Source organism: Mediterranea sp. An20 (assembly GCF_002160055.1).
Lineage (GTDB): Bacteria > Bacteroidota > Bacteroidia > Bacteroidales > Bacteroidaceae > Bacteroides > Bacteroides avicola.
Genome location: NZ_NFJV01000001.1, coordinates 173,014 through 230,684, shown reverse-complemented (window position 1 = coordinate 230,684; position 57,671 = coordinate 173,014). Strand labels below are relative to the sequence as shown.

45 protein-coding genes and 1 tRNA gene (2 of these 46 only partly in view) are annotated in these 57,671 nt (G+C 54.0%); 19 read left to right on the top strand and 27 right to left on the bottom strand.

Annotated elements, in window-relative coordinates:
• Window positions 1-1,071, top strand: partial view of a YfhO family protein gene (locus tag B5F34_RS00960; RefSeq protein ID WP_087334097.1) — the end only. The gene continues 1,446 nt to the left of window position 1, outside the view; only the last 1,071 of its 2,517 coding nucleotides appear in the window; its start codon lies beyond the left edge, outside the window; its stop codon occupies window positions 1,069-1,071.
• Here B5F34_RS00960 and B5F34_RS00955 read toward each other — a convergent pair.
• Window positions 1,068-1,730 (bottom strand): DUF2490 domain-containing protein, encoded by a 663-nt coding sequence (locus B5F34_RS00955; protein WP_087334095.1) that lies wholly within the window; start codon window positions 1,728-1,730, stop codon window positions 1,068-1,070. The two genes, B5F34_RS00960 and B5F34_RS00955, sit on opposite strands and share 4 nt — an antisense overlap.
• A 110-nt stretch (window positions 1,731-1,840) precedes the next feature.
• On the bottom strand, window positions 1,841-2,572 hold the full coding sequence (locus B5F34_RS00950) for a helix-turn-helix domain-containing protein (protein ID WP_087334093.1): 732 nt from the start codon (window positions 2,570-2,572) through the stop codon (window positions 1,841-1,843).
• Window positions 2,573-3,578: 1,006 nt separating this feature from the next.
• On the opposite strand from B5F34_RS00950, the gene B5F34_RS00940 reads away from it, so the two are divergent.
• Window positions 3,579-4,214, top strand: coding sequence for a DUF2490 domain-containing protein (locus B5F34_RS00940; protein WP_239448722.1), 636 nt, complete (start codon window positions 3,579-3,581; stop codon window positions 4,212-4,214).
• Here B5F34_RS00940 and B5F34_RS00935 read toward each other — a convergent pair whose 3' ends face one another.
• The 6 genes from B5F34_RS00935 to B5F34_RS18035 all read right to left on the bottom strand — a co-directional run bounded on the left by B5F34_RS00935 (window position 4,215) and on the right by B5F34_RS18035 (window position 10,941).
• On the bottom strand, window positions 4,215-6,575 hold the full coding sequence (locus B5F34_RS00935; RefSeq protein ID WP_087334086.1) for a TonB dependent receptor: 2,361 nt from the start codon (window positions 6,573-6,575) through the stop codon (window positions 4,215-4,217).
• Between the two features lie 323 nt (window positions 6,576-6,898).
• The gene (locus B5F34_RS00930) at window positions 6,899-7,747 is read right to left on the bottom strand and encodes a helix-turn-helix domain-containing protein (protein ID WP_087334084.1); all 849 of its coding nucleotides are present in this window, start codon (window positions 7,745-7,747) and stop codon (window positions 6,899-6,901) included.
• 84 nt (window positions 7,748-7,831) lie between these two features.
• A complete protein-coding gene (locus B5F34_RS00925) occupies window positions 7,832-8,548 on the bottom strand; it encodes a hypothetical protein (RefSeq protein WP_140392925.1) in 717 nt (238 codons plus the stop codon).
• A 44-nt stretch (window positions 8,549-8,592) separates the two neighbouring features.
• On the bottom strand, window positions 8,593-9,003 hold the full coding sequence (locus tag B5F34_RS00920; protein ID WP_087334281.1) for a hypothetical protein: 411 nt from the start codon (window positions 9,001-9,003) through the stop codon (window positions 8,593-8,595).
• Window positions 9,004-9,188: 185 nt separating this feature from the next.
• Window positions 9,189-10,784, bottom strand: a complete 1,596-nt coding sequence (locus B5F34_RS00915; RefSeq protein WP_087334080.1) for a tetratricopeptide repeat protein — start codon at window positions 10,782-10,784, stop codon at window positions 9,189-9,191.
• A gap of 22 nt (window positions 10,785-10,806) precedes the next feature.
• Window positions 10,807-10,941, bottom strand: a complete 135-nt coding sequence (locus tag B5F34_RS18035) for a hypothetical protein (protein ID WP_255376939.1) — start codon at window positions 10,939-10,941, stop codon at window positions 10,807-10,809.
• A gap of 43 nt (window positions 10,942-10,984) precedes the next feature.
• On the opposite strand from B5F34_RS18035, the gene rbfA reads away from it, so the two are divergent.
• Both rbfA and B5F34_RS00905 read left to right on the top strand, forming a co-directional pair.
• Entirely contained in the window at window positions 10,985-11,332 is a 348-nt protein-coding gene (gene rbfA / locus B5F34_RS00910) for a 30S ribosome-binding factor RbfA (protein WP_087334078.1), read from the top strand.
• Window positions 11,333-11,356: 24 nt separating this feature from the next.
• A complete protein-coding gene (locus tag B5F34_RS00905; protein ID WP_087334076.1) occupies window positions 11,357-12,580 on the top strand; it encodes an FtsX-like permease family protein in 1,224 nt (407 codons plus the stop codon).
• 91 nt (window positions 12,581-12,671) lie between these two features.
• Here B5F34_RS00905 and B5F34_RS00900 read toward each other — a convergent pair whose 3' ends face one another.
• From B5F34_RS00900 to aroQ, 4 genes are all read right to left on the bottom strand, one after another.
• Window positions 12,672-13,304 carry a class I SAM-dependent methyltransferase gene (locus B5F34_RS00900; RefSeq protein ID WP_087334074.1) on the bottom strand — a complete coding sequence of 211 codons (633 nt, stop codon included), beginning with the start codon at window positions 13,302-13,304 and terminating at the stop codon, window positions 12,672-12,674.
• Between the two features lie 143 nt (window positions 13,305-13,447).
• Window positions 13,448-14,905: a pyruvate kinase gene (gene pyk, locus B5F34_RS00895; RefSeq protein WP_087334072.1), complete on the bottom strand. Its 1,458-nt coding sequence runs from the start codon at window positions 14,903-14,905 to the stop codon at window positions 13,448-13,450.
• A gap of 36 nt (window positions 14,906-14,941) precedes the next feature.
• The gene (locus tag B5F34_RS00890; protein ID WP_140392924.1) at window positions 14,942-15,718 is read right to left on the bottom strand and encodes a porin family protein; all 777 of its coding nucleotides are present in this window, start codon (window positions 15,716-15,718) and stop codon (window positions 14,942-14,944) included.
• Window positions 15,719-15,779: 61 nt separating this feature from the next.
• Window positions 15,780-16,199, bottom strand: coding sequence for a type II 3-dehydroquinate dehydratase (aroQ, locus tag B5F34_RS00885; RefSeq protein WP_087334068.1), 420 nt, complete (start codon window positions 16,197-16,199; stop codon window positions 15,780-15,782).
• Window positions 16,200-16,324: 125 nt separating this feature from the next.
• Between aroQ and xerD the strand changes: the two genes are divergently transcribed.
• The 7 genes from xerD (at window position 16,325) to B5F34_RS00850 (ending at window position 31,817) form a co-directional block, all read left to right on the top strand.
• The gene (gene xerD, locus B5F34_RS00880) at window positions 16,325-17,260 is read left to right on the top strand and encodes a site-specific tyrosine recombinase XerD (protein ID WP_087334066.1); all 936 of its coding nucleotides are present in this window, start codon (window positions 16,325-16,327) and stop codon (window positions 17,258-17,260) included.
• Window positions 17,261-17,857: 597 nt separating this feature from the next.
• A complete protein-coding gene (locus tag B5F34_RS00875; RefSeq protein ID WP_087334064.1) occupies window positions 17,858-19,552 on the top strand; it encodes a tetratricopeptide repeat protein in 1,695 nt (564 codons plus the stop codon).
• 285 nt (window positions 19,553-19,837) lie between these two features.
• Window positions 19,838-22,039, top strand: coding sequence for a sodium-translocating pyrophosphatase (locus tag B5F34_RS00870; protein WP_087334061.1), 2,202 nt, complete (start codon window positions 19,838-19,840; stop codon window positions 22,037-22,039).
• A 663-nt stretch (window positions 22,040-22,702) separates the two neighbouring features.
• A complete protein-coding gene (locus B5F34_RS00865; protein WP_239448738.1) occupies window positions 22,703-25,822 on the top strand; it encodes a TonB-dependent receptor in 3,120 nt (1,039 codons plus the stop codon).
• A gap of 14 nt (window positions 25,823-25,836) precedes the next feature.
• Complete coding sequence (locus tag B5F34_RS00860; protein WP_087334057.1) at window positions 25,837-27,852, top strand: RagB/SusD family nutrient uptake outer membrane protein; 2,016 nt, start codon at window positions 25,837-25,839, stop codon at window positions 27,850-27,852.
• Between the two features lie 251 nt (window positions 27,853-28,103).
• Window positions 28,104-29,657: an arylsulfatase gene (locus B5F34_RS00855; protein WP_204245560.1), complete on the top strand. Its 1,554-nt coding sequence runs from the start codon at window positions 28,104-28,106 to the stop codon at window positions 29,655-29,657.
• A gap of 75 nt (window positions 29,658-29,732) precedes the next feature.
• The gene (locus B5F34_RS00850; RefSeq protein ID WP_087334279.1) at window positions 29,733-31,817 is read left to right on the top strand and encodes an acetate--CoA ligase family protein; all 2,085 of its coding nucleotides are present in this window, start codon (window positions 29,733-29,735) and stop codon (window positions 31,815-31,817) included.
• Between the two features lie 112 nt (window positions 31,818-31,929).
• Here the strand turns inward: B5F34_RS00850 and B5F34_RS00845 are convergent, their stop codons facing one another.
• The 3 genes from B5F34_RS00845 to B5F34_RS00830 all read right to left on the bottom strand — a co-directional run bounded on the left by B5F34_RS00845 (window position 31,930) and on the right by B5F34_RS00830 (window position 36,620).
• Complete coding sequence (locus B5F34_RS00845; RefSeq protein WP_087334054.1) at window positions 31,930-33,477, bottom strand: YifB family Mg chelatase-like AAA ATPase; 1,548 nt, start codon at window positions 33,475-33,477, stop codon at window positions 31,930-31,932.
• Between the two features lie 131 nt (window positions 33,478-33,608).
• On the bottom strand, window positions 33,609-34,682 hold the full coding sequence (locus tag B5F34_RS00840) for a TlpA disulfide reductase family protein (RefSeq protein ID WP_087334052.1): 1,074 nt from the start codon (window positions 34,680-34,682) through the stop codon (window positions 33,609-33,611).
• Window positions 34,683-35,036: 354 nt separating this feature from the next.
• Window positions 35,037-36,620, bottom strand: a complete 1,584-nt coding sequence (locus B5F34_RS00830; RefSeq protein ID WP_087334048.1) for a glycoside hydrolase 43 family protein — start codon at window positions 36,618-36,620, stop codon at window positions 35,037-35,039.
• Between the two features lie 307 nt (window positions 36,621-36,927).
• Here B5F34_RS00830 and B5F34_RS00825 point away from each other — a divergent pair.
• Window positions 36,928-37,001: transfer RNA gene (locus B5F34_RS00825), tRNA-Ile, on the top strand.
• Window positions 37,002-37,341: 340 nt separating this feature from the next.
• Window positions 37,342-38,043, top strand: a complete 702-nt coding sequence (locus tag B5F34_RS00815) for an NAD-dependent deacylase (RefSeq protein ID WP_087334043.1) — start codon at window positions 37,342-37,344, stop codon at window positions 38,041-38,043.
• A gap of 22 nt (window positions 38,044-38,065) precedes the next feature.
• On the opposite strand, the gene B5F34_RS00810 is transcribed toward B5F34_RS00815, so the two are convergent.
• From B5F34_RS00810 to B5F34_RS00780, 7 genes are all read right to left on the bottom strand, one after another.
• On the bottom strand, window positions 38,066-40,627 hold the full coding sequence (locus tag B5F34_RS00810) for a carboxypeptidase regulatory-like domain-containing protein (RefSeq protein ID WP_087334041.1): 2,562 nt from the start codon (window positions 40,625-40,627) through the stop codon (window positions 38,066-38,068).
• The gene (locus B5F34_RS00805; RefSeq protein WP_087334039.1) at window positions 40,620-41,381 is read right to left on the bottom strand and encodes a GLPGLI family protein; all 762 of its coding nucleotides are present in this window, start codon (window positions 41,379-41,381) and stop codon (window positions 40,620-40,622) included. Before B5F34_RS00805 ends, B5F34_RS00810 begins: the two co-directional genes overlap by 8 nt.
• Before the next feature lie 211 nt (window positions 41,382-41,592).
• Window positions 41,593-42,345 carry a glycosyltransferase family 2 protein gene (locus tag B5F34_RS00800; protein WP_087334037.1) on the bottom strand — a complete coding sequence of 251 codons (753 nt, stop codon included), beginning with the start codon at window positions 42,343-42,345 and terminating at the stop codon, window positions 41,593-41,595.
• Window positions 42,346-42,359: 14 nt separating this feature from the next.
• On the bottom strand, window positions 42,360-43,610 hold the full coding sequence (locus B5F34_RS00795; RefSeq protein WP_087334035.1) for a glycosyltransferase family 4 protein: 1,251 nt from the start codon (window positions 43,608-43,610) through the stop codon (window positions 42,360-42,362).
• A 141-nt stretch (window positions 43,611-43,751) separates the two neighbouring features.
• Window positions 43,752-44,069, bottom strand: a complete 318-nt coding sequence (locus B5F34_RS00790; RefSeq protein ID WP_087334034.1) for a YbjQ family protein — start codon at window positions 44,067-44,069, stop codon at window positions 43,752-43,754.
• Window positions 44,070-44,344: 275 nt separating this feature from the next.
• Window positions 44,345-44,713, bottom strand: a complete 369-nt coding sequence (locus tag B5F34_RS00785; RefSeq protein WP_087334032.1) for a DMT family protein — start codon at window positions 44,711-44,713, stop codon at window positions 44,345-44,347.
• A gap of 55 nt (window positions 44,714-44,768) precedes the next feature.
• Window positions 44,769-45,983, bottom strand: a complete 1,215-nt coding sequence (locus B5F34_RS00780; RefSeq protein WP_087334030.1) for a cysteine desulfurase — start codon at window positions 45,981-45,983, stop codon at window positions 44,769-44,771.
• A gap of 226 nt (window positions 45,984-46,209) precedes the next feature.
• Here B5F34_RS00780 and B5F34_RS00775 point away from each other — a divergent pair, with 226 nt between their 5' ends.
• The 6 genes from B5F34_RS00775 (at window position 46,210) to sufD (ending at window position 51,537) form a co-directional block, all read left to right on the top strand.
• Window positions 46,210-46,737, top strand: coding sequence for a CvpA family protein (locus B5F34_RS00775; protein ID WP_087334026.1), 528 nt, complete (start codon window positions 46,210-46,212; stop codon window positions 46,735-46,737).
• On the top strand, window positions 46,718-48,205 hold the full coding sequence (gene sufB, locus B5F34_RS00770) for a Fe-S cluster assembly protein SufB (protein WP_087334023.1): 1,488 nt from the start codon (window positions 46,718-46,720) through the stop codon (window positions 48,203-48,205). Before B5F34_RS00775 ends, sufB begins: the two co-directional genes overlap by 20 nt.
• Window positions 48,206-48,269: 64 nt before the next feature.
• Entirely contained in the window at window positions 48,270-48,458 is a 189-nt protein-coding gene (locus tag B5F34_RS00765) for a DUF6722 family protein (protein ID WP_087334021.1), read from the top strand.
• A gap of 85 nt (window positions 48,459-48,543) precedes the next feature.
• Window positions 48,544-48,708 (top strand): hypothetical protein, encoded by a 165-nt coding sequence (locus B5F34_RS17490; RefSeq protein ID WP_162609263.1) that lies wholly within the window; start codon window positions 48,544-48,546, stop codon window positions 48,706-48,708.
• Between the two features lie 529 nt (window positions 48,709-49,237).
• The gene (gene sufC, locus B5F34_RS00760; protein ID WP_087334018.1) at window positions 49,238-49,993 is read left to right on the top strand and encodes a Fe-S cluster assembly ATPase SufC; all 756 of its coding nucleotides are present in this window, start codon (window positions 49,238-49,240) and stop codon (window positions 49,991-49,993) included.
• A 155-nt stretch (window positions 49,994-50,148) separates the two neighbouring features.
• Complete coding sequence (sufD, locus tag B5F34_RS00755) at window positions 50,149-51,537, top strand: Fe-S cluster assembly protein SufD (protein ID WP_087334016.1); 1,389 nt, start codon at window positions 50,149-50,151, stop codon at window positions 51,535-51,537.
• Window positions 51,538-51,653: 116 nt separating this feature from the next.
• On the opposite strand, the gene B5F34_RS00750 is transcribed toward sufD, so the two are convergent.
• The 5 genes from B5F34_RS00750 to rimP form a co-directional block, all read right to left on the bottom strand.
• On the bottom strand, window positions 51,654-52,235 hold the full coding sequence (locus B5F34_RS00750) for a hypothetical protein (protein ID WP_140392923.1): 582 nt from the start codon (window positions 52,233-52,235) through the stop codon (window positions 51,654-51,656).
• 15 nt (window positions 52,236-52,250) lie between these two features.
• On the bottom strand, window positions 52,251-52,733 hold the full coding sequence (locus tag B5F34_RS00745) for a sigma-70 family RNA polymerase sigma factor (RefSeq protein ID WP_087334012.1): 483 nt from the start codon (window positions 52,731-52,733) through the stop codon (window positions 52,251-52,253).
• A gap of 427 nt (window positions 52,734-53,160) precedes the next feature.
• Window positions 53,161-56,148: a translation initiation factor IF-2 gene (infB, locus tag B5F34_RS00740; protein WP_087334010.1), complete on the bottom strand. Its 2,988-nt coding sequence runs from the start codon at window positions 56,146-56,148 to the stop codon at window positions 53,161-53,163.
• Window positions 56,149-56,198: 50 nt separating this feature from the next.
• Window positions 56,199-57,464: a transcription termination factor NusA gene (gene nusA / locus B5F34_RS00735; RefSeq protein ID WP_087334008.1), complete on the bottom strand. Its 1,266-nt coding sequence runs from the start codon at window positions 57,462-57,464 to the stop codon at window positions 56,199-56,201.
• Between the two features lie 5 nt (window positions 57,465-57,469).
• Window positions 57,470-57,671: the end of a ribosome assembly cofactor RimP gene (rimP, locus tag B5F34_RS00730; protein WP_087334006.1), read on the bottom strand. The gene runs 266 nt beyond the window's last position; 202 of the gene's 468 nt are visible here — the last part of the coding sequence; the start codon falls outside the window, past its right edge — the gene reads right to left on this strand; its stop codon occupies window positions 57,470-57,472.

Below are 57,671 nucleotides of genomic sequence, written 5' to 3'. Positions count from 1 at the left end.
CCCGGTATCCTGGCCAATCTGTCTGAGATGCGCGCTGCACTGGTGCAGTCCGATGCTTTGCGCAGCTTTGTTATTGTGATGGTGGGCGTGTTGTTGCTGTGGCTCTATGCGGCCGGCAAGCTGCGCAGGGCGTTCGCCGTGGGTGGCATCGCACTGCTGTGTTTGGTTGATATGTGGAGCGTCAATAAGCGCTACCTCAACGACGAACAGTTCGTGTCTGCCTCTACGCAACAGACCACCTTCGCACAAACGGCTGCCGACAAATTCATCCTGCAAGACAAGGACCCGGATTACCGCGTGCTGAACCTGGCATCGAACACTTTCAATGAAAACAATACGTCTTATTGGCACAAGAGCATCGGCGGTTATCATGCTGCCAAGCTGCGCCGCTACCAGGAACTGATTGACCATCACATTGCACCCGAGATGCAGGCTCTTTACAGCGAAATCGTCAACAAGAACGGACAGATGGACAGTGTGGATGCTGCCAAATATCCTGTACTGAACATGCTGAACATGCGCTATGTCATCCTGCCGGGTGCCGAGCAGGGACAGACCATACCGTTGCGCAATCCGTATGCGCTGGGCAACGGCTGGTTTGTGGACCGTGTGCAATACGTAACCAATGCCAACGAAGAGATAAATGCCCTGCAAGGTATGGACCCCGCCACTACAGCCGCCGTAGACCAACGTTTCCGCGATGCTCTGCAAGGCTTGGAACAGCCGCATAAGGACAGCCTGAGCGTTGTGCGTCTGACGGCTTATGAACCTAACCGTGTGGTGTACGAAACAGAGAACACGGGCGACGGTGTGGCTGTATTCTCCGAAATCTATTATCCGGACGGCTGGCAAGTGACCGTCGATGGTGAACCTGCGCCGCTTGCCCGCGCCAACTACGTGCTTCGTGCCCTCTATCTCCCTGCCGGGAAGCATACGGTGGAAATGCACTTCGACCCGCAGAGTCTGCATGTCACCGAAGGCATTGCCTACGCAGGATTGTCATTGCTGGCTGTCGGAGCATTGGTCGCTGTGGGATTGGGATGGCGGCGCAGTCGGCGGAAAGAGATTTAAAAATGATATGTTCCCGCCAAGCCCAGCACGTGTGTCCCCTTGGCGGGACTATCCTGAAAGAGATAGAACACGTCGCCGGTCCATCCCTGGCTTAGCGGAAAAGACGAACCGCCGCGGTAGCGCACACGGGTCAGCGAGAACCCTCTGCCTGCAGCCAGGTCATTGAATGTTTCTACCGAGACATAAGGCGATATCCCATTGCGCGGCAAGGTACATGCCAGCCTGAGCCGTTGGCGCAACAGCATCTCCCGGAAACCGTTCTTGCCAAAGGTATGTTCGTATTTTTCACGTAGCGAGAGCTCCAGTCCCCGGCACAGCCGAGTGGAGAATGTGGCGCGCAGGCGGTAGCAATGATACACCATCCACCCTTGTGCGTCCAAGTTGTTAACAGATAACTCGTAGTTAACGCCCAGCGACAGCCGGGGCAGCACATTCCGTGCCACGGCAAGGTAGACCACGGCACAATCCGTCCGGCGCACGCGGTCTTTCGTGCGCCATTCCAATATGCCGTCCAGTTCCAGGCCGGTCCGTTTCCAGTCATAAACCATTTCCACGCTGGTCCACGTGGCAAAATCTTGAGTCTGAGCCACGACCATCTCCGGCCGCGACAACAGTAAGAGGGCAGCGGCTGCCACCCCTCGTAACAGCTTTCTGTTCATGATATTAAATTTGTTTGTGGCAGACAAGCGGGCTAAAGAAGCTTGTCTTGGGTATTGAGAGTTGAAGTTGCAAATACCTGCCGGACTTCGGCCGGCAGGTGTTTGCCTTATTAGCGCATCATGTTTTTCCTGATTGAGAATTTCACAATTGCCATGGCATTAACCTGCTCCAGCGGCAAGTCCATCGGTTCGTGGTGTGGGTCGTAGCTTACCAGCCTGATGTGTCCCGGTTGCTCCGAGCGGTTGACGTACTTCACGGTCAGATACTCATCGCCTCCACGTTGGAATGATACGAGGTATGTCTCACCGTAGATGACATCGTTGAAGTCTTGAATGAAGCGGAATCCCACGATGTCGCCCGATTTCAGCAGAGGATACATGCTGTCGCCACTTACATACATCGCGCCGTCGCAAATAGGAATATTCGGGATGATAATCTTGCCTGTCGCATACTGGCTGCGGTTTTCGAGCAATGACTTCAGGTCGGTAGTTGAGGAGATGTCATAGAGCGTCACACTGCGGTTGTCCAGCGGTTCGGACAACTTGGCGCGGCTCTGGTGTCCCGCCTCGCCGCTGGACGGTCCGAGGTCTATTAAGCTCCGCTGACGGGTAGGTATCCCTTTGCCTGTCAGCAGCCAGTTGTAATCTACTTCACTGTATCGGCTCAACAGCAAGGGGAAATCGATGCTGTTACGTGCCAGCCAGTTACTCAGTGTCGAACGTGATATTCCCAGGTAAGAGGCCAATTGACTGTCTTTCTTAAATCCTTGCACCAGTTTGGCGCGCTTTACGATGTCTTCCACGCAGAACATCTGCATGCTTTCTTTCTTTTCGTTTGCCATATTGTTCAAACAATAGTCTTCTGAAAAAATGTTTCCTTTCACAAAAATACCGTTGCTGTCTGCAACGGGAGGACAAGTCGGAAGAAACAGCTTCTCTATCGGTAAGGAATCGGCTTCTCCAGACCCTGTTCAATGAATTAAAATGGAAGTGGTTCTGTATTTTCCTATGGGTGAGCTGCTTCCCATCGCAAAAAGTTTAGTTCGCTTCATCCATTTCTCTTTATTCTACAAATGTAGGGATAAAGTTTCATACGCACAATATCCTTGTCGAAAAACATATAAAATTGTTTCCGGAGATGCGGCGGAGAGGGGTTGCCGTGGAAGCATTCCGGTGGATAAACGGGGGAACAGGGGCTTTGCCTGGAGGTAGCCGTGCGGGGTGTTGGCAGACGCTGAACGCCACATAGGGGCAATCATGAAAAAAAACCGTTCCTACCCTCACGGGCAAGAACGGGTCACAAGTCAATAATACATGAAAAAACGCTATTTAGAGAGAGTTCTTTGTTGGATTTAAAATCCACGCCAAAGGTAAAGCTTAATCTTGATATACGCAAGTAAGTATAGACAATTTGGCATTTTTTATCGACGTTTTTGCATTATAGTCTATGAAAATTGCTGTTTGGTGCAAAATAGAGCCTCATTCTTTCCCCTTTCCGATGACGTTGTGTCCGACAGATAAGCGGCCTGGTTTCAAGCGCTTGGAAGCAGCCTGCAGGGCGCTTGGAAGCAGACTGCCAAGCGATAAGAGGCAAATTGCTGCTTATCAGGAAGATACGAGGCGATTACAGACCCATTTGCCTTTTCACGCTCACCGTTCCGGCATTCATCGGCCGGGTGGGAATATCGGCGTGGCAACACACTGTGGAGGAAGCCCAGCCTGGGACGATGGGAACGGATAAGCTTGTTATGCCGTCTTTATTCCCGATTTCTTACAGAATCGTGTCGTAGCTTTGTCCTGAACAGAAAAAGGAACAGCAGTATGCGAAAGCGGTTTAACATTCATTGTATGGCAGCGGTCCTGGCGATACTGGCAGGCACGTTGGCGGCACGGGCGCAGCGGCCCGATTTTACCTCATGGCTCAATCTGGGCGCGGAATACGAACTGAAGCGTTCGGGTTTCACTCTGGAAAGCGGGATGGAGTGGCGCACGGAAGACCATTTCCGGCAAACCGACCGTGTGGGGGTTAGCGTGGACGGTGCCTACGAGGTGTGCCCCTGGTTAGAGGTGGGCACGGGCTACGAACTGCATGTACGCAACCTCGACGGAGACGACTGGGGGGTGCGTCACCGCTATCGCTTGCAGGCCACATTCTCTGTCCGCGTGGCCCGGAGGTGGAAACTATCGCTGCGTGAGCGTTTCCAACATACGCTCGATGCCCGCGACGACGATGAACTGCGCCTGCGTTCGCGCCTTAAACTTGCCTATGACATCCCCCACAGCGGTATAGAACCTTATGCATCGGTGGAGATGTACAACGGTCTGGCACGCGGCGAACACTTCCGCCAGACGCGCATGCGCTATCGCGGCGGGGCCGAATTTCCCATTGTCGGCCGCTGGGAAGGCGAATTGTTTTACCTCTATCAGGACGAGCGGGGTAAGAGGAAGCATGTGCTGGGTGTGGGCTGTGTGTATAAGTTCTGACTATAGTCTTTGCAAGTCTTCCTCGGCCGCATGCTTTCCCTGGTATGCCTTGCCCGCAAGGCGGAAACGGTAGCTTACCGTCAGCAGGAAGCAGCGGGAGTCGGGGCGCAATACCTTGCTGTATGTCAGGCGCGAGCCAAACAGTTGTATGTTCATCCGGCGGGAATTCCACAGGTCGCTGCCCTGCAGCGCGACCGACAGCCGTCCGTCTAACCACGAGCGGCGTACCGACACGTCCATGCCCCACATCCGGTCGTTGCGCGCTGTGCCCTGGTCGCCTCGGCTTTGAATATCGGCATCCAGTGAGACCATCCAGCCGTGGGGAAGCACCCAGTTGTTGCGCCACACGGCATAGACAGAAGCGTGGTTCATCCGTCGTGTCTCTCCTCCGTTCTGTATGGTGAGAAATGGTTGTGTGAAGAAAGCTCCTATCGTAGGTTCCCAGCATCCTGTCTTAGGGGAGAAGAACAGGGAAGCGCTGAGTTGTTCTATGCGCGGGTAATTGGCTGAGGAAAACAGCACCACCTCCGGGTCATCGGAATAGTCGCGCGACTGGAAACTGATGGCATTCGTCCGTCGCTGGTAGCTTATGCTGCCCTGTATCCATTTCCATAGCAGCATCAGTTGGAGGTCGTGCCTTGTTTCGGGTTGCAGCAAGGGGTTACCACCTTCGTAGACATAGCGGTTGTTGTAGTTCACAGAGGTGCGCAGGTTGGAGAAACTGGGTCGCCGTGTTTTGGCGGTGTAACTCAGGCTGGCCTGTGCCGTGCCCATGGGGAAGTCTACGGAGAGCGTGGGTAGCCAGTCGTTGTAGGTCCGGCTCTGTTCGGGTATGAACACTTCCTGTTCGTAGTAGCGCGACCGGGCATGTTCATAGCGCAGTCCGGCGGTAACATTTATTTTTCCCAAGCTGAGAGCATATTGGGCAAAGGCGGCGGCTTTTTGCTCGTCAATGCGGCTGTCGGTAGAAGGAAGCAGATCCTGCAAGTTGATAAAGCGGTCGCGGCGACGGATGAAGTTGTATTCGCTACCGGCTTTCAGGGTACCTGTTCCCAGCGGATGGCTCAGGATGAGCTTGATGGCATACAACCGGTTGCGCGAGCGGTTGTAGCTGTTGATGTCACGCTCCGTGTCGTTGTCTGATGTTTCGTGAGCCTGCTGGTTGTCGTGCTTGCTTCCTGCCAGGACGTCGGCAGTCAGGTCGATGTGCCACTTGCCCGCATTGCCTTGGTAGTAAGCGTTCAGTTGGTGGGCGTTGTCCTGCTGCCGGTTCTCCGAAGTCTGTACGGTGTTTTCGTCAAGGTTGCCGTTGGCCGACTGCGTGCCATAGCGCGAGTGGGTCTGCATCCGGAAGTTGGGGGTTCGGCTGTATTGGTACGATGCTCCTAAGCTATGTCGTTCGTTCAGAGTATAATCCACGCTGGTTTGCATTCCTTCCAAGCGTCCCCGTATCTGGAAGTCGGATGTATTCCTTACATCGTGTAGCGTTTGCCAGTCGTTGCCGACAGGGGCGATGAGATAGCGCGTATCCTGGCTGCGCCGTTCCTGATACCGGTTGCTGTATGCCGAAGCCTGTATGGACAATCCACCGTGCTGGTAATGTACCCCGGCCTGTTCCATGTGTCCCGGTCGTCGGCGTTGTTGGAAAGCGAAGCGCAGGTAGCCTCCCCATCCATCCGTCTGTTTGCGGACGGTGCGGATGCGGATGACGGCTTTCACCTCGGCATCATACTCGGGTCCGGGCTGGGTGATAAGTTCTACTTTGTCTATATCAGCGGCGGCTAAGCGTTGCAGTTCTTCTGTGTTCTGTACTTTCCGGTTGTCGATATAGATAAGGGGCGTGCCCTTGCCGAAGACCGTAAAGCTTCCGTCTGCCGAGCCGCGCACGCCGGGGAGACGTGCCAGTACATCCGCAGCATGGTCGAACCGTGCCAGCAGGCTGTGTCGTACGTCGGTCTCCAGTGTCCCGCCTTCTTTCAACCGGTATGACGGGCGGCGGGCCGTGACACCGGCTTCCTGCAAGGTGTAGGAGGCGGGTGGAAGGATGCAGACGACTGCTGTTATCCCGTCTGAGGAGAGGAGTTGTGTTTCATAACCGATGCACGACACCTGTAGCAGGTAGCGTCCGGGGGGTGTGCCAGGCAGCGTGAACGTGCCGTCGGCACGGCTGCAGGTTCCTTGCAGATAGGTGGAGTCGGCAGCCGACAGCAAGGCGATGTTGGCGAGCTCGACGGGCGAGCCGTCGGTATCCTTTATTTGTCCGTACAAGGAATATCTGTCCGTGTCAGTCTGTGTCTGGGCAGAGAGCCGGTTTGTTGCAATCAAGCACAAAAGGCAAAGGAGAAGTAAGTTTCTTTTCATTGTTTTCGCGTTGTTGGGTTAATGGCGCGAAAATAGCCTTCCTCTCCTGTCAGGGGGCAAACAAAAGGCCGACATTTGCCTGACAAATATCTGACAATGGCTTGAGGAGTGGAATCAGGTGGTCCTGAACGATTGGAATTCCTATTTCGGAAGCAGATTCGTAAGCGCTTAACAGCAAATTGCCAAATGCTTGGAAACGACTTTCCGCGGGCTTGGAAGCAACCTGCTGATAGCTTAGAAGCAACGGGTTGTCGGACAGCACGTTACGACAGGACGACTGTGCCCGGCCTGGAAGAGCAGGTAGAAGGCTCGGATTTTCTTTTTTACTCGTTCAATTCCAGTATGTAAGCCCGTCCGCGGTCGGAGGCAATGCGCAGGTTGCTGTGGGTTTCCACGATGGGTTTGAGCCGTCGGATAAGGGTGTATAGGGTTTCATCGGCGTTGTCCTTACCCGGCCAGAGTGAGCGGCAGATGTGTGGTTTGGTCAGCCGGTGGTCTTCAGTAAGATAAAACATCTCCATCAGCGCATACTGCATGGGGGTGAGGTGTAGACGCTCGTGCTGCTCGTCGTAAAAGCAATCGTCGCGTTGGGAGAGTGAGAGGTTGCCGAAGGTGATGAGCTTGTCATCTTCCGGCGTTTCGGCGGTAAGTCCGGCAGGCCGTTTGCGCAGGCGGAGGATGTAGCCCAGGCAGAGCAGGGAAGCTGCGAGGAGACAGACGGCCGTTGTCTGGTCGGACTGTGTGAGTATGAACCACGGTGTGCAGCGTGCATATCCCCGGAAAGTCAGCACAGCTCCGTCAGTCCCGGGTGCCATCCACAGCACCGTATCGCTTGCTAAGCAGCCGGCCGGTACAGGCGGACAACTGTCCTCGGAGAGGCAGATGCTCAGCACGGCCCGCTTGCGCAGGGCTTCCAGCGTGAGTGCCTGTACAAAGGCAGGGGTAGCGCTGCTCACGGTAACGGGCGTTCCCATTGTGAGGTTCAGTTGCTTGTAGGCAAGCACGGTGTCGGAATGCTGGGTCAGTTCGCGCTCTTGCAGCACGATGCGTCTCACGGCCTGGTTCAAGTCGGCAGTAATGAGATGTTCGGTCTTCGTATAGCTGCGATAACCAAAGCCAGAGGCAAGGATGATGAGCAGCAGGGGAATCAGCAGGCTTTTATGTGGATTCATTTCTCTTTGCGGAATATAGATTGTGGGGGCAAAGATACGGAATAAGTCTGCGTTTTGTACATGTCTGTTGTTTTTTTTCTCTGCTCAGAAGCAGATTCCCAGTGCCAATGACCAGCTATGCATCAGTCTGTGGTGTTTCACGGCGGGTTGCCTGCCTTCCACTGTGATGTACCGTATGCTTTCGTATGGGTCGAAATTGGAGCAGGTATAACCTGCCGACAGCAGCAGGTTTTCGCTTATTTGTGCGGTAACTGCGATATGGGCGTGGGCGAACAGCCACCGCGCGCCGCGGTTTTTCACGCGTTCGCTGCGGATGGCTGTCCACACGCCTTCTTGGTTAGGGAAATAATCGATTTGCAAGGTGTGGTTGGCCGGCAGTGGGAGGGTGGCTCCCGGTGAGAGAACCAGTCCGAGGCCAAAATCCTTGTCGCGTCCCAGCCACCAGGTCGGGCTTCTCCATCTGAAGGAGGGACGTAAGGCGAAGAAACGTGTATAATCGTCCATCGAATAGGTCTGCCAGCGCCAGTGCCGGTCTGCTGTCGTACCGCCGAACGAGATTCCCTCCGGGCTGCCGGCCATCCACAGTCCCAGTGTCAGGCCGGTATGGCGGGAAAGTCGGTACGTAACCGATGGCTCTACTTCCCACAGTCCATAGTTGTCCAGTGCACCAGCCAGTTCTATTTCCCACTTCGGGCGTTGCTCTCTGTCCGGTTCCTGTCCCTGTGCCGGAAGGATGTTCCATAATAAAAACACTGTCAGCCATATATAGCCATGCCTGTGGCAATACATGTTCTTCTGCATACTTCTTGGGTTAGTCAGGTTTATAGTCAAAAAGAAAAAGGGCATCAGGATATATCGCAGTCGCCTGTGAATTCTTCATCCGGCTCCAGCTCAATGGGGACGATGGGCGTACTCCATTTATACATCTTCTCCGTGATGAAATCCACCAGAAAGCCGGGCCAGAAGAATAGGTTCCACAGCGTGTGTCCGTTGAAGCTTGTCTCCAGCATGAAGGTGGTGGGCATGCAGCCGGTGTGGTGGGCTACCAGTATGCGGTCTTCCCTCCGTTTGCGGATTTGGACCGTGGCGGTTTGTCCGTCTTTCACTTCAGCCACTTTGACGTTGGTGGTCGCGTCATAAATTTTAGTACCGTTGGGCGCCTGGAAGGTTATCGTTTGTTTCGTTCCCGAAAATATCGTGCAGCACGAAGACAGCAACAGCAGATAGCTTCCAATCATAAATAATGCTTGTTTCATACACTGATAATCTGTTTTGGTTTTTGTTTTCGGGGGCAAAGTTACGGGCATTTGTCCTTTCTGCCATGAGTACATGATGTACATTGGATGGATGTAAGTGCTTGATTAACAGTGCTTGAATGGATGTTCGCGATGTACATCCGTAAAATTGGGGAACAAGATGGCGGCTGTCGGCAGGTTCTGGTTCAGAATCGGGCTATGAATTCGTCAAAAGTTTCATCGGTTATCTGCAGCTTTTCTTTCAGCCTCATTTTTCGTCGCGAGATGCTTCCTTTGGCAATGTGATAGATGGCAGCCAGCAGCGAAAGCGAGAGCTGCATCTTGACCAGGCAGCAGAATCGCAGGTCGTCTTCGGTCAGTTGGGGGCAGTGGCGGCGCAGGCGTTCGGTGAACCGGTCGAAGCAGGCATCGGTGTTGCGTACCACGGTGGTCCAGTCTTCTTCTGCCAGGTGCAGGCTGCCTAAGGCGTTCTGTCGGCTTTCCAAGATGGGTATGGTAATGGCGTTGAGGCTTTTGTAATAATCCAGCTTGCGTTGCACGGTTTCTAATTCCTGCCGTTTGCGTGTCTCCTGTTCTCTGGCCAGTGCGGTTTCGGTTTCTTTCCTCCGGAGTTCTGCCTGCATGGTTTGCAGCCGTTCCTTCTGCAGGCGGCGTTCTGTCCGGACCTGGCGGCGTTTGGTCCGGATATACAAGATGGTCATGCCGAATAGGAGCGCCAAAGCTGTCGACAACAACTGGTAGACTGTCAGTTTCTCCCGGTCGCGCTCCTGTTCGGCTTTATCGGCCCGCTGGCGCTGCAAGTGATATTCGTAAGCGATGTTCACCTTTTCCTTTATCTCTTCGCGCCGGTCGTTTTCTATGGAGTCGCGCAGGGCTACATGCCGCTTCATGTATTCCAGAGCCTGTGCCAGGTGTCCCCGCTGTTCGTCCAAGCGTGCCAGGTCGCGGCTGAGTCTTGCCTGTTCGCGCAGGGTCAGTCCGCTGGTGTCCGGACTCAGGTAATGTGCGGCCGAGTCCGTTTTTCCCAGCAGCAGAAAGGCTTCTGCCATCAGCCGGTGCCGGGATGGCTGGGCAGGGGCCTGTTGCAGGCAGGCCAGTGCGCTGTCCGGTTTGCCTTCTGTCAGATACAGGCGTGCCAGTGCCTCCCATACCTCTTCTGCTTCGGGGGTCGAGGCAAGGGCCTGTTGCAGGCATAGTTTGGCAGCAACCAGGTCTTTCCGTCTCATCAGCTGTCGGGCTTTCTCATAGCGGGCTTTGGCTTGTAGCGTGTCGTTATGCAGGTGGCAAGCTATGCTCCAGGCGTTGTCTAAGCAGGAATCGGCAGTCCGGTCGGGCGATTTGTAGTGATGGATGCGTCCCAGTTCCAGGTTGATGTAGAAGAGCATCAGGCTGTCTTGTCCGGCCAGCCGGGCAGCCTGGCGGTAGCAGTCGGCGGCACGCAGCAGGTAGAAATCGCGGTGCAGGGCCTGGCCTTGCCTGAAGTAGGCTTCGGCAGTGCCGGTCCGGTCTGTTTCCTGTCCGCAGGCTGCGGCGAGAAGCACGAGGAACAGACCAAGAAGCTGTTTGATTCTGCTGACCATCGGAGTTAAGCGAAGGAATATATATAATGTGCGGGCAAAGATACAATAAAAACTGAAAGGCTCCACATTTTCTGCATCAAATGTGTGCCCTATTTCTTCCTGATTCTTAGGCACTACCGTTTTCAATGGCTGCATAGCGCTTCGGAGGCTGCTTCCTGTACCGTTGCAGTCGGCTTCCGGGCGCTTCGGAGTTTGCTTCATAGCGCGATGAAGTTTTTGCTTCCTATAGAGGGAGAATGACTGTTGGCGACGGCTCGCCCTTGAAGTCGTGCGCGACAGCCAGGGCAGGCTGCTGTTCTGTCACCTCAAACCACTGAAAGGCTAAAAGCAGCGGGGCACTGCTTGTTTTGTTCCTCATATATTCGTATCTTTGCCCGACGAACCAATTAACAGAGGAATTTATGGAAACAACCCGGCAAAACAGAATAGCCCGTCTCCTGCAAAAGGAGTTGAGTGACATCTTCCAGAAGCAGACACAGGCCATGCACGGGGTGCTGGTGTCGGTAAGTGCCGTGCGCATCAGCCCCGACCTGAGCATCGCACGAGTTTACCTCAGCATCTTCCCCTCGGACAAGGCCGATGACCTGCTGAAGAACATCAGTGCCAATGCACGCTCTGTGCGCTATGAACTGGGAACCCGTGTGCGCCACCAGTTGCGTATCATCCCCGAACTGAAGTTCTTCATCGATGATTCGCTGGATTATGTGGAGCACATCGACGAACTGCTGAAGAAAAGCAGCGAAGAGTGATAGAAGAATTACGAATCCACTCCCGTGCCTCTCTCTTTCTATATCGCCCGCCGCTATCTCTTCGCTCCGAAGAAACACCGCGCGGTCAACGTCATTTCCGCCCTGTCTGCCTGCGGGGTGGCGTTGGCTACGCTGGCTTTGGTGTGTACGCTGTCTGTGTTCAATGGCTTTCAGGAAATGGTGGCAGGCTTCTTTACGGCTTTTGATCCCGAACTGAAGATTACTGTGCGCGAAGGAAAGACATTCTGCCCGTCCGACTCCTGCCTTCAAGCTGTACGCCGCCTGCCCGAAGTGGATGTATGGAGCGAAACGCTGGAAGACAATGCGCTGGTGAAGTACAAAGACCGGCAAACTGTGGCCGTGGTCAAAGGGGTGGACGGTTGCTACGAACAGTTGGCATCCATCGACAGTCTGTTGTTTGGAGCCGGTGAGTTTATCTTGCAGGATTCTGTGGCCGACTATGTGGTGCCTGGTGTAGAACTGATGTCTTCTTTAGGTTGCGGCATCGGCTTCATACAGCCGCTGGAAGTATATGTTCCTCGGCAAGGCATGCGCATCAACCCGGCAAACCCGGCGCTGGGGCTGCGCAAGGGATACCTGCACAGCAGCGGGCTTATCTTCATTGTCAATCAACAGAAATACGACGCACACTATCTGCTTACCTCGCTCGATTTTGCCCGGCGGCTTTTCGGGCAGGAGGGACAGGTCTCTGCCATCGAACTGCGTTTAGTGCCCGGAGCCGATGTCCGCTCCGTGCAGCGTCGCATTGCCGGTCTCATTGGTCCGCGTTTCCGTGTCGAGAACCGCTATGAGCAGCAAGCCGACGTGTTCCGCATCATGGAAATAGAAAAGCTCATTTCCTATCTCTTCCTTACTTTTATCCTGGTGGTTGCTTGCTTCAACCTGGTAGGTTCGCTCTCGATGCTTATCCTGGAAAAGCGCGACAATGTTCAGACGCTGCGCAACCTTGGGGCAGACGAAAGGCTTGTTCGCCGTATATTCCTGTATGAAGGGGGACTGATTGCCGTGTTCGGGGCGCTGGCAGGCATTGCAGGAGGGCTGCTGCTGTGTTGGGCACAACAACAGTTCGGTTTTCTTAGCTTGGGCAGTTCGGGCGAGTTCGTGACGGATGCCTATCCCGTGAGCATACACCCGGCCGATGTCTTGCTGGTGTTCGTCACGGTGGTGGCGGTAAGCTGGCTTTCGGTGTGGTGGCCCGTCAGATACTTGAGCAGGAAACTGCTGTAAGCGCAATCCTCTTGTGTAGGTGGAAGAACAGTTCCGTGTCTTGCTTCAGGTAGTCTTCTGCCGACCGTTCCCGGAAGCTGCAGGGTAGGTTTCAGTCTTTTTTCCTGATTAATGTCAGTCCGTCGCGTAGGGGAAGGATGACTTTCTCCACCCGCTGGTCCTGTGCCACGAGGTCGTTGAAATGCCGGATGCCGATGGTTTGTAAGTCGGACGGGCGGGGATGCTCCTCCAGCACGTGACCGTCCCATAGGGTATTGTCGGCAATGATGTAGCCACCGGGACGCAGCCACTGGAGGGAAATTTCGTAATATTCCACATACTTGCGCTTGTCTGCGTCGATATATACTAAGTCGAAAGTCTGCTGCAAACGGGGCACCTCATTCAATGCGTCACCGATGCGGAAGTCAATGCAGGCAGCGTATGGCGAATTGTCGAACCACGGCCGGGTAAATTCTTCCTGCTCGTCATTTATCTCGTAAGTCAGGATGCGGCCTCCTTCGGGCAATCCCTCGGCCATGCAGAGGGCGGAATAACCGCTGTAAGTACCTATTTCCAATACCCGTTGCGGGCGGATCATCTGCACCAGCATCTTGAGCAGGCGGCCCTGCAAGTGACCGGAAGCCATACGCGGATAGAGCAGCTTGAGGTGTGTATCGCGGTAGAGAGCGTGCAGGTAAGGCGGCTCCGGGTCGATGTGCGAAAGAATGTAGTCGTCGGTAAGCATCGTTTTAGGGAAGAAGGAAGAATGGCCGCTGCGCGGCAGAGTGAAGAATTAATAATGAGCGTTGAAGAATGAAGAACTGCCGGATAAGCGGAATCGAACCTTTCATTTCGCTTCACGGCGGCCGTTCTTCATTCTTTCTTTATTTAGAGGTATCGGTTGCTATTGGGCAGCACACATTCGTCGGCATTCTTCAGCACATCTTCCACCACGTTGATTTCGAGGAAAGAAGTCTGTGTGCCGGCCTTTCCGCTGCTCAGGTAGCCAACCATGTCCGTAGGTTGCAGTTTGCCGTCGTTCAGCAGGCGTCGCAGGGCAGCGAAGTAATACTCCTGTCCGTTGGCCAGTTCGGGCATGTAGATAGCCTCGACGCCGTAGGACAAAGCCAAGTGCCGCATGGTTTTCTCCTTGTAGCAGATAGCCAGCACGGGGTACTTGCCGCGGAAGGCAGCCAGGTTGCGGGCCGTGCGTCCGCTGTAGCTGTCGGTGATGATGGCGCGTATCTTCAGTTTGGTAGTAGCTTTGACGGCTTGTTTGGCCAGGAACGCAGTAACGTCGTTGCTGTTTTCGTCCAAGGGGATGTGTATGTCGTTATCGGGCAGTTTGTCTTTCTCGGCCTGTGCGGCAATCTTGGTCATGGTTTTTACAGCCTCCACGGGATATTTGCCATAAGCCGTCTCGCCGCTGAGCATGAGGGCATCGGTGCGGTAGTAGATGGCGTTGGCGATGTCTGTCACCTCGGCACGGGTGGGGCGCGGGTTGCTAATCATCGTGTGCAGCATCTGTGTGGCTACGATGACAGGCTTCTTGGCCAGGATACATTTGCGTATCAGTATGCGCTGTATGCCGGGGATGCGTTCTTGTGGCACCTCAATGCCCAAGTCGCCGCGTGCAATCATCACGCCGTCTGCTACCTCGAGGATTTCGTCGATATTGTCCACTCCTTCCTGGTTTTCAATTTTGGCGATGATTTTGATGTCGCTGTTCTGAGCGTCGAGAATCTCGCGGATGTCGAGCACGTCCTGCTTGTTGCGCACGAAAGAGTGGGCTATGAAATCAATGTCCTTGCGGATGGCATAGTCGATGTTGCGCCGGTCGCGTTCGGTGAGCGACGGCAGGTTGATGCGCACGCCGGGCACGTTGACACTTTTGCGGCTACCCAAGGTGGCTTCGTTCTGTACTTCACAGACGAGGGCGTCGGCTGTCTTCTCCACAACGAGCAATTCCAGGTCGCCGTCATCAATCAGGATGCGTCCTCCCGTATGGACGTCACGCACGAAGTCGGGATAGCTTACGGCGATGCAATCGCGGGTTGTTTCGCGGTTGGGGTCTCCCGTCAGCCGCACACGGTCGCCCGTATGGAAGTCGATGGGTTCTGCCAGCAGGGTAGTGCGCACCTCGGGGCCTTTGGTATCCATGAGGATGGCAATGCGGTTGGACACAGCACGCACGTTGCCGATGAGCTTGTCCAGTCCGTCGAAATCCAGGTGTGCGGTGTTGAGGCGGACGACATTCATGCCCGCTTCAAACAGTTGGCGTATGAAATCCACCTCACAGCGCTTGTCGGAGATGGTAGCTACAATCTTGGTTTGTTTCAATAACATAGTCTTTTTACCTTATTATATTAATATTATCCTGTCTCATTTATGCTTGCCTTTGCCGAAGAACCAGCCAAGGTTCAGACCCGTGTCCCACACTATGTTGGCTCGGTCGGACAAGTGGGGCATCTCGTCCATCTTCTTTCCGGTGAGGCAAACGGCATTGGTATAAATACCCACGATGAAGCGGCGTCCTATGCGGTAGTTAACCTGCAGGTTGCCTCCCGCCCCCAGATGCCATCGTCGGCCGAAAGTTTTCAGCGTTTCGCCTCCTTCGCGGTCGCGGTAGTGGGTGCGTGCTCCCACAGCTGCCAGCAGGGGAGACAACTCAAGCGACCAGCGGCTATAGCGTGTGCGCGGGAAGAATCCCAGTACATTGACGTTGAGCTGCAAACCATAGCGTTGCAGGGCGGCATCGCTTTGCAGGTGGTCATAAGCCCATCCGTCCATGCCGGATTGGGGGGCTTCGTAAGGACGGCCGTCGTCGCCCAGCCAGAGCCCGCGGTAGTCATCGAGGGCCGTCATGTGTACCTTGCCCCACATGGCCTGTGCTTCGAGTGAAAGCACGGGGTTGAAGCGGTATCCCCCATAAAGCACAGCCGTCCAGCCGAAGCGGGTCTGGTCGGCGCCGAAACTGGTGGAGGTGTTGCTGAACCCGAAGGGAAATCCTCCCAGCACGCCGCCATACCATCCCTCTACGTCTTCGGCATCCAAGGTGCGGCCCTGTGCGGCGGCAGTGGGTGGAAGGAGGGTGGCAAACAGCAACAGCAGTCCTGCCAATGCGGGAAAAATAGTTTTTCGTTTTGTTACAGCATACATAGTTATAGGTTATTTGGGATTAATCAGGCACGGACATACAGGATGTCGGAGCATTTCATCTTTACAGCAACCCTTCGAGCGCAAGGCGGTACGAGTCCAGTCCGAAACCGCAGACCACCCCCCGGCAGGCACCGGCTATCATTGATACGTGGCGGAAAGCTTCCCGGGCATGTACGTTGCTGATATGTACCTCGACCACGGGAGCGGGCACGGCGCGGATGGCATCTTGCAGGGCGATGGACGTATGGGTGTAAGCGCCGGCGTTGAGGATGATGCCATCGTAGTCAAAGCCCACTTCGTGAATCCGGTTGATAAGTTCGCCCTCGATGTTGGACTGGAAGAAGTCTATCTGCGCCCGTTCCTTATAGGTCTCGCGCAGGACGGCCAAGAAACCGTCGAAAGACTCCGAGCCGTAAACACCCGGTTCGCGGCGGCCCAGAAGGTTCAGGTTGGGACCGTTAATGATTTGTATTTTCTTCATATTATCCTGTATATTTGCACTATCTTTGCATGAGGCAAGATGCGGACAGCCAGGCGGGAATAGGTATTCGCGGCATTCGCCTGCCCTGCTCTTTGCCGTGCAAAGATACGCAAAAAGATAGGAATATGGAAAAGAAAACGTCAAATAAGGATAAACAAGCGTTGATTATCAAGGAATACGTCCAATGGCTCAAGCTGGAAAAGTCGCTCTCGGCCAATACGGTCGAGGCCTACCAGCAGGATTTGCAGAAACTGCTGGACTTCTTGCGTTCGGAGGAAAAAAACTTTCTGGATGTGACCCTCAACGACCTGCAGGCCTTCAGCGCAGGTCTGCACGACATCGGCATCCATCCGCGTTCGCAGGCACGCATCCTTTCGGGCGTCAAGTCGTTCTTCCGCTTCCTGGTGATGGCAGACTATCTGGAGGCCGACCCGGCAGAGCTGCTCGAAGGCCCCAAGATAGGGCTGCACCTGCCCGACGTGCTGACGGTGGAAGAAATCGACCGCATCATCGCTGCCGTCGACATGGACAAACCCGAAGGGCAGCGCAACCGGGCCATCATCGAAACACTCTACAGCTGCGGGCTGCGTGTGAGCGAACTGTGCGGGTTGCGCCTCAGCGACCTTTACTTCGGCGAAGGCTTCATCCGCGTGGAGGGCAAGGGAAGCAAGCAGCGCTTAGTGCCCATCTCGTCCCGTGCCATCCGGGAAATCAACTACTGGCTCACCGACCGTTGCCACGGACGCATCAAACCGGGCAACGAAGACTACGTGTTCCTGGCGCGCTGGGGCAACCGCATCTCGCGCATCATGGTGTTTCACCTTGTCAAGGAACTTGCCGACCGGGCAGGCATCACCAAGAACATCAGCCCCCATACCTTCCGGCATTCCTTTGCCACTCACCTGCTGGAAGGTGGAGCCAACCTGCGGGCCATCCAAGCCATGCTGGGGCATGAATCTATTACCACTACCGAAATCTATACGCATATCGACCGCCAGATGCTGCGCGAGGAAATCATCACCCATCACCCGCGTAACATCCGCTATGCCGAAAACCACTGATACGCGTCCTGCCCGCAGGACGCGCATCGGTCGCTATACTTCTTTAAAACGTACTGATAGACAGAAGGTTGCTTCTTATATATAACAGACCTGCTGCTTATCGCTTGGGAAGCCGCTGCTTATACCTGGGAAATCGGCTTCTTCTGCTTAGGAAGTTGCCTTGTAACGGGAGGGCAGGTCGTGGCAAGCCTTGCCTTCCCGGTTGTCTGCGCTGTCACGGCAGGTTGGAACTCAGCTCCCGGATGTCGAAATTATTTGTCAAAAAGGCAGGACGGTTTGTCATATTCGACACTTCTCCGGTAAGAATCGGCACCCCGTAGGGCAGGGCAGGCGAATCCGCTCTGCCTGATGCCTGAATATGACATATATCAGCTTGTAAATCAATGGTCTGTATGTTTTTGGCGAAATGCCTTTTCCCTGTCGGTCGTTTGCTGTCAATGTGGCGGGTGATATACGTGTGTTAAATTTCAATAAAAGATAGACCTTTCTTCGAACAACTGTCCTTCAAGTCGGTATATTTGTAAGAGGCATATTGAAAGAATATGGAAACAAACGAACAACCGTAAATAATAATAACCTTTAAAAACTGTAACAGCAATGAGAATGAAATTATGTGTGCCCTTTTTAGGGGCCTTGATGCTTGCAGTGCTGAGTGCCTGCAGCAGCAAAATGGGTGAACTGTCATCCGACTACTTCACCGTGACGCCTCAGGTGCTTGAAGCCGATGCCGGTAAAGTGCCTGCCACCATCAACGGTAAGTTCCCCGAAAAGTACTTCAACAAGAAAGCCATCGTGGAAGTTACTCCCGTGCTGCGTTGGGACGGCGGCGAGGCACGTGGCGAAGCAACCACTTTCCAGGGAGAGAAAGTGCAGGGCAACGACCAGACCATCTCTTACAAGATGGGCGGTAACTACACATTGCGCACTTCGTTTGATTATGTGCCCGAAATGGCCAAGTCCGAACTCTATCTGGAGTTTAAGGCTACGGTAGGCAAGAAGACGGTGGAAATCCCCGCCGTGAAAGTGGCCGACGGCGTTATCTCGACTTCCGAGATGGTGGAACAGACGCTTGAAAGCGCTACACCTGCTACGGGTAACGATGCCTTCCAGCGCGTCATCAAGGAAAAACGCGATGCCAATATCATGTTCCTCATCCAGCAGGCCAACATCCGCGCCAGCGAACTGAAGAACGCCAAGAACTTCACGGCAGAAGCCAAGGATATCAACGAATCGGCGAACAAGAAGATTACCGACATCGAAATCTCTGCTTATGCTTCGCCTGATGGTGGACTGGATTTGAACACCGGTCTGGCCGAGAAGCGCCGCGACAATACCGAAAAGGCGCTGGGCAGAGAGCTGAAGAAAGCCGACATCACTGCCCCCGTCGATGCACAATATACGGCTGAAGACTGGGAAGGATTCCAGGAACTTGTCTCCAAGTCGGATATTCAAGACAAGGAACTCATCTTGCGCGTCCTCTCCATGTATAGCGACCCCGAACAGCGTGAGCAGGAAATCAAGAACATCTCCGCTGTCTACAAGACGCTGGCCGACGAGATCCTGCCGCAACTGCGTCGTTCACGCCTGACGCTGAACTATGAAATCATTGGCAAGTCTGACGAGGAAATCAGCAAGCTGGCCAAAGAAAACGCTTCCGAACTGAACCTGGAAGAGTTGCTCTATGCCGCCACGCTGACCAATGACCAGAATGAGAAAATGAACATCTACCAGTCGGCTGTCAAGCTTTATCCCGAAGATTGCCGCGCCTACAACAATATCGGTAAGATTTACTACCAGCAAGGCAACATGGACAAAGCAGAGTCTTACTACAAGCAATCGCTGCAACACAAGGAATCGCCCGAAGCCAACATGAACCTGGGTCTTATTTCTTTGAAGAAAGGCGATGTGGCTGCTGCTGAGACTTACCTGGGTAAGGCTGCCGGTGCCGAAGGACTGAACGAGGCCATGGGTAACCTTTACATCGCTCAAGGCAAGTACGACCAGGCTGTAGCTTCTTTCGGCGAAACGAAGACCAACAGCGCCGCTCTGGCACAAATCCTTGCCAAGAACTACAACAAGGCACGCACGACGCTGGACGGCATCCAGACACCCGATGCTTATACGGATTATCTGAAGGCCGTGCTCGCCGCACGCACCAACAATCCGTCGGCAGTTACCGCCAGCCTGAAGAAAGCTGTGTCTGCCAACCCGTCGCTGGCCAAGAAAGCTGCCGTCGACCTGGAGTTTGCCAAGTATTTCACTAACGCAGACTTTATGAGCATCGTGCAGTAATATTCGTCGGATTCCATAGCGAATTTACAATTAAATAGCCAAGCCCGCAGGTGGGCGGTGAGTCTCTTGCCGCCCGCCCGATGGGCTTGGCTTTTGTTATCTATGTGCCTCCTGTCATACCTTGTCCGGCACCTGCACACATCCCATCGGACAATAAACGTGATAAACTATTAAAGTTGCTTGCATAAACTTGTTTTTCTCAGGCGAAGTCGCTAAATTCGACTCACATTTCAATGTAGAAATACACAGTAACTTTAATTCCTTACCTTTAAAACCTTTAGCAACATGGAACAAACACTCTTCTGGCTGGTTCCGGCCTCTTCTGTCCTTGCTTTGCTCTTTGCCTGGTATTTCCACCGGCAGATGCTGCAGGAAAGTGAAGGCACCCCCCAAATGATGAAAATTGCCGCCGCCGTGCGCAAGGGGGCTATGTCTTATCTGAAACAACAGTACAAAATTGTGGGTATCGTGTTCGTGTGTCTGGCCGTCATGTTCGCCATCATGGCCTACGGCTTCCACGTGCAAAACGCCTGGGTGCCTGTCGCCTTCCTGACGGGAGGCTTCTTCTCGGGCCTTTCGGGCTATCTCGGCATGAAGACCGCTACCTACGCTTCGGCCCGCACGGCCAATGCGGCCCGCAAGTCGCTTAATTCGGGGCTGCGCATTGCCTTCCGCAGCGGTGCGGTGATGGGGCTTGTAGTCGTGGGGCTCGGCCTGCTCGATATATCTTTCTGGTATCTGCTGCTGAACGCCGTTATCCCGGCAGATGCCATCACTCCTACGCAAAAACTCTGTGTCATTACCACTACCATGCTTACCTTCGGCATGGGAGCCTCCACGCAGGCACTCTTTGCCCGTGTGGGAGGAGGCATCTATACCAAAGCGGCCGACGTGGGTGCCGACCTGGTAGGCAAGGTCGAAGCCGGTATTCCTGAAGACGACCCGCGCAATCCCGCCACTATTGCCGACAACGTAGGCGACAACGTGGGCGACGTGGCAGGCATGGGTGCCGACCTCTACGAGAGTTATTGCGGCTCCATACTGGCAACTGCTGCCCTGGGCGCTGCGGCGTTTCTGCATAGCGACGACACGGTGATGCAGTTTAAAGCCGTCATTGCCCCCATGTTGATTGCCGCCGTAGGTATCCTCCTGTCGCTTATCGGCATCTTTGCCGTGCGTACCAAAGAAAATGCGCAGATGAAAGACTTGCTGGGCGCCCTCTCGCTGGGTACCAACCTCAGCTCTGTGCTCATTGTAGCTGCTACCTTTCTTATATTGTGGCTGCTCGGCATCGACAACTGGATGTGGATTTCCTGCTCCGTCGTGGTGGGTCTGCTGGTCGGAGTAGTTATCGGCCGCTCCACGGAATATTACACTTCGCAGTCCTATAAGCCGACCAAACGCTTGAGCGAAAGTGGCAAAACGGGTCCCGCCACCGTTATCATCTCAGGCATCGGACTGGGCATGCTCTCTACTGCCATTCCGGTCATTGCCGTGGTGGTGGGTATCATAGCCTCCTACCTTTTTGCGTCGGGGTTCGACTTCAACAACGTAGCCATGGGCCTCTACGGTATCGGCATTGCTTCGGTGGGCATGCTGTCTACCCTGGGCATTACGCTGGCCACCGATGCTTACGGGCCTATCGCTGACAATGCGGGCGGAAATGCCGAGATGTCGCGCTTGGGCGAAGAAGTACGCCGCCGCACGGATGCGCTCGACTCACTGGGCAATACCACCGCTGCCACGGGCAAGGGCTTTGCCATCGGCTCTGCCGCACTGACCGGGCTGTCGCTTCTGGCTTCGTACATCGAGGAAATACGCATCGGACTGGACCGCCTGGGCACTACCGTGTTGCAGATTGGCAGTGAACAGATTCCGCTGCAAGACGCCACATTCTTCGACTTTATGCGCTACTACGACGTGACGCTGATGAACCCGCGTGTGCTGTCGGGCATGTTCATCGGCTCCATGATGGCTTTCCTGTTCTGCGGACTGACCATGAACGCCGTGGGACGCGCCGCTGCCCGCATGGTAGCAGAGGTACGCCGCCAATTCCGTGAAATCAAAGGTATTCTGGAAGGACGCGCCGAACCGGACTATGAACGTTGTGTGGCTATCTCCACCAAGGGCGCCCAGCGCGAGATGGTGCTGCCGTCGCTGTTGGCCATCATTGCTCCCGTGGGCACGGGGCTTATCTTCGGTATCTCCGGCGTGATGGGTCTGCTTATCGGTGGACTGAGCACGGGCTTCGTACTGGCCATCTTCATGGCAAATGCAGGAGGCGCGTGGGACAATGCCAAGAAGTATGTAGAAGAAGGCAACTTCGGCGGCAAGGGAAGTGAAGTGCACAAGGCCACCGTGGTGGGTGACACCGTAGGCGACCCCTTCAAAGATACTTCCGGCCCCAGCCTGAACATTCTGGTAAAGCTGATGAGCATGGTTGCCATTGTCATGGCGGGACTTACCGTGGCATGGAGCCTGTTCTGATGCAGTAGCCTTTTCCCCGGTTGCGGGGGCGTAAATAACACAGAGGCACAGAGTCTTTTCCCGCTATGCTCCTTTCGGTGGCAGGTGGCGGCAACAAAAGACGCTGTGCCTTTGTGTTTAGTAGGCAGCAACGGAGAGAGACAGCCGTTTGTCCTTTGTACGCGGAGTGCCCTTGGGCTTGCCGGTTTCCCGGTGCAGGAGACACGGCTTACGGTCCTTCTTTCTTATATATATGTAGCGTGCTGCCAATCTATGGGAAGCCGGGTCGTTATATATTAGCCGGAAAAGCCTCAAAGGTCACTGTTTTTGGAGACGGCGTTATTAAAATAGGTATGAACTTCGATTTCCTTTTCTTTCCAATACGACAAAATTCAGTTATTTTAGATGCGGTAGGAACTAAAACGGTCTTTTACCCCTTTCTGAACCCCTTTTATAGCGGTTAAACAGTGAACAAGAGTTAAAATTAAGTCAATATTACAAATTTATTTCATTTGGGTAAAAAATCTTTTGAATTCTTTTACTATATTTGTGGCAATCTATTATCAATTTGTTAAGCTAAAGTTATCTATTATGCTAAAAGAGCTTAAATCTATCAGCGCCTTGCTCCTTTGCTGCGCCATTTATGGTGGAACGGTGCAGGCATCGCCTGGTGAAAGACTAAGTATGAGAGCCGAACAGCAGCAGGACGGCGCTTGTACAGGTGTAGTAAAGGATGCCACAGGATTGTCAATTATCGGTGCATCCGTAGTAGTTAAAGGTACAACCAATGGTGCCATCACGGACATTGACGGTAACTTCCGCATTCCCAATGTCAAGCAGGGAGACGTCATCCAAATCACCTATGTGGGTTACAAGCCCGTTGAGGTGAAATGGGACGGTACGCCGCTGAACATTGTCATGCATGAAGATACGGAACTGTTGGACGAGGTGGTAGTAGTAGGTTACGGCGTCCAGAAGAAAGTGAACGTGACGGGTGCCGTTTCTATGGTTGAATCAGACGTGTTGGAATCTCGTCCTGTCGCCAATGTGTCCCAAGCCTTGCAGGGCCAGATTCCGGGTTTGAACCTGAGTGTAGGTACCGGTGGTGGTTCGCTGGATGGCACGATGAGCATCAATATCCGTGGTGCAGGTACCATCAGTACGGGTTCCAGCGCTTCCCCGTTGGTGTTGATTGACGGTCTGGAAGGCGACATGAACTCTCTGAATCCCGATGATATTGAGAACATCTCCGTTTTGAAAGACGCTTCTTCTTCGTCTATTTACGGTGCCCGTGCTGCTTTCGGTGTGATTTTGATTACCACCAAGAGCGGTCAAAGCGGTAAGCCGAAAGTCAACTATTCGGGTAACGTCCGTTTCAATGACCCAATCGGTCTTCCGACCGTGTCCAACTCGTATGATTTTGCTACGGCGTTCAACCAGGCAAAAATCAACGATGGCGCAGGTATTATGTTCAATGAGGAATATATGCAGCGCATCCAGGATTTCATGGCCGGCAGAATTACAGCCACAACCATTCCGAACGGAACCAACTGGGCGAAGTGGAACGAAGGCTCCAACGACAATATTAACTGGATTGATGAATTCTACGGCCGCTGGGCTCCTTCGCACGAACACAATATCAGTGTGAGCGGCGGTAATGAAAAAATGCAGTATTATTTCAGCGGCAGCTTCTTGAATCAGAACGGTCTGATCCGTCACGGTGAGGATACCCAGAACCGTTATACCTTGAACGGTAAGATGACGGCCCAGATGGCAGACTGGATCAAGTTTACTTACTCTACGAAGTGGACACGTACTGACTTCGAACGTCCTACTTATCTGCAGGGTTCTTTCTTCCACAACGTAGCACGTGAATGGCCTATCCATGCTGCTTACGACCCCAATGGCTATCCGATGAATGAAAGCGGCATCCAGCAGATGGAGGATGGTGGTATTACGCGTCGTCAGACCGATATTTATACCAACCAGCTGGCTATTGTCATCGAGCCCATTAAGGACTGGCACATCAACCTGGAAGGTAGCATCCGTACGAATACACAGTACACGCATGCAGAAACTCTGCCGGTCTACTATTGGGACATAAACGGCAATCCGGTGGAAATGTCATGGCTGGTGGGCGGTGGCGGCCTTCCCGCAGGCGATAGCCGTGTGGAAGAATATACATACCGCGAGAATTATTATGCTACTAACCTCTATACGGACTATTCCAAGACATTTGATAACGGACATTACTTCAAGGTGTTACTCGGTTTCAATGCAGAAAAGTACACTACACGCCAGATAGATGCTACACGTGACGGCCTTATTACTCCGAACGTGCCTACCATCAATACCGCTACAGGTGCCTATTGGGCTGCCGGTGAATATCAGCACTATGCGGTAGCCGGTTTCTTTGGTCGTGTCAACTACGCTTACGAAGATCGCTATATGGCTGAGGTTAACCTCCGCTACGACGGTTCTTCCCGTTTCGTGGGTGACAAGCGCTGGGGACTCTTCCCGTCGTTCTCTGCCGGTTGGAACATCGCCCGTGAACCGTTCTTTGAGGATTTGGCTCAGAAGACCAGCATCACTACTTTGAAACTGAGAGGTTCTTGGGGTGAGCTGGGTAATACTGCCACCAACAGCTGGTATCCGTTCTATCTGACCATGCCTACCGGCAACAATTACGGTTGGTTTGTAAACGGACAGGCTCTCTCTTATGCTAATATGCCCGGTCTGGTCAGCTCTTCACTGACGTGGGAAACCATCCAGTCGTGGGACCTCGGTCTTGATTTCGGCTTGCTGAACGGTCGCTTGAATGGTAGCATCGGCTACTTCGTCCGCAAGACTCTTGACATGGTAGGTCCTGCTCCTGAACTGTCCAGCCTGCTGGGTACCGGCGTGCCGAGCGTGAATAACTGCGACTTGAAGTCTTATGGTTTTGAATTTGAATTGGGGTGGCGCGATGATATCGGTGATTTCTCGTATGGCGTTAAGTTCAACCTGTCTGACGCACAGCAGGAAGTAACCAGCTATCCGAATCCCTCTAAGAGCATAGGAAGCACTTATTATGATGGCATGAAGCTGGGTGAAATCTGGGGTTATACCACCATCGGCATTGCACAGAGCGATGAAGAGATGGCTAACCACTTGGCCAATGCCAACCAGGATGCCTTTGGTAGCAACTGGGGAGCTGGTGATATTATGTATGCCGACCTTAACGGTGATGGTCGTGTCAATTCGGGTGCCAATACTGTGGACGATCCGGGTGACCGCCGTATCATTGGTAATAGCACACCGCGTTTCAACTATGGTGTGACATTGGATGCCGCATGGAAAGGCTTTGACCTCCGCGTATTCTTCCAAGGTGTGGGCAAACGCGATTTGTGGACTACGGGTACTTATTTCTGGGGCCCGGATGGCGGTAATGAATGGCAGTCCAGCATGTTTGACGAAGCTCTGGATTACTGGACTCCGGAAAACACTGATGCATACCTCCCGCGTCCTTCATTTACCAGCCGTAACAAGCAAGTACAGACCGGTTATCTGCAGAATGGTGCTTATTGCCGTCTGAAGAACTTGACAGTGGGTTATACTTTCCCGAAGGTATGGACACAGAAGGCAGGCATCGAGCGTCTCCGTCTCTATTTCTCTGCCGACAACCTGCTGACGTTCACTTCTCTGAGCAATGCGTTCGACCCGGAATCTAATGGTGATGCCTATAACAACAGCAGCAGCAACTTTGTTGGTAAGGTATATCCCTTGCAGCGTGTGCTTTCCGTGGGTGTAAACATTAACTTCTAAATTCAGCTAAGACAATGAAATTACATAGAAAACTATTTGCAACAGGTCTGGTAGCAACTTCCCTGTTGACTTTCACGGGCTGTAATGACTTCCTCGATTTGGAACCACCTTCGAACGTTACTCCCGAATCTTACTTCCAGAATGACGAGCAACTGGGTGCTTATTCTATTGCCCGTTACAATGAAATGTTCACGACTCCTTCCGGTTGGGGACAGGGAGCTATTATCAATGCGGATGCTGCCACGGACAACATGGCTGCGAGCAGCCCCAATACAAGCCGTTTCACCAAGGACCTCTGGCTGGTTCCTCATAGTGGTGACCTGGGCTTTGGACAAATCCGTTATTGCAATTACTTCTTCCAGGAAGTGTTGCCCAGATATGAATCCGGATTCTATACCAGCTATCCTGATGCTGCGCATTATATCGGTGAAATGTATTTCCTTCGTGCTTGGGTTTACTTCTCCCGCTTGAAGACGTACGGTGATTATCCCATCGTGACAGAAGTGGTAACCGATAATAAAGAAGACCTGATGGCTCACGGTACTCGTATGCCTCGCAACGAAGTGGCAGACTTTATCTTGGCCGATTTGGATAGAGCCATTGAACTGTTGCATGATAAAGGCTTCCAGGCCAACAACCGTATCAACAAGCAGGTCGCTCTGTTGGTTAAGTCGCGTGTAGCCCTTTATGAGGCTTCTTACGAACGTTACCATAAAGGTACGGGCCGCGTTCCGGGTGATGCCGATTGGCCAGGTTACAGCATTCATCCGAATTATACCTTCGACGTAGATGTGCATGTGGAGGGATTGCTGACGCAAGCAATGGATGCTGCCAAGCAGGTGGCCGATAACATTCAACTGACAGAAAATACTATGGTACTGGACCAGAATCCTGCCAGTCCGGCTACGGGATGGAATCCCTATTTCGAAATGTATTCCAGCATGGATTTGTCTGGTGTCGATGAAGTCCTGATGTGGAAAGATTATGGTACGGTGGGTACTACCACCGTGCAGCACGGTGTTCCGGCCTATATCTCCAGTAGCGGTGGTATCGGTCTGCTGAAGGGATATGTGGAAAGCTTCCTAATGGCGAACGGTCTGCCTATCTATGCGGCAGGTTCGGGCTATCATGGCGATGAAACATTGAATAATGTAAAGGCTGACCGCGACGGACGTTTGCAGCTCTTCGTGTTCGGTGAAAGCAACTATTTGCCGTTCACTACCAACAATCGTGACACTCTTTATCATTTCACTCCGATCATGGCACCGGCACGTACCGACCAGATGGGTGATGTAACGGGTTACCGAATTCGTAAAGGTGAAAGCTTCGACTGGGAACAGAACAGCTTCGGTGACGGTTATAGTGAAACCGCACAGATTGTGTTCCGTGGCACAGAGGCACTGTTGAACTACATGGAGGCTCAGTATATGCGTGACGGAAGTCTGGATGCTTCTTCTCAAAGCTACTGGCGCGCTATCCGTACTCGTGCCCATGTGGATACCGACTATCAGAAGACGATTGACGCTACAAACATGAGCGAAGAAGGCAAAGGCGACTGGGGTGCTTATTCAACTGGAACTTTGTTGTCCGACAGGACCTTATACAACATCCGTCGTGAACGTCGCTGCGAATTTGTAGGTGAAGGTATGCGTTGGGATGACTTGGTACGTTGGTGCTCTATGGACCAATTGGTTAACACACCGTATATGCCGGAAGGTGTTAACTTCTGGACCAGCATGTATCAGACAGCCGTCTATAACGAAATGCACGCCAGAATTAGCTATGTGGAAGGTCCTACAGATCCGGACGCAAATATTTCTTCCAGAACAGAGAGCGTGTATGTTCGTCCTTACCGTGTTAACTCCGGTAATAGCGTATTCGATGGCTACACATGGATGAATGCCCACTACAATTCTCCGCTTCCTATTCGTGAGATTCAATTGCTGTCTCCGGATGAGAATGTAAGTACTTCGGTACTTTACCAGACGTGGGGTTGGCCGACACAGGCATCTATGCCGGCTGAGAAATAATGATAACAACTGTTTCATAACATACCACACAAGAGAATTTACAACACTTGCAGTCCCCTGCCGCCGTGAGGCGGTGGGGGATTTTTGTAGGTTTGCCTGTGCAACTTTAGCAGGCTCGGATGCCACAGGATGCGATAATAATTGTTAATCTGAAAGAAAAACTTCCTCCGACAGGTAAACGTACCAGCCCTTTTCTTTAAATTTAGGCACTTTTTGCAGAATGATACTCTAACACTCTAAAAACGTAGATTATGGAAAAAATCAGAACCCTTACGATGTTATCGGCCGGTCTGCTGGCAACAGTAAGTGCAGCAGGCACTGAAACTGCCGGGCAGACAGATAAAACAGATAAAAACGGGAAACCCAACATCATCTTTATCTTGTGCGATGATATGGGATACGGCGATTTGGGCTGCTATGGACAGAAATATATTCATACTCCCAATCTGGACCGTATGGCCGAAGAAGGAATGCGCTTCACACAAGCATACGCCGGAAGTCCTGTCAGCGCCCCGTCGCGTGCATCGCTGATGACCGGACAACATTCGGGACACGGACACGTGAGAGGCAATAAGGAATACTGGAACAATGGTCAGACGGTGATGTATGGCAAGAATGTAGACCATGCCGTAGTTGGACAGGAGCCTTACGACCCGCAACACATTATCTTGCCCGAAGTGATGAAACGCAACGGCTATACCACTGGTATGTTCGGCAAATGGGCTGGCGGCTACGAAGGCTCGGTGTCTACACCGGACAAGCGGGGTGTGGACGAATATTACGGTTATATTTGCCAGTTCCAGGCCCATCTGTATTATCCAAACTTCCTGAACCGCTACAGCCGGTCGGCCGGTGATACGGCAGTGGTGCGCGAAGTGTTGGAAGAGAACATCCAATATCCCATGTTTGGCGACGATTATAAGAAGCGTACTCAATACTCTGCCGATCTCATTCATCAAAAGGCATTGGAGTGGCTGGACAAGCAGGACGGTAGTCAGCCGTTTTATGGTTTCTTTACCTACACACTGCCCCATGCCGAGCTGGCACAGCCCAACGACTCTATCCTGAAAGCCTATAAAAAGCAGTTCTTCACCGACAAGACGTGGGGAGGCAGCGAAGGGTCGCGTTACAATCCCGCAGAACATACGCATGCCGAGTTTGCCGGTATGATTACCCGACTGGATGCTTATGTGGGCGAAATACTAGCCAAACTGAAGGAAAAAGGTCTGGACAAGAATACGCTGGTCATCTTCAGCAGCGATAACGGCCCTCACGAAGAGGGCGGGGCTGATCCTGAATTCTTCGGACGGGACGGCAAGTTGCGCGGACTGAAACGCCAGTGTTACGAAGGCGGCATCCGTGTGCCGTTCATTGCATGGTGGCCGGGACATGTGCCTGCCGGAACAGTAAACGACCATCAGCTGGCTTTCTACGATGTAATGCCTACGTTCTGCGAACTGACAGGAGACAAACGTTTCCCCAAGAAATACCTGAACAAGAAACTGGAGGGCGACTGCTTCGACGGCATCTCCTTCGCTCCTACCTTGCTGGGACAGGACGACCGGCAGCAGAAGCATGACTTCCTTTATTGGGAGTTTCATGAAACGGACCAGATTGGCGTACGTGCAGGTGACTGGAAAATGGTGGTGGTCAAAGGTACTCCCCGCCTGTATAACCTGGCGACGGACATTCACGAAGACCATGATGTAGCAGCCGAACATCCCGACATCGTGAAGCAGCTGACGGACATCATCCGGCAAGAACACAGAGAAAGCAAGTTATTCCCGATTACATTACCTAAATAAAAATAATGCCCTTCTTGCCGGTCTCTCTTGGGGAAAGGAGCAGACCGGAAGGAAGGGTTGCTCCTCTTTTCCGCTATGATTAACCGACAACTCCTCCATCCTGAGAGCATCCTTATAGTAGGTGCATCGAACAACATACATAAACCCGGCGGCGCTATCCTGCGCAACCTGTTGAACGGACACTTCGCTGGTACGTTGGCCGCCGTCAATCCCAAAGAAGCAGAAGTGCAGGGAGTGAAAGCCTGGCCATCGGTGCAGGAAGCACCCGCTGCCGACTTGGCTGTACTCGCCATTCCTGCCGCTGCCTGCCCTGAAGCAGTGGATGTGCTGACAGAGAAAGGAACGAAGGCCTTCATCATTCTTTCGGCTGGCTTCGGTGAAGAGACACACGAAGGAGCCTTGCTGGAAGAACACATCCTGCAAACGGTGAACAGACACGGAGCTGCACTCATCGGCCCTAATTGCATTGGTTTGCTTAACACGTGGCACCACAGCGTCTTCTCGCAGCCTATCCCGCAACTGCACCCCCAAGGTGTCGACCTCATCTCCAGTTCGGGCGCTACGGCTGTATTTATTCTTGAAAGTGCTGTCACCAAAGGCCTTCTCTTCAACTCGGTATGGTCGGTGGGTAACGCTAAACAGATTGGCGTGGAAGATGTGCTGGCCTATATGGACGAACACTTCGACCCGGAACGTGACTCGCGCATCAAGCTTCTCTACATCGAAAGCATTGCCGACCCCGACCGCCTGTTGTTACATGCCTCATCACTTATCCGCAAAGGGTGCCGCATTGCTGCCATCAAGGCGGGTAGCAGCGAGAGTGGCCGCCGTGCGGCATCGTCGCATACGGGTGCCATAGCCAGCAGTGACTCGGCCGTCGAAGCCCTGTTCCGCAAGGCGGGTATCGTGCGTTGTTTCTCACGTGAAGAACTCACCACGGTGGGATGCGTCTTTACCCTGCCCGAACTGCGAGGTAAGAACTTCGCTATCGTGACTCATGCAGGCGGACCGGGAGTGATGCTGACCGATGCGCTGAGCAAAGGAGGGCTGAACGTGCCACACTTGGAAGGACCGCTTGCCGACGAACTGAAAGCCAGGCTCTATCCGGGTGCTGCCGTAGGCAATCCAATCGACATTCTGGCCACAGGCACCCCCGAACATTTACGTCTCTGCCTGGATTACTGCGAAGAGAAACTGGATAACATTGATGCCGTGATGGCCATTTTCGGTACGCCGGGCCTGGTGCAGATGTTTGAAATGTACGACGTATTGCACGAGAAGATGCAGACCTGCCGTAAACCCATCTTCCCCATTCTGCCGTCGGTAAATACTGCCGGAGCCGAGGTGGCGGACTTTCTGGCCAAGGGGCATGTCAACTTTTCCGACGAGGTGACGCTGGCCACTGCTTTGGCACGCATCGTCAACGCCCCGCGTCCTGCCTCCAACGAAATAGAACTGTTCGGCGTGGATGTGCCGCGTATCCGCCGTATCATCGACTCCATTCAAGACGACGGCTACCTGCCGCCCTACTTGGTGCAGGCACTGCTGCGTTCGGCTGGCATACCGGTGGTGGAAGAATTCGTGTCGGTACGGAAAGAGGAGGTCTTGGCCTTTGCGCGCCGCACCGGCTTCCCCGTAGTGGCTAAGGTAGTGGGGCCCGTGCATAAGTCGGACGTGGGGGGCGTGGTGCTGAATATCAAGAGCGAACAGCACTTGGCGCTGGAGTTCGACCGCATGATGCAGATTCCCGATGCCACGGCGGTCATGGTACAACCCATGCTGCGGGGTACAGAACTGTTTATCGGTGCCAAGTACGAAGAAAAATTCGGCCACGTGGTATTGTGCGGATTGGGAGGCATTTTCGTAGAGGTGCTGAAAGACGTATCATCGGGACTCGCTCCGCTGTCGTATGCCGAAGCCTACTCCATGATACGTTCGCTGCGAGCCTACAGAATTATCAAAGGCACACGCGGGCAACAGGGCGTCAATGAAGACAAGTTTGCCGAAATCATCGTACGGCTTTCTACCCTGTTGCGTTTCGCCACCGAAATCAAAGAGATGGACATCAACCCGCTGCTGGGTACGGAGAAGCACATCATTGCCGTGGATGCACGCATATGCATCGAGAAACCGGTGGCAGCCGACGGCACGTTGGAGTAGCATTGGCTGTCGGCCCATATCACATCAGGCGCGGATTCCGCAGAGCTTACAGGCAATTGAAAGAGCCTTGAAGCATCTGCGGAATCCGCGCCTGAATCATTTCGGGTACTACTTACTTCATGGCCCAGTCCTCCCGGTCTAAGTTGCGGTAGCCGATGGCTTCCGCCAAGTGTGCAGGCCGTATGTTGTCGCTTCCCTCTATGTCGGCTATGGTACGTGCCACTTTGAGGATGCGGTCGTAGGCCCGTGCCGAAAGATTAAGTTGCGTCATGGCCGTCTTCAGCATGGCAAGGCCAGCCTCGTCCGGGCGTGCATACTGTGCCAGCAGGCGGCTGTTCATCTGCGCGTTGCAGTACACGCCGGGTACTCCGGCATAACGTTTCTCCTGCCGGCGGCGGGCTTGCACCACACGTTCGCGGATGGCTGCGCTCGACTCACCGGGGCGGGCATCCGCCATCTTCTCGAAAGGCAGGGGCGTCACTTCTATCTGCAAGTCGATGCGGTCCAGCAACGGGCCGGAGATGCGGTTGAGATACCGCTGCACCTGAGTGGGAGTGCATACACAAGGTTTGGTAGGATGGTTGTAGTAGCCGCAGGGACAGGGATTCATGGAAGCCACGAGCATAAAGCTGGCGGGATATTCCACACTATATTTCACGCGCGCCACTGTTATCTTGCGGTCTTCCAGCGGCTGTCGCAGCACTTCGAGCACACTGCGGTTGTATTCGGGAAGTTCATCGAGGAAAAGGATGCCGTTGTGTGCCAGACTTATTTCGCCGGGCTGCGGTTGGTTGCCGCCTCCGGTCATGGCTGCCATGGAGATGGTGTGGTGCGGGTCGCGGAAGGGACGTTTGTAGATAAGTCCACCTTCGCTGCCCAGTTTGCCGGCAACGGAGTGTATCTTCGTAGTCTCCAGGCTTTCTCCCAGCGACAAGGGAGGCAGGATGCCGGGCAGTCGTTTGGCGAGCATGGACTTGCCGCTGCCCGGCGCCCCGATAAGCAAGATGTTGTGTCCGCCTGCCGCTGCCACTTCGAGGGCCCGCTTTACGTTTTCCTGCCCTTTCACTTCGGAGAAGTCGAGGTCGAACTGGCTCTGCCGGGCGAAGAATTCTTCGCGGGTGTTGACGATTGTGGGTTCCAGCGTCCGTTTCCCGTTGAAAAACTCCACTACCTCGCGTACATTGTCCACGCCATAGACGGCCAGGTGGTTCACCACCGCTGCCTCGCGGGCGTTGGCACGGGGAACAATCATTCCCTCAAAGCCCAGTTCGCGTGCCTTGATAGCCATGGGCAGCACGCCTTTGACCGGTTGCAACGTGCCGTCCAGGCTCAGTTCGCCCATCAGCAGGAAGCGGTTCAGCCGTCCTTCGACATCCTGCATGGCTTCGGTGGCAGCCAGCATACCGATGGCAAGAGGCAAATCGTAGGCGGCGCCTTCCTTGCGGATGTCGGCGGGTGCCATGTTGATGACCAGATTGGTCATGGGCAGGCGGCATCCGCTCTCCTGCAAAGCCGACAGGATGCGGCGGTGGCTTTCCTTGACAGCTGCGTCGGGCAGACCGACCAGATAGAACATGCAGCCTTTGGAACTGTTGACTTCAATGGTGATGAGGGTGGCGTCGATACCCAAGACGGCGGCGCCATAAGTCTTTATTAACATGGTATTCAGAAATAAGAGATAAAAAATAAGTAGGTGGAGTTATTTGTTTGTTATATCTTCAGTTCTTTCATTGTCGAATAGTAGTTAGGCAGGCATCTCCTCCGATGCAGGAAGAGCGGCAGGAAGAAACGCTATGGTTTCCTCTGTATGCGGCCGCTGATTCTGGCTGAAGACACCACCGAGGGGTCTTTCAGTTGCTGCTCTATTTCCTCCAGCGTCAGATTCATGCCCATGATGCGTCCGTTTTCGTTCACCAGTACGTTGAAGGGCAGAGAGAAGATAGAGAACTTCTGCACGATGTCCGAATGCCAGCCCCCTAAGTCGCAGGCCTGCTGCCATTCCAGCGTATCCCGGCGCACAGCCTCCTGCCAGCGGTTGCGGTCTGTGTCCAGCGAGATGCCCAGCATGGCAAAGTCTTTGTTGCCTTTCTGCTGTTTGTAGAGTTTCCGCAACGGGGCATTGGCCTTACGGCTGGCTTCATCCCACGAGGCCCATACGTTTATCAGCAGCATTCGGTCGTTGAACTGCGTGCGGTTTATTTTCTTGCCGTCGGCATCCGTGGTCTGGAAGAAAGGAATCTGTCGGCCTTGGGTCATTTTCTGTGCAGATTCCAGTTTCTCCAGCAATTGCGTCAGATAAGGCCGGTCTTTCAGTTCTCCGGTCAGCAGTTCTGCCAGGTGGCTGATGCGTTCATAATCCGGCCGGGGTGTCTGCACGAAATATTTGTCCAACAGATACACGCTGACTAACGAAGAGGTATGCGCACGGATGAAGTCTTCGGCTTTTTCCTGCACGGCATCCGGACGGGTTGTGCCTAAGCTGTCCAGACTGAGTTGGAAGGCAGTCTGCTCCTCATTATATACATTGCCTGTCACCTTCAGCGTGTGGAGGTTGCTTGTGGAGCCCGACAGGTTGATATGCTGGCGGCAGTCGGCATAAAGAGGATATTCCGTGCCGTCGCTGAACAGCAGGTAGACGCCTGAGAGGGTGTCGATGGAAAGCGTGTCCGAGAACTTGTCGTTCTTTACCACCAAGGTGTCTGTCCGGTCGAACAGCCGGTCCATGCCGATGACGTAAATCGTGTCGTTGCCCAGCCCTTCGATTTTGCCGCTCAGGCGGGCTGCTTTGCCGGTTGGCTTACTGCCGCAGGCTGCCAGAAGTAGCGCCATGACGGGCATGAGACATACTATACAGAGTTTCTTCATCCAAGAGGTATGTGTTTAAAGTGAGTGGCAGAAAGCAGGGATGCTGCTTTGCGCCTGCGAATGTACGTCTTTTTGGTGTGAATAAAAAGAAAAAGAGGAGTTATTTCACGCAGCAGGCTTTTCTGCCCTGTGTCAACAGCACCAGTTTCGGATGGTGTGCGGTGATGTATGGAAGGGTGGGGGTTCTTATCGCTTGGAAGCCGTCTTCCGATAGCTTGGAAGTTGGCTCCTTGTCGCTTGGAAGCAAATGCTGGAAATATGCCGTTGCAGCAGCCTGTCTGGCGACCTTAGCCGGAGGAGAGAGGAGAATCTCTGCGCAAGCTTTGCCCCCCTCTTTCCTCCGGCAGCCGCAGTTTATTTGTTGTAGAACCTGAACCAATTGAAGTCGGCCATGCCACCCACCCCTTCTTCTGTTTCAGAAAAATTGAAGAGGGCGAAACGGTTGGCTGTCCAGGGATAGCCTAAATCCATGTGCAGCACTTCGCCTGCCGGCAAGAAGTTGGCTCCGTCCAAGCTGTAATACAGCCGGGCGGTAAAGTCTTTGTCGGTGACCCGCGCCCTGAGCCAGACTTTGTCTTGTGTGAGGCGGTCGGCTACGGTTTCCGTTTTCCCATTGTGGCAGACCACCAACTGCCTGACACCGTTCTTCTGCTTCACAGCCAGGTAGGCATACGGCGACTGGAAAATGCCGAATCCAGCCACATTGCCCTCCTTCAGTCCGGCGATGTCCATCTCGACGGTTCCGGTAGAGAGCGGTCCCTGCACCCGTTGGGTCAGCGTATTGCGGGCATGAGTCAGGTCGGTCGCCTGCGAGGCTTTCAGTCTCATATAGCCTTTCCTTTCTTTCAGCGACCATCTGCTGTTGTCCGGGTTATGATTCCATTGCCATTGCAGTCCTAATTGCGTATCTTCAAATTCATCAGTCGTTGCCGGCGACTGTATGGGGCAGGTCACCCCTGTATCCGGTTTCCGATAGATGGCCACATCGTGTCCGTTGCTACCCAACATCGGCCAGCCGTCTGTCCAGCAGACCGGCTGCAAGTGCGGAACCCGTCCGATGGCCCCCCGGTCCTGCATGATGATGAACCACCAGTCGCCGTTTTCCAACTGTACCATTCCCCCCTGATGCAAGCCGTTGGGCGGATAAGAACTGTCGTCCTGTATCACCACCTTATGTTCGTACGGTCCGTAAATGTTTTTAGAGCGGAGGCATACCTGCCAGCCTTCCGTCCCACCTGCCGGGCACAGGATGTAGTACATGCCGTTTATTTTATAAACATGTGCGCCTTCCATGCCTGCATTCTTGCCAGAACACCGGGCATCGTCCACCCCCTTGTTCCATATCTCTACCGGCTTAGACTTGACCGATTTGACATCTGGGTTCAGTTCCGTCACATAGAGTTTATACTGCCCGTGTACGACATAGACTTTCCCGTCGTCGTCAAAGAACAGCCCCGGGTCGTAGAGATATTCCGGAAAGATAGTCCTTGTCCACGGTCCTTCCGGCTGCTCGGCTTCGCAGACAGAGAAGTGCCCCTTTTCCGTTCCCCATCCTCCTGGCGTGCAGAACGCCACATAGAATTTTCCGTTGTGATAACGGATAGAATTAGCCCACGAACCATTCAGATACAGCGTCCCTCCCTGCATGTCGTAGCGCGGGTCTTCGTCATAGCGTTCCACGGCATAACCCGCCATCTCCCAGTTTACCAGGTCTTTGGATTTGAGTATCGGCGATCCCGGCACATAATGCATACTTGTAGATACCATATAGAAAGTATCTTCTACTCGAATTACATCCGGGTCCGGCCAATCCCCCCACAGCAGCGGATTGGTAAAGCTGCCGTCTCCATTATCCGGGCTCCACACTTGTTGGGCTTCAGTCAGGCACAGTGGGCACCACAGAAGTGCCCCTGCCACGATACAAGATTTTATTTTCATCCTATTAAAGTTAAGTAACAGATTTCCTTATCTTATTAAACCGGCATTTTCATTGATAGTCAGATTCTTAATGCCCCTATAAGTTAGCCGGTTTCCTCCAGTCAGGTCAGGAAGAACGGCAGCAAGTTTATCAAGAAAATTCCGGATAACCAAGAAAGAGAACAAAATTATGAATCGTATAACAATCCCTAACAATCATGGAAAAAGAGAAAAGCGCCTCTCTGAACCTAAAAAAACTCCGATAACCCTTGTATATTTCAATGAAAACCCGTACTTTTGTGCCCGCTATCCCATCCGAGGATATGCCGGACTTGTAGCTCAGTTGGTTAGAGCAACAGACTCATAATCTGGAGGTCCCAGGTTCAAGCCCTGGCTGGTCCACGCTAATAAAATGAAAGCCGCTTATTTACAGCGGCTTTTCTTCTGTCTGACTGTCCCTAAAAACTGCTTATTCCCCCTTGCTTCGATGTCACCTGGAGTTTGTCATTACAGACGTGGAGTAGGGAAGGGGCTATAAGCTTGTCGTACTTGAAGGTTGTGTCTTGTTTCTTAACGGGGTGACATGAAATTTGCTTGCATATCCCGAATATTCTGACGAACTTTGTGTATAAATCGTACATCCGATAATTAGAGCTTAATGGTGGACCCATCATGAAGCTGATAAATAATCTGCGGTATGTATGGCTTTTCGTAAAGACTTAATCAAAAAAGATTCAAACGTATGAAAAAGAACTTAGTCGTACTGACCGGTGCCGGTATGAGCGCCGAGAGTGGCATCAGTACCTTCCGAGATGCCGGTGGCTTGTGGGAGCAGTATCCCGTAGAACAGGTGGCCACGCCCGAAGGTTATGCGCGCAACCCTGAACTGGTCATCAATTTCTACAACGAACGGCGCAAGCAATTGCTGGACGTGCAACCCAACGATGGACACCGCGGACTGGCAGCCATGGAGCAGGACTTCAATGTGACTGTCGTCACGCAAAACGTAGACAACCTGCATGAACGTGCGGGCAGCACGCATGTCATCCACCTGCACGGCGAGCTGACCAAAGTTTGCTCCAGCCGCGATCCTTACAACCCGCATTATATCAGGGAACTGAAACCGGAGGAATATGAAGTGCACATTGGCGACAAGGCAGGCGACGGCAGTCAGTTGCGTCCGTTTATCGTGTGGTTCGGTGAGGCTGTGCCGGAGATAGAAACTGCCGTGAAGTATGTGGAGAAAGCTGATATTTTCGTCATCATAGGCACGTCGATGAATGTCTATCCTGCTGCTGGATTGCTCTATTATGTGCCGGCCGGGGCTGAGGTCTACCTCATCGATCCTAAGCCGGTAGACACGCATTCCGACCGCCCGGTGCACGTCATCCGCAAGGGAGCGTCGGAAGGGGTGAGGGAACTGCGGGGATTGCTGGTTCCCTGAGGCACCGCGCAGGTGGCGGGGCTCAGAAGCGGAACATGGCCAGGAACATCACCCGGCGGGGGTGCAGGCGATAGACACCATACGTATGTGAGGTCTCATCGAAACTTTCTTCTACGTAAGTGTCTGCACCCAGCAGGTTCTCGCCGCGCACAAAGAGTGTTAGGCGGTTACGCCATACTTCGTACGACACCTCCATATCAACAAAGGCATACGTGTCCGCACTACTTCCGTCGCCTGTCCAGCGGCAAAGGTCTCCATGTGCTTGTGCGCGCCACCGGCCGGCCTGCACATACAGGTTGGCAAAGGCGGTGACGGCTGCTACACGGGTGTTGGCTGAGCGATTGCGCCGATGCAGGTAGTTGCCGCCCAAGTCGTAATTAAACGCCCCTTGGAACGACGACTTCAGCTGGAGGCCCACTCGGTAGGACACATTGTTGTAGGGCAGTTTTCCGGCATCTACCCGCACATAGTCGTAGGACGACACACCGACACCACCCGACAGCTTCAGGTTGGATGACAAGGAATTGAGGTAGAAGTCCGTACTGCCGGATGCTGTGAATGCATCCCGTCCCTCTAACGGCAAGGTTTCTGTCAGGATGTATTCCGGATGGATGTCCTGTTGGACGGACAGGTAGCGAGGGCTGTGTACATAAGTCAGGAACACGTTCCCCACAAACAGGTCGCTCCATCCGCCATATTTGTAGGATAGGCTCATTACTTGGTCGGACAACAACCGGGTGTTGCCACTGCTCCGTTGGTAGGCATTGAGAGAGCCGCGCACTGTCCACGGCAACCATTCATGTAGGTCGGGCGTCTGCCTGCGGAAGGTCCATTGCACCTTCAGATTGTGTTTCCGTCCCGGCATCCATTCCCACGATGCCACCGGCTGGAGCAACACGTCGTTGCGCAAAAGACCGTTGTAGTCCGTGCGCAGCCACTCCAATTGTGCGCCCGTTTCTAACCGGGCTTTGCGCAGCTTCCAAGTGTAAAACAGACTCAGGGCGAGCGAGGTTTCAGTGAGTTGCAGCGTGTCGAAAGCTGCGAGCCCGAAGCGGTCCTGGTCCCAATGGAACATGACGTTTGTGCGCAGGCTGTGGTGTGGGTTGAGAGCGTGCAGGTAGCTCACGCCGCCTGTCAGACGCATTCGCCGGTCGGTAGTCTGCTGTTCGAAGCGGTCTGTCGGGATTTCGCTTTCGGTTGTCAGACTGTCTACACCGTATTGCTGCGGCGCGCGTCCGTACACCCAGCTCACCGTTGCCTCCCACAGACGGTTTTCGGCGGCACGGTTGCTATATGACAGCCGCTGCGCGACAAAGGTTTGCCGATTGTCTGCTTGCTCTCTGTAACGATTACCGTCGAACAAGGTGGCGGCGTCGGCCTCGCTGCGTTCTATCAGTACCTGCGTGGTCGATTTCCATTCCACTTTCTTCTGGGGGGTATAGGTCACCTTCAGCCGCCCCACGTAGTTGTCCGGGCGGGTAGTTGTCTGCTTCTCAAACCGGTTGGTAAAACTGTATTTGTTCCAAGTGTAGGTACGATCAGTGGCATAATCCGTTTTCCGTCGGTCGGAGGCCCATGCCACGGCGGGTTCTACCTTCAGGTTTTCTGTCGGGTTCAGCACGGTGCTGTAGGAAAAGGTTTTCTCCTGGTTGAAGTTGCCACGTTTCAGGCTCACACCGGGCAGGTTGCCCTGCACCGTTGCCGGACGGAGATTGAACGATTGCGGATTGTCCAGTTCCAACACGCGGGCAATGTTTGTCACCATCTGCGAGCCTATGTTGTTCAGGCTGGCAGACAGGTAGTGCTTGTTTTTCTTAGATACGTGTAGCAGGTTGCCCTGCGTGTTGTAGCCTCGTTCCGTGCCGCCTCCGCCGTAGAGCGTGCCTATCCATTGCCCTTTGGCATCGTCTTCCAGGCGCAGGTTCAGCGCTACGTCGTCGGTATGGACCAGTCCTTTCTCCAAGGGGTTGTCTACGTAGTTCTGCAGCAATTCTATTTGGCTGATGGCTTTCACGTCCAGCCCTTTGGTTAGCAATTGGTAGCCTTTGTTCAGGAGGTCGTCGCCTTCGAGCAATACTTTTTCCACTTCCTTGCCCTGCGCCCGTATCACACCGTTGTCATCTACTTCGATGCCCGGCAAGTTCTTCAGCAAGTCTTCCACCACCCGCTCGTGTCCGCGCAGAAAGGCCTTGGCGTTGAACACTACGGTGTCGTTTTTCATAAAAACGGGCACCTGCGGACGGATGACCACTTCCTGCAACATCCACGCCGCCGGGCGCAGCACGGCATTGTGTATCCGTACTTCCCCTTGTCGCAGCGAGAGCGCCACACTGTCTTTCTCGTAGGACATCAGCGAATATTCCAACATCCACTCTCCCGCGCGCTCCAGCTCCAGCCGGTACGAGCCATCGTCGGCCGTCTGTGTGAAAGCCACCAAGAGCGTGCTGCCGGGTTCGCGGGCCGACACGTAGGCATAGGCCAACGGACTGCCCGCTTCGTCGCGCACCGTTCCCGTCACGGTCTGTGCCGACAGGGCAACGCTCCAGACCAGAAACCATCCGAACAGCCACCACTCCTTATTCATCGTATTCCAATTCTATGCTTTTGATTTTCGCCTTGGAAACGTTGACCTTGAACCCCTCGCCCATGCGTGAGGCAAGACGTTTCATATTCTCGCTTAACTTCTCCGCTACTTGTTCGTGGTATTCTTTCATCGTCAGGCAGCGGTAGGCAGACTCGTCGGCACGTTCCACCGTTGTTTCGCCCCGTTTCACGCCCGTGGCGTAGAAAGAGACTTCGTTGGTGTCGTCGTAGGCTTCGAGAATGGCACCGGGCAGGCCGTGCAGTTTCCACGGTCCCCAGTTGCAGGGAATGTCCGTAGTGAACCAGGCTGTGTAGTTCCGTCCGCGAAAGCGGCACGTGGCTTTTTGGCAGCGGAAGCCTTCTATCTCTCGCGTGTCTTTCTCCATCGTCCAGCGGATGACGGGCACCGGTTCGGCCAGGCGCACCGTGCGGCCGGCGAGAGGGTTCAGTTCGCTGCATTCGTTCAACGCTTTGTCGCACCAGAGGACGTGCTGCGTGGTGTCGCTGACGGCCAACGTCCAAGTGTCTATTTCCGGGTTGGGTTCATCTGCGTGACTGTAATCCCGGATATATCGGTAGGTATAACAGGCGGCTTCCCCCGAACACGAAAGGCGGGCGTCCATCTGCTGCCGCTTGTTGAAGTTGAGGTACATGTCGTAAGTGATGGTCAGGGGGAAATGATAGGTCTTCTGTGCGAATATAGGGAGGAAACCTGTCAGTGCGAAAAAGAGAATGAGAAACTTGTGTCTTATCATAATGGTATAGCTTTTAGAAGGAGTGCGTGTCGCGATGAACTGGTATCAGACAGGGTGCAGGCACATTCCTTTGACTTTATGCCGCAAATATAGCAAATTCTCCCCCCCCCCCGCAAATATTCATGCGTGTTTTTCTTTCATTATGTTGCATAACATAAGAAAGAACATACATCTTCTTGGGAGCTCCGATGGCGGTTGTACCGGTTGCGCCTCACCGCTTCAGCGCCAGCCTCAGCACGAACCAGGCATGGTGTGCCACCGTGCTCAGCAAGCCGTAGTGCTTGGCCATGATGCGGAAACGTTCGAGCAGCGAAGCGCGCCGGTTGGCAGTGGTAAGGCCTTCGTCCAGGTAGTCGATGACCACCAGATGGGCGTTGTGCAGCGTGTGTGCCTTCTTCATGACACGGATGCACCAGTCGAAATCGGCAGAGAAGCGGTAGTCGAGGTTGTAAGGCTCTGCCAGGTCGCGCCGGGCAAAGAACGCCTGGTGGCACACCAGCATGCCTTGTCGGAAGCTATGCCACGTCAGGACATCGGGGGGCGAAAGGCGGCGTCGGCGCACGAAATGTCCCTCACCGTCCACTAAGTCCGTGTCGCCATAAATGACGCCGGGCAGTTCTTCGGTATGCGGCGGGAGGGAATGCACCAACTGCTGCAGGGTATCGTCTTCGTGGAAGCTGTCGCCTGCGTTCAGAAAGCAGAGGTAGTCGCCCGTAGCCAGTGCCATGCCCTTGTTCATGGCATCATACAATCCCTTGTCCGGCTCGCTCACCACGCGGGCGATGCGGTCGCGGTAACGGTGGACGATGTCCAGCGTACCGTCTTTCGAGGCACCGTCTACAATGATATACTCCACGTGGTGGTAGGTTTGTGAGATGACGCTCTGGATGGTGTCTTCCAGCACGGCGGCAGCGTTGTAGGTCACGGTAATGACGCTGAAAACGGGAGTAGGGCGGTTGTGCATCGGCGTAAAGAAGGTCAGAGTTTGTTATACAGTTCGATGAAGCGGCGTGCCACGGTATTTTCCGAATAGTAGGCAACTGCCTTGCGGCAGGCCTGTTCGGCCAGGCTGGGATAGCCGGGGTCGGTCAGCGTCCAGTAGATGCCGTTGGCAAAATCTTCGGCAGACTTGTAGGCCGCCACATAGCCATTGTGCAGGTGGTCTATCATTTCGGGGATGCCGCCCGTGTTGAAGCCCACGCAAGGGGTTCCGCAGGCCATGGCTTCCATGACGGTGTTGGGCAGGTTGTCTTCCAGCGAAGGGGTGACGAAGATGTCAACGGCGTTGTAGATGTCCACCAGTCGATGGTCGTCGCGCACGAAGTCCAGCGGATAGACGCGGAAAGGCAACATGTCTTTCAGTTGTTGGGAGTATTTGCCGAAGGTCACCACGCCTAACTTCTCTTTCAGTTCGGGATGCCGTTCGGCAAGCAGGCGGCACGACTCTACCAGGTAGTCGATGCCCTTGCGCTTGTCTGTAATCTTCACCGAGCCAAACAGCATCAGCATCTTGTCTTGCGGCAGGCGGCACTTCTCGCGTGCGGCAGCCTTGTTGTGCGGTTTGAAGAGGTTGGTGTTGATGGGGTTGGGGATGACCGTGACGGGATGTCCTGCCAGCAGCGAACTGCGTCTGGCCTGTTCGCCCAGCCAGTTGCTGCAGGTGACAAAGTGGATGTTGCAGTGGGCATAGATGTCGCGCTTGCGTCGGAAGACACGCCAGGCCAGGTCGTGCGAATGCCGTCCGCCGTCTATGAAAGGGCAATGGCCGCACTCGGTGCGGTAGCGTTCGCAACCGCGGGTATAGTGGCAGATGCCGGTGCAGGGCCACAGGTCGTGCATGGTCCATACGACGTGTTTGCCCGAGCGGAGAATCTTCTCTATGTCGCGCAGCGAAAGCATGCCCTGGTTGATCCAGTGCAGGTGGATGATGTCGGCCTGTTGGAATTCGGGCAGGGTGGTAATGTCGGTGCCCGTGTTGGCAATATCTACGGCAAAGAGGTTTTTGCGGCTGAACCGGTTGGCCGTCCAGATGACGATGCGTTCCCACACGAATTTCCACACCAACCACCAATTCTGGCGCAGGGGGACGACGGTAATTTCATCGGTCTGTTTGTCGCGCACCAGCATCTTGGCCTTGATGCCGTGGTTTTTCAGCGCTTCCATCAGGCGGCCGGCGGCAATGGCGGCACCGCCCATGCGTTCGGACGTATTTATCAGCAGTACTCTCATAAAGGCACAATGTTTGCCGGGTTATTCTTTCTGCCTGCAAAAATACGCTTTTTCCCGCGAAAGGCAGACATTCCGGCATGAGTTTCTTCGGTCTGCCTGCGGAAATTCCTGCCTTCGCGGTCCTGCGGGGCGTCCGCAGCACTATTCTTCTAAGAGCACGGCCGTCCCGGCGGCAGTGACCATCAGCATCGACTCGCCCACGGTCTCGTAGTCCAGGTCTACGCCGATGATGGCATTGGCACCCATCAGTTGGGCCTGCTGCTGCATTTCCTGCAAGGCGGTTTCTTTGGCTTCGCGCAATACTTTTTCATACGAGCCGCTGCGCCCGCCGAAGAAGTCGCGGATGCCGGCCATGAAATCACGGAATACGTTGGCGCCGATGATGGTCTCGCCCGATACAATGCCGAAGTAGCGCGAGATGCGCTTGCCTTCGATGGTGTTTGTTGTAGTTACTAACATAGTTGTTCAGCGTTTAAAAATACATGTTTTTTCTATTAGTCGTCCGGAAGCGAGGAAAAGTTGCAGGGAGGGGGCGAAATTTGCAAAAAACATTCTTTTTCTTCTTCGGACGGTACGCGGGAAGTCCGTAGCTCTTCGTAGCCGGCTTGCAGGCGCTGAGAAGCAGGCTCCCAAGCCCTTGGAAGGAGACTTCCAAGGGCTTGGGAACAATCGTCTGTTTGCCAGTAAGATAGGAGAGGGGCGCGAGGAACAGCCGTCACCGGCTGCCGGGCCGCTTATTTCATGAACACGAAATAGACGGCCAGGATGAGGCAGATGAATGCCGCCAGGTGGTTCCAGTGCAGCGTCTCGCCCTTGAAGAACAGGGTGGTGAAGACGGTGAAGATGATGAGGGTGACGACCTCCTGGATGACCTTGAGCTGCATGAGCGAGAACGGACCGCCATTGCCCGCAAAACCGATGCGGTTGGCGGGAATCTGGCAGGAATACTCGAAGAGGGCGATGCCCCACGAGAAAAGAATGATGGCAAACAGAGGCCAGTGGGTAGTAATCTTCATCTCCTGCAGCTTCAGGTGCCCGTACCAGGCAAAGGTCATGAAGATGTTGGAGACGATGAGCAGCAGAATGGTGTAGAATCCTTTCATATAGTATATAGTTACGAGTTACAAGCTACGGGTTACAAGCTACGGGTTACGGCTGTCAGAACATTTTTCTCACTCGCTCGATGCCTGCCACCAGCACGTCTATCTCTTCCTTCGTGTTGTACAGGCCGAACGAGGCGCGCACCGTACCTTCGATGCCGAGGCGTGTCATGAGCGGCTGGGCGCAGTGATGACCCGTGCGCACGGCGATGCCCAAGCGGTCGAGCAGGGTGCCGAGGTCGAAGGGATGGATTTGTCCCACCAGGAAGGAGATGACGCTGCCCTTCTGTTCCGACTCGCCGAAGAGGCGCATGCCGGGGATTTCTTTCAGGCGACGGGTGGCATAGGTGGTCAGTTCGTGTTCGTAGGCGGCAATGTTGTCCATGCCAAGAGCGGAGACATAGTCCAACGCGCGGGCCAGGCCCGTGGTGCCGATATAGTCGGGCGTGCCGGCCTCGAACTTGAAAGGCAGTTCGTTGAAGGTGGTCTTCTCGAACGAGACGTGCTGAATCATCTCGCCGCCGCCCTGATACGGAGGCAAACGGTCCAGCCAGTTTTCCTTGCCGTAGAGTACGCCGACACCTGTGGGGCCGTAGACTTTGTGACCGCTGAAGACGTAGAAGTCGGCATCCAGCTCGCGCACGTCGACACGCATGTGGGGGATGCTCTGCGCGCCGTCCACCAGCACGGGGACGCCGTGGGCATGGGCGGTGGCAATCATCTGCTTGACGGGATTGACGGTGCCCAGCACGTTGCTGACGTGAGTCACGCAGACCAGTTTTGTGCGGGGGGAGAAAAGCTTTTCGTATTCGTCCAAAAGCAGTTCGCCGCGGTCGTTCATGGGGATGACGCGCAGCGTGATACCCCACAGCCGCGCCTGCAGTTGCCAAGGCACGATGTTGCTGTGGTGCTCCATCACGGAGATGATAACCTCGTCGTCCTCTTCCATCAGCGACTGGCAGAAGGTGGTGGCCAGCAGGTTGATGCTCTCCGTGGTGCCGCGGGTGAAGACGATTTCCGCAGTGCTGCGGGCATTGATAAACTTGCGCACGGTCTCGCGGCTGGCTTCGTGCAATTCCGTAGCCTGTTGGGATAGGAAGTGTACACCGCGATGCACGTTGGCGTTGGTGTTGTAGTACTCGTTGGTAATGGCTTCGACCACACATCGGGGTTTCTGCGTGGTGGCGCCGTTGTCCAGGTAGACCAGCGGCTTGCCGTAGACGGTGCGCTCGAGAATGGGGAAGTCGGCGCGTATCTGGTTGATGTCGTACATAGGCATATTTCTCCTTCTTTGATTGTGGGGGCAAAGATACTGCCTTTTGGGCAATAATGCACTGCCTGGCTTGGCTTTTCCGCCCCAATGGCTTACATTTCCATCGCCAGCCTTCTTCTTTCGTTAATTGTGGTAAAGATGGGGCTTTCTGCTCAATATGCAGGGAGCAGTGAGGCTTTTCTTCAGGAATATTTGTATCTTTGCCGTCTGTAAACAAAGAAGATACATGGCTACACTCGACGTTATCCTTCTTATAATCATCGGCCTCGGCGTGCTGCTGGGCTTCCTGCGGGGAGCCTTGAAGCAACTGGCGGGACTGCTGGGGCTGGTGGTGGGACTGCTGGCGGCCAAGGTCTTGTATGCCTCGGTGGCAGAGCGGGTGTTCAGTCACGTGACGGACAACCTGACGGTGGCCCAGGTGCTGTCGTTCGTGGCCATCTGGGTGGCGGTGCCTCTGCTCTTCTGGTTAGTGGCCGCGCTGCTGACCAAGATGATGGAAGCCGTGTCGCTCGGCTGGCTCAACCGCCTGCTGGGCGCGGTGCTGGGCGGGCTGTTGCATGCCCTGGTGTTGAGCCTGCTGGTGTGCGTGCTGGAGGTGGTCGATACGGACGATGTCCTGTTGAGCCGCAGCCAGAAGCGACAGTCCGTGCTCTACGACAGGCTGAAGCCGTTGGCCGGACTCTTTTTGCCCGCCGCACAAGAATTTACCAGACAAATTTATAACGAGATAAACGATGCAACCGAACGAATCTGACAAGAACAAAGATACCCTCAAGGCGGATAACGAACTGGTGCGCCGCCTGGCTGAAGAGAAATACAAATATGGCTTCACTACCGACGTGCACACCGACATCATCGACCGTGGTCTGACCGAAGACACTGTCCGCCTTATCTCCGAGAAGAAGGGCGAACCCGCCTGGCTCCTGGAGTTCCGCCTTAAGGCTTACCGCCATTGGCTGACGATGGAGATGCCCACGTGGGCGCATCTTCGTATCCCGGAGATTGATTACCAAAGCATATCGTATTATGCCGACCCTACGGCGCAGAAGAAAAACGCGCCCAAGTCGATGGAGGAGGTAGATCCCGAACTTATCAAGACCTTCAACAAACTGGGCATTCCTCTGGAGGAACAGATGGCATTGAGCGGCATGGCGGTGGATGCGGTGATGGACTCCGTGTCTGTTAAGACTACCTTCAAGGAGACACTCATGGAGAAAGGCATCATCTTCTGCTCCATCAGCGAGGCCGTGCGTGAGCATCCCGATTTGGTGCAACGCTATTTAGGAAGCGTGGTGCCCTACCGCGACAACTTTTTCGCTGCGCTCAACTCGGCAGTGTTCTCCGACGGCTCGTTTGTCTATATACCCAAAGGCGTGCGTTGCCCGATGGAATTGTCGACGTACTTCCGTATCAATGCCCGGAATACGGGGCAGTTTGAGCGGACACTCATTGTGGCGGACGACGACTCGTACGTCTCTTATCTCGAAGGCTGTACCGCCCCGATGCGCGACGAGAATCAGTTGCACGCCGCCATCGTGGAGATTGTGGTGCACGACCGCGCCGAGGTGAAGTACAGTACCGTGCAGAATTGGTATCCCGGCGATGCCGAGGGCCGTGGCGGGGTGTACAACTTCGTCACCAAGCGAGGGCTGTGCAAGGGTGAGTCGTCCAAGCTTTCCTGGACGCAGGTAGAGACGGGCTCGGCCATTACGTGGAAGTATCCCAGCACGGTGCTGGCGGGCGACAACTCCGTGGGTGAGTTCTATAGCGTGGCTGTCACCAACCACCACCAGCAGGCCGATACGGGCACGAAGATGATTCATCTGGGACGGAACACCCGCTCCACCATCGTCAGCAAAGGCATCTCTGCCGGACAAAGCGAGAATTCTTACCGCGGATTGGTGCGTGTGGGCCAGCGGGCAGACAATGCCCGTAACTACAGCCAGTGCGATTCGTTGCTGTTGGGCTCGGCGTGCGGAGCGCACACCTTCCCTTACATGGACATACACAACGAGACGGCAGTGGTAGAGCACGAGGCCACGACTTCGAAAATCAGCGAGGACCAGATATTCTACTGCAACCAGCGCGGCATATCGACCGAAGATGCCGTGGGCCTCATCGTCAACGGCTATGCCAAGGAGGTGCTCAACAAACTGCCTATGGAGTTTGCTGTTGAGGCGCAGAAGCTGCTCTCGGTGTCGCTGGAAGGGAGCGTGGGATAGAATATGGATAAGACGCTTGCCGCATGGATATAAATTACTAACTTTGTAGGGCTTATCAGCAGTTATGTGGGAAGAGAAGCTGGGCAATTATCTGATTGATATATCGAAGTATATCTTTACCGGTGTCGTCATCGCTTCCTTGTTTAAGGATATGGGAGACAACAAATGGCTGATTTATGGATTAGGTTTCACATCGGCCTTGCTGGCATTGATATTAGGATTAATACTTACCAATAAAAAGAAGGAACAATAATTATGGGAGCAATTATCGGTTTTTTACTCTTGGGCATTCCTTGCGCTATTGCTTTGGTGTATTTTCTTACCCCCAGCGGCAAGAAATGGCTGAAGGCCAATCATCTTATCTGATAAAAGAAGGAATTGACAAGGACAACGCTATGAAGCTGAACGCCGAGCTGTTGTGCGAACTGAACTACATTGCCGACAGCGAAATCGCTGAGTTTCGCCGACAGGAAGGGTTGTGGCCTTCAGCCGTTCCCCGTTAATTTGTTGTGCAGATTCCTGCCTGGTTGGAAAAGCAATGGCTCCAATGCTGTAGTTGTACTTGCTTGTTAAACAAATGGTTACTGCCAAGCGCTTGGAGGCTTGCTCCAACGCGCTTGGCAGTTTCCTTCTGTGCGCTTGGCAGTTGGCTTCTTATCGCTTTCTTCAGAGGGCTGTAACCTCTGCTTCGTCGCCGTTATCAATTGTTGATTCCTGCCTTTTTCGCACATTATTCGTATCATTATGCCCGAACAATGCATTAATCCTTACCCGGATAGGTAGAATCAAGGGCCTTCCTGCCGGGCCGCCGACTCGAACTGAGTTACATCGCCGGAGCAAGAATGCTGAGTAGCATCGGCAGGAAGGGCTGTGGACGTTGCAGCGTCATTCTTTCTAATGACGGGGTCGCGTTCACAATCATTCCTCCTTTATGGGTTTGAATGGCATAAAGTTAAACATTTATCTCGTAATACGCGCTTTATTTCGTATCTTTGCACCTCAAACCACTCACCTTAACACCTTATATAATATATGTTAGAGATAAAAGACCTTCATGCCGAGATAAACGGCAAAGAGATATTGAAAGGCATCGACCTCACCATCCGCGATGGCGAGGTACACGCCCTGATGGGACAGAACGGTGCGGGCAAGAGCACGCTGAGCAACGTCCTCGTGGGGCATCCCGCCTATCGCGTGACGCATGGCACAGTCTTGTTCAACGGCAAGGACCTACTCGCCCTCTCGCCCGAAGACCGTGCCCACGAGGGGCTGTTCCTCTCCTTCCAGACCCCGGTGGAGATACCCGGCGTGTCGATGGTCAACTTCATGCGCACTGCCGTCAACGAGCAGCGCAAGTACCGCCACCAGCCTGCCCTCAGCGCCTCGGAATTCCTCAAACTGATGCGCGAGAAGCGTGCCATCGTCGAGCTGGACAGCAAACTGGCCAACCGCTCGGTGAACGAAGGCTTCAGCGGAGGCGAGAAAAAACGAAACGAAATCTTCCAGATGGCCATGTTGGAGCCGACCTTCGCCATCCTCGACGAGACAGACTCGGGGCTGGACGTGGACGCACTGCGCATCGTGGCTGAGGGCTTCAACAAACTCCGTACGCCGCAGACTTCGGCTCTGGTCATCACGCACTACCAGCGCCTGCTGGACTACCTGAAGCCGGACACGGTGCACGTATTGCTCGGAGGCCGCATCGTCAAGACGGGGGGACCGGAACTGGCGCAGGAGATTGAACAGCGTGGCTTCGACTGGATAAAACGGGAGATTCATGAAGCATGACGAAGGATGCATGAAGAATTACGCGTACAGGCATCCGGCAGGAAGCCGAACAGAAAACGACCGGATATTCTTCATGCAGCATTCTTCATTCATCTTTCTTTATTCTTCGTGAAAATGATTCTTCCTTCTTCATTCATAATTCCTCATTAAGATATATGAAACCCGAACAGCAATACATTGACTTATATACCCAGGCAGAAGCCTTGCTGCGCGCCCACAGCGCCGCCCCGCTGAACGAACTGCGCGCCCGTGCCTTTGCCGACTTCGAACGCCTGGGCTTTCCCACGCGCCGGCAGGAAGACTGTAAGTACACCGACGTGGCACAGGCCTTCGAGCCCGACTACGGTATGAACCTCAAGCGCTTGCAGATGCCTGTCAACCCTTATGAGGTGTTTAAGTGCGATGTGCCCAACATGAGTACTTCGCTCTTCTTCGTGGTGAACGACATGTTTTATTCAGCTGCAAGCTACAAGCTACAAGCTACGAGTAGTGATGCAGAAGAACTTGTAACTCGTAGCTCGTCACCCGTAGCTAATGCCAACGGCATGCTCATCGGCAGTTTCCGCGACTATCCCGAACTCGTTTCCCGCTACCTCGGTACCCTTGCCGATACGTCCAACGACGGGCTGACCGCTTTCAACACCGCCTTCGCGCAAGATGGCGTGGTGCTCTACGTGCCCCGTGGCGTAGTGGTGGAGAAGCCCATCCAGCTTATCAACATCCTGCGCAGCACCGTGCCCCTGCTGGTCAACCGCCGCGTGCTTATTGTGCTGGAAGACGATGCACAGGCTCGCCTCCTGGTGTGCGACCATGCCATGGACGAGGTGAACTTTCTGGCCACGCAGGTTATCGAAGTCTTCGTGGGACGCAACGCTACTTTCGACCTCTACGAACTGGAGGAAACGCACACGGGTACCACCCGCCTGAGCAACCTCTACGTCCGTCAGGAAGCCGGCAGCAATGTCCTGCTCAACGGTATGACCCTGACCTGCGGCACCACGCGCAACACTGCCCGGGTTCTCCTGGCAGGCGAACAGGCTACCCTTGACCTCTGTGGCATGGCCATCGCCGACCAGAACCAGCATGTGGACAACCGCACCGTCGTGGACCATGCCGTACCCTCGTGTACCTCGCGCCAACTTTATAAGTATGTGTTGGACGACCACGCCACGGGTGCCTTTGCCGGACTTGTTCTCGTCCGCCCCGGTGCGCAGCACACCGATGCCCGCCAGACCAACCGCAACCTCTGCGCTACCCGCGATGCCCGTATGTACACCCAGCCTCAATTAGAGATATATGCCGATGATGTGAAGTGCAGCCACGGCGCCACCGTGGGCCAGTTGGACAACCAGGCTCTGTTCTACATGCAACAGCGCGGCATCCCTCTGCGTGAAGCTCGTCTGCTGCTGATGTTTGCCTTCGTGGGCGAAGTGGTGGACACCATCCGTCTTGATGCTTTGCGCGACCGCCTGCATCACCTGGTGGAGAAGCGTTTCCGCGGCGAACTGGGACGGTGCAGGGATTGCAAGATGATGTGTAAGTAAATTCGCCGCGTGTCCTACCTTCTGACACGCAAATAAGGCAGATGGCCGCTGATTAGATTTTAAACGCTGATAAATCTGCGGTCATCTGCCTTCATTTGTGCTATCTGAGTGCCGGTTTACTCTCGAAGTTCCCGGATGTGCTTCAGCAGGCTGTCCAGGTTCCGGTTGACCTTCTTCTCCTGATAAACATGTATTTCAACCGCTACGGCAATTACGACCAGGCAAAGCGAAAGGATAGGCACATTCCAACTATAATCGCAGGCTATCAGTACCGCCCACGCGGTCAGGACGATGTTGGGTATCAGCAGAATCCGGTGGGTAAGCGACCGCAGCTTCCGGTAGCGGATGGCCCTTTCGGCGGCATCGGTCATGTTGAGCGTCATCAGCCGTTGCGGAGCTAAAGCCCGGTAACAGCGCCTGTCCAGCAGAAACTCGGTTGCGGCCACCGCATCCATCAGCAGGATAAATCCCCAGTGGAATCCTGTGATGAGGAGGAAAACCACCGTCAGCACCGGTGCTCCAATCAGGGCAATCTGGAAGCGGGATCTATACTCCCGTTCGATGACGGAGACATGCCTGGTCATAGCTTCATTCAGTATACTGTCGTTGATGATGGCCTGCTTGTCCAGTTTCTGGCTGAGCAGGGCAAACTGTTCTTTCAACGTCTGCAGTTCGGCAAAGTGCGTTTCTTGTGTCATAATCATTCGGTGTTTTTAATCGTTCGACATGGCTTTCAACTGCTCCTTGATACGGAACAGGCGGGTGGTGACGGCCGACAGCGATATGCCGACTACGTTGGCTATGTCTTGATAGCTCATATTCTCCAGCCAAAGAAGAATGATGGCGCGGTCGAAGACATCGAGCCGACTGATGCGGTCGTACAACTGCTGAATCTGCCTGCTGTGGGTGTCGGTATCGTTGTACAAGTCGATATCGACCGAAAGGGGAACCGTCTGTACACTACGTTTCTTCTTTCGTTCCTGGTTGGTACAAGTGTTCAGACTGACTCTCCATATCCACGTCTTCAGACTGCTTTCGCCCCGGAAGTCCTCAAACCCTTTCCAAAGGTTTATCAGTATTTCCTGGAAGTAGTCTTTTACTTCTTCTTCATCTTGCGAGAAGAAATAGCAGACGGTATAGATGGTCTTCTTGTACTTGCCGACCATCGTAATAAAGGCTTGTTCTTTGTTGTCCATCACGTATCCGTTCTTTTTTTGAAAGTTTCTATTCATTTAGACACCGGTTTGACCAAATCCTTTCGGAGAATAGCTACTTTTTTCGGAAAAGTTGGTGGTCACATCGCTGTTGGTAATCAGCACTCCGTTTCTAATATATAACGAGCCTGCTGCTTATCGCCTGGAAGTAGCCTGCTTATAGCTTGGCAGTTTCCTGTAAAGAGCTTGCCGGAAAAGCTGCCCTATATGCAGCGTGGCGGTCGTGCGCGTAAAAAGTTTAGACCGGTTCTTGCAGCGTGTTTTTTGTCAGTAAGTTACACTGGATTTCTTGTATGTAATGCCCCGGCATGTGAAAGGTCAGGACCTTGTTGGGTGTCTTTCTGCCTTGTCAGAAAAAAAGGCTGTGCCTATTGGGACACAGCCTTTTGCTTACCTATCTATCGGTATCTTACAGCGTCTGTTTCACTTCCACTTCTTCGTAGGTCTCGATGACATCGCCCACTTTCAGGTCGTTGCAGTTGGTCAGGCTGATACCGCACTCGAAGTTGGTACCCACCTCCTTCACATCGTCCTTGAATCGCTTCAGGGCGTTGATGGCACCGGTGTAGACCACGATGCCGTCGCGGATAAGACGTGCCTTGTCGGTGCGTTTCACCTTGCCGGTCTTCACCATCGCACCTGCCACCTGGCCTACCTTGCTGATGTTGAACACCTCGCGCACCTCGATGGTGGCAGTCACCTGTTCTTTCAGCGTCGGGGCAAGCATGCCCTCCATGGCGGCTTTCACCTCTTCGATAGCATCGTAGATGATGGAATACTTGCGGATGTCCACGCCCTCCTGTTCGGCCAGCTTGGCAGCACCGCTCGACGGACGCACCTGGAAGCCCACGATGATGGCATCTGAGGCAGCAGCCAGCGAAACGTCGGACTCGGAAATCTGTCCCACGCCCTTGTGGATGACGTTCACCTGAATCTGCTCCGTCGACAGTTTGATGAGCGAGTCGCTCAAAGCTTCTACCGAACCGTCCACGTCGCCCTTGACGATGATGTTCAGTTCGTGGAAGTCGCCCAGTGCCAGACGGCGTCCCACTTCGTCCAGCGTCAGCATCTTCTGCGTGCGCAATCCTTGTTCACGTTGCAGCTGTTCACGTTTGTTGGCAATCTCACGCGCCTCCTGTTCGGTCTCAATCACGTGGAAGGTATCACCGGCAGCAGGCGCACCGTTCAGGCCCAAGATAAGGGCAGGTTCTGACGGCCCTGCCTGTTTCATGCGTTGGTTGCGCTCGTTGAACATGGCCTTTACCTTGCCGTAGTGCGTACCGGCCAGCACGATGTCGCCCACCTTCAGCGTACCGTTCGACACGAGCACCGTAGCCACATAGCCCCGGCCCTTGTCCAGCGACGACTCGATGATGGAGCCCGTGGCGCGGCGGTTGGGATTGGCTTTCAGGTCGAGCATTTCGGCCTCGAGCAGCACCTTCTCCAACAGTTCATGGACACCGATGCCCTTCTTGGCCGAGATGTCCTGCGACTGGTACTTGCCGCCCCATTCCTCGACGAGGAAGTTCATGTTGGCCAGTTCCTCCTTTATCTTGTCCGGGTTAGCTCCCGGCTTATCTATCTTGTTGATGGCAAAAACGATGGGCACACCGGCAGCCATGGCATGGTTGATAGCCTCCTTGGTCTGCGGCATGACATTGTCGTCGGCAGCCACAATGACGATAACCACGTCCGTCACCTTGGCACCGCGGGCACGCATGGCGGTGAATGCCTCATGTCCCGGCGTGTCGAGGAAGGTAATCTCTCGTCCGTCGTCCAGCGTCACGTGGTAGGCACCGATGTGCTGTGTGATACCGCCGGCCTCGCCAGCAATGACATTCGACTTGCGTATGTAGTCCAGCAGCGAAGTCTTACCGTGGTCTACGTGACCCATCACCGTTACGATGGGAGCGCGCGGCTGGAGGTCTTCTTCGGCATCAGCCTCTTCAACGATGGCCTGTGCCACCTCGGCACTGATGTATTCGGTCTTGAAACCGAACTCCTCAGCTACCAGGTTGATGGTCTCTGCATCGAGGCGTTGGTTGATAGACACCATGATACCGACGCTCATGCAGGTGCTGATGACTTGCGTGACAGGTACATTCATCATGCTCGCCAGCTCGTTGGCCGTTACGAATTCCGTCAGCTTCAGCACTTTGCTTTCTGCCTGTTCCTGGTTTTCCAGTTCTTGGCGGCGCTCTGCATCCTGCTCACGTTTCTCCTTGCGGTACTTGGCGGTTTTGTTTTTGCCTTTGGCGGTCAGGCGTGCCAAGGTTTCCTTCACCTGCTTGGCCACATCTTCCTCGCTCACTTCTTGCTTGATGACCGGCTTCTTGAAGCGTTCCTTATTCTTTTTGCCGCCTCCTTGTGCTTCCTTGCCACCACTGTTCTTGCCATGTTCGGAAGCCCCTCCACCTTTCGGGAAGTTGGACACGTTGTTTATATCCACCTTTTCCTTGCCGATGCGGGTACGTTTTTTCTTGCTGTTGCCATCGCTGTCCTTTCCGCCCTCTTTCGATTTGTCGTCGCGGCGTATCTCTTTCATGATGGCTTCCTTCATCTGCTTACGCTGGTCCTGGCGCTGCTTTTCCTTTTCTTCGCGTTCGCGGCGCTTTTCTTCCTTAGTCTTCTTGCGCGGGCGGGTAGACTGGTTCAGCGCAGCCAGATCGATTTGGCCGATGATGTTTATCTTGGTGCCTAAGCCTTCGTGGTGAATCTTAAAGATTTCTTCTTTGGGTTGTTGGCTCACCGGTTGTTCCTCTGTCTCTTCTTCTTTCACGGTTTCTTCAGTGTCGGTTGTTGTTTGAGAAGCGTTTTCAGCCGGAGCGTTTGCCGGTTCTTCGGGTTGCCGGTTTTCTGCCGGTGCGGTTGCCGACTGTTCCGGTTCAGGCTCAGTCACCTGTTCCGGTTCTTCGTTCGCAGGGGCCGGAGCTGGTGTCGGTGCCGGTTCCGGTTCGGGAGCGATTGCCGGTTCTTCCACTTCAGCCGGTTCCGGTTTCGATGCCGGCTCTGCCGGTTTTGGCGCAAGTTGCGGGTTGTTCAGGTCTATCTTGCCCAGCACCTTAAACTTTGGCAGCTTGTCTTCGGGCAATACGGTTTTGATTTCTTCCATTTTCTCCTTGCCGCTATTGGGTGCGTCGTTGTTTTCGTGCGCCGCATGGCGGGCAGCAGCCTTGTTGCGTTCCTTGCTGCTGTGGCGCTCCTGACTGAATCGTTCCGATTTTATTTTAAGGTCTTTGTCGTTACTAAATTCTTTCTTCAGCATCTCGAACTGCTCGTCCGTAATCTTTGTGTTGGGATTTGCCTCCACGGTAAATCCCTTCTTCTGCAGGAATTCGACAGCCGTCGTGATTCCTACGTTCAAATCTCTCGTTACTTTATTTAACCTTATCGTCATATATTACCTTTAATGTTCAACGTTGTGTGTGCTACAGACGAGCACGTTCATTAGTCTTCTTCAAACTCTTTTTTCAGCACGCGGATAACCTCGTCGACCGTCTCTTCTTCCAGGTCTGCCTGTTCGATGAGCATTTCACGCGGTGCATTGAGCACACCCCGTGCCGTATCAATGCCTATGCTCTTGATGGCGTCGATGATCCATCCTTCTATCTCGTCGCGGAATTCGTCGAGGTAAATATCTTCGTCTTCGGGAGAAACGCTGTTGTCCACTTCGCGGAAGACGTCGATGGTATATTCTGTCAGCATGCTGGCCAGTTTGATATTAAGTCCGCCCTTACCGATGGCCAAAGATACCTCTTCGGGTTTTAAGAAGACTTCGGCTTTGCGTTCCTCTTCGTTCAGTTTGATGGACGAGATGCGGGCAGGGCTGAGTGCGCGCTGTATGAACAGCTGCGTGTTGTTGGTGTAGTTGATGACATCAATGTTTTCGTTGCGCAGTTCCCGCACGATGCCATGTATGCGGCTGCCCTTCACGCCCACACAAGCTCCTACGGGGTCGATGCGGTCGTCGTAGCTTTCAACGGCAATCTTGGCACGTTCGCCGGGGATGCGGGCGATTTTCTTGATGGTGATGAGTCCGTCGTTGATTTCGGGCACTTCCAGTTCGAAGAGCCGTTGCAGGAAAGTGGGCGACGTGCGGCTGAGGATGATTTTCGGGTTGTTGTTTTTGTTGTCCACGCGTTCCACCACGGCACGTACCGTCTCGCCCTTGTGGTAAAAGTCGCTGGGTATCTGTTCGCTTTTGGGCAGGAGCAGTTCGTTGCCTTCATCATCCATGAGCAGCATTTCTTTCTTCCAGATCTGGTAGACTTCGGCACTGATGATGGTGCCCACCTTGTCGATGTACTTGTTGTAGAGCGTATCTTTCTCCAGCTCCAGAATCTTCGAAGCCAGTGTCTGCCGCAGGTTCAGGATGGCGCGGCGTCCGAAGCTGGCGAAGTTCACTTCGTCCGTCACCTCTTCGCCCACTTCGTAGGAAGAGTCTATCTTCTGCGCTTCGGTCAGCGGAATCTGCATGTTAGGGTTGGTGAGGTCTTCGTCGGCCACTACCTCGCGGTTGCGCCAGATTTCGAAGTCTCCCTTGTCGGGATTCACAATCACGTCGTAGTTGGCATCCGTGCCGAACATTTTGGCCAGCACGCTGCGGAACGACTCTTCGAGCACGCTCACCATCGTGGGGCGGTCGATGTTTTTCAGTTCCTTGAATTCCGCAAAGGTATCCACCAGGCTTACAGTTTCTTCTTTCTTAGCCATATCTTCTATTTAAAGCTGATTACGTATTTAGTATATTTAATATCGTCGTAACTGAAGGGCAGGTCTTCGTCCACCATCTTAGGACGCTTGGCGCCTTCTTCCTTTACTTTCTTCTGTACGGTCAGGACGAAGTGTTCGGCATCTGCTTCCTTGAGTATGCCGTACAGCTTGCGGCCGTCTTTGGTGAGCACCTCCACTTCTTCGCCT

Bases quoted from the DNA above. Each gene is read 5' to 3' on its own strand.
- B5F34_RS00955 (WP_087334095.1), bottom strand. From the start codon at position 1,730: ATGAACAGAAAGCTGTTACGAGGGGTGGCAGCCGCTGCCCTCTTACTG.
- B5F34_RS00950 (WP_087334093.1), bottom strand. From the start codon at position 2,572: ATGGCAAACGAAAAGAAAGAAAGCATGCAGATGTTCTGCGTGGAAGAC.
- B5F34_RS00940 (WP_239448722.1), top strand. From the start codon at position 3,579: ATGGCAGCGGTCCTGGCGATACTGGCAGGCACGTTGGCGGCACGGGCG.
- B5F34_RS00935 (WP_087334086.1), bottom strand. From the start codon at position 6,575: ATGAAAAGAAACTTACTTCTCCTTTGCCTTTTGTGCTTGATTGCAACA.
- B5F34_RS00930 (WP_087334084.1), bottom strand. From the start codon at position 7,747: ATGAATCCACATAAAAGCCTGCTGATTCCCCTGCTGCTCATCATCCTT.
- B5F34_RS00925 (WP_140392925.1), bottom strand. From the start codon at position 8,548: ATGCAGAAGAACATGTATTGCCACAGGCATGGCTATATATGGCTGACA.
- B5F34_RS00920 (WP_087334281.1), bottom strand. From the start codon at position 9,003: ATGAAACAAGCATTATTTATGATTGGAAGCTATCTGCTGTTGCTGTCT.
- B5F34_RS00915 (WP_087334080.1), bottom strand. From the start codon at position 10,784: ATGAAGCAAACTCCGAAGCGCCCGGAAGCCGACTGCAACGGTACAGGA.
- B5F34_RS18035 (WP_255376939.1), bottom strand. From the start codon at position 10,941: ATGAGGAACAAAACAAGCAGTGCCCCGCTGCTTTTAGCCTTTCAGTGG.
- rbfA (WP_087334078.1), top strand. From the start codon at position 10,985: ATGGAAACAACCCGGCAAAACAGAATAGCCCGTCTCCTGCAAAAGGAG.
- B5F34_RS00900 (WP_087334074.1), bottom strand. From the start codon at position 13,304: ATGCTTACCGACGACTACATTCTTTCGCACATCGACCCGGAGCCGCCT.
- pyk (WP_087334072.1), bottom strand. From the start codon at position 14,905: ATGTTATTGAAACAAACCAAGATTGTAGCTACCATCTCCGACAAGCGC.
- B5F34_RS00890 (WP_140392924.1), bottom strand. From the start codon at position 15,718: ATGTATGCTGTAACAAAACGAAAAACTATTTTTCCCGCATTGGCAGGA.
- aroQ (WP_087334068.1), bottom strand. From the start codon at position 16,199: ATGAAGAAAATACAAATCATTAACGGTCCCAACCTGAACCTTCTGGGC.
- xerD (WP_087334066.1), top strand. From the start codon at position 16,325: ATGGAAAAGAAAACGTCAAATAAGGATAAACAAGCGTTGATTATCAAG.
- B5F34_RS00875 (WP_087334064.1), top strand. From the start codon at position 17,858: ATGAGAATGAAATTATGTGTGCCCTTTTTAGGGGCCTTGATGCTTGCA.
- B5F34_RS00870 (WP_087334061.1), top strand. From the start codon at position 19,838: ATGGAACAAACACTCTTCTGGCTGGTTCCGGCCTCTTCTGTCCTTGCT.
- B5F34_RS00865 (WP_239448738.1), top strand. From the start codon at position 22,703: ATGAGAGCCGAACAGCAGCAGGACGGCGCTTGTACAGGTGTAGTAAAG.
- B5F34_RS00860 (WP_087334057.1), top strand. From the start codon at position 25,837: ATGAAATTACATAGAAAACTATTTGCAACAGGTCTGGTAGCAACTTCC.
- B5F34_RS00855 (WP_204245560.1), top strand. From the start codon at position 28,104: ATGGAAAAAATCAGAACCCTTACGATGTTATCGGCCGGTCTGCTGGCA.
- B5F34_RS00850 (WP_087334279.1), top strand. From the start codon at position 29,733: ATGATTAACCGACAACTCCTCCATCCTGAGAGCATCCTTATAGTAGGT.
- B5F34_RS00845 (WP_087334054.1), bottom strand. From the start codon at position 33,477: ATGTTAATAAAGACTTATGGCGCCGCCGTCTTGGGTATCGACGCCACC.
- B5F34_RS00840 (WP_087334052.1), bottom strand. From the start codon at position 34,682: ATGAAGAAACTCTGTATAGTATGTCTCATGCCCGTCATGGCGCTACTT.
- B5F34_RS00830 (WP_087334048.1), bottom strand. From the start codon at position 36,620: ATGAAAATAAAATCTTGTATCGTGGCAGGGGCACTTCTGTGGTGCCCA.
- B5F34_RS00815 (WP_087334043.1), top strand. From the start codon at position 37,342: ATGAAAAAGAACTTAGTCGTACTGACCGGTGCCGGTATGAGCGCCGAG.
- B5F34_RS00810 (WP_087334041.1), bottom strand. From the start codon at position 40,627: ATGAATAAGGAGTGGTGGCTGTTCGGATGGTTTCTGGTCTGGAGCGTT.
- B5F34_RS00805 (WP_087334039.1), bottom strand. From the start codon at position 41,381: ATGATAAGACACAAGTTTCTCATTCTCTTTTTCGCACTGACAGGTTTC.
- B5F34_RS00800 (WP_087334037.1), bottom strand. From the start codon at position 42,345: ATGCACAACCGCCCTACTCCCGTTTTCAGCGTCATTACCGTGACCTAC.
- B5F34_RS00795 (WP_087334035.1), bottom strand. From the start codon at position 43,610: ATGAGAGTACTGCTGATAAATACGTCCGAACGCATGGGCGGTGCCGCC.
- B5F34_RS00790 (WP_087334034.1), bottom strand. From the start codon at position 44,069: ATGTTAGTAACTACAACAAACACCATCGAAGGCAAGCGCATCTCGCGC.
- B5F34_RS00785 (WP_087334032.1), bottom strand. From the start codon at position 44,713: ATGAAAGGATTCTACACCATTCTGCTGCTCATCGTCTCCAACATCTTC.
- B5F34_RS00780 (WP_087334030.1), bottom strand. From the start codon at position 45,983: ATGTACGACATCAACCAGATACGCGCCGACTTCCCCATTCTCGAGCGC.
- B5F34_RS00775 (WP_087334026.1), top strand. From the start codon at position 46,210: ATGGCTACACTCGACGTTATCCTTCTTATAATCATCGGCCTCGGCGTG.
- sufB (WP_087334023.1), top strand. From the start codon at position 46,718: ATGCAACCGAACGAATCTGACAAGAACAAAGATACCCTCAAGGCGGAT.
- B5F34_RS00765 (WP_087334021.1), top strand. From the start codon at position 48,270: ATGTGGGAAGAGAAGCTGGGCAATTATCTGATTGATATATCGAAGTAT.
- B5F34_RS17490 (WP_162609263.1), top strand. From the start codon at position 48,544: ATGGCTGAAGGCCAATCATCTTATCTGATAAAAGAAGGAATTGACAAG.
- sufC (WP_087334018.1), top strand. From the start codon at position 49,238: ATGTTAGAGATAAAAGACCTTCATGCCGAGATAAACGGCAAAGAGATA.
- sufD (WP_087334016.1), top strand. From the start codon at position 50,149: ATGAAACCCGAACAGCAATACATTGACTTATATACCCAGGCAGAAGCC.
- B5F34_RS00750 (WP_140392923.1), bottom strand. From the start codon at position 52,235: ATGACACAAGAAACGCACTTTGCCGAACTGCAGACGTTGAAAGAACAG.
- B5F34_RS00745 (WP_087334012.1), bottom strand. From the start codon at position 52,733: ATGGACAACAAAGAACAAGCCTTTATTACGATGGTCGGCAAGTACAAG.
- infB (WP_087334010.1), bottom strand. From the start codon at position 56,148: ATGACGATAAGGTTAAATAAAGTAACGAGAGATTTGAACGTAGGAATC.
- nusA (WP_087334008.1), bottom strand. From the start codon at position 57,464: ATGGCTAAGAAAGAAGAAACTGTAAGCCTGGTGGATACCTTTGCGGAA.